This is a genomic window from Paenibacillus sp. N3/727 (assembly GCF_022637315.1).
Lineage (GTDB): Bacteria > Bacillota > Bacilli > Paenibacillales > Paenibacillaceae > Paenibacillus_AQ > Paenibacillus_AQ uliginis.
Genome location: NZ_CP093336.1, coordinates 257,351 through 315,021 on the forward strand (window position 1 = coordinate 257,351; position 57,671 = coordinate 315,021).

Here is a 57,671-nt window from a genome sequence, read left to right on the forward strand (position 1 = left end):
TGATCGAGAACGGATATACGGTAGAGGAAGTAGATGCAGCAACCGGTCCGGTGCTTGGACGTCCGAAGAGCGCAACCTTCCGTACACTGGATCTGGTCGGCATCGACACTTTCGTGCATGTAGCACGGAATGTGTATGACAGCGTGCCGGACGGGGCGGAGAAGAATGTATTCACGGTACCTGAGGTAATGAACGAGCTTGTAACCCGTGGCTGGACAGGTGAGAAGGGCGGCCAGGGCTTTTACAAAAAAATGAAGGGTGAGCAGGGCAGCAAGATCCTTTCACTAAACCTTTCCACGATGGAATACAACCCGGGCGCGAAGATTAGTTCCGCATCCCTAGAAGCAGCCAAGGCTGCCAAAGGTTCCAGAAAGAAAATCAAGGCATTTCTTGGTACGCCGGACCGCTATTCGGAGCTGGCCTGGAATGTAATGAAGCAAGTGCTTGTGTATTCAGCTGAGAAGCTTGGTGAGATCGCAGACTCTATCGAGGATATCGACAATGCGATGAAATGGGGCTTTAACTGGGAGCTTGGGCCGTTTGAGACTTGGGATTTGATTGGATTGTCTAAGTCGGTACAGCGCATGGAAGCGGAAGGGCTTACGGTGCCGACATGGGTGAAGGACTGGATTGCTGCTGGTAATGAATCGTTCTATCAACAAAAGGACGGAGGGCTCTTCCACTACTTCAAAGGGGAGTACAAGGGAACCTGGGAGAAGCCGGAGATGACCTCACTGCAGGCGCTGAAGTCTCAGAACCGGATTATCCGCTCCAATACCGGTGCGAATCTGATCGATATCGGTGACGGCGTAGCCTGCCTTGAGTTCACCTCGCCTAACAACGCCATCGGGGCTGATATTCTCGTCATGATCCAGCAGAGTGTGGATGAGGTTCGAGCCAATTACCGGGGACTGGTTGTTGCTAACGAAGGACGCAACTTCTGTGTCGGCGCGAATCTGATGCTCATGCTGATGGAAGCCCAGAGCGGTGATTGGGATGAGGTGGATGACATCATCCGTCTGTTCCAGGGCAGCATGATGAAGCTGAAAGGTCTGGAGAAGCCAGTAGTGGCTGCTCCGCACCGGATGACGCTGGGTGGAGGCGTGGAAGCGTGTCTGCCGGCTGACCGCGTCGTGTTCTCGTCGGAAACGTATTTTGGACTCGTTGAGACCGGCGTCGGATTGATCCCTGCCGGCGGCGGCTGTAAGGAGATGGCGCTTCGTATCAGTGACAGTCAGCCGGATCCTGAGTCTGACCTACAGCCCGCGATAAACAAAATTTTCGAGACGATTGCGATGGCGAAGACGTCTACGAGTGGACACGATGCTATCCGCATGGGTTATGGAAGGCCAACCGATACGGTGGTCATGAACCCAGATCACCGCATTTATGAAGCGAAGCAGGCTGTTCTCGCCATGGATCGGGCCGGTTATGTGCCGCCGCAGCCGGGTCGTGCCCGTGTCGTTGGCCGCGATGGCCGCGCTGTCTTGCAGATGGGTGCGCTTGGATTGAAGCAGAGCGGATATATTAGCGAGCATGATCATCTGATTGCGAAGAAGCTAGCGCATATTTTGAGCGGCGGCGATGTGCCAGCCGGAACGGTAGTGACGGAGCAGCATCTGCTCGATCTGGAGCGGGAAGCATTCCTGAGCTTGCTCGGAGAAGTGAAGACCCAGCAGCGCATGCAGCACATGCTTGCGAAAGGCAAGCCGCTTCGCAACTAATAAACCATTAAAGGTGAATGAGGTGAATGGCATGAGAGAAGCAGTCATAGTATCCCTTGCGCGAACGGCAGTCGGCAGGGCTAAGAAAGGAAGTCTTGCCCAGACTCGTGTTGAGGATTTAGGAAAGATAGTACTTGAAGCTGTTATTCAACGTGCACCGGGATTGAAAAAAGAGGATGTGGAGGATGTCATTCTCGGCTGTGCCATGCCGGAGGGAGAACAGGGGTTAAACGTCGCCCGGATTATTTCGCTATATGCGGGCTATCCGGTGAGCGTTCCGGCACTGACGGTCAACCGTTTCTGTTCCTCCGGACTTCAGGCAATTGCCTTTGCGGCTGAACGCATTATGCTCGGCCATGCTGAGGTGATCGTGGCGGGTGGCGTAGAAAGCATGAGCCATGTGCCGATGACCGGCTTTAAACCAGCTCCGCATCCGGTGCTCGTAGAAGATATGCCAGAGGTATATATGGGCATGGGCCACACCGCAGAAGCGGTAGCACTCCGGTTCGGCATCAACCGCGAGGATCAGGATGCTTTTGCCGTCAGCAGTCACCGTAAAGCGGAAGCGGCCATTCGGGAAGGCAAGTTCCGGGATGAGATCGTACCTGTGAGCGTGAAGCTGACGACGGCGGACGAAGAGGGCAAAATCCGGAGTAAAGAGTTTATGTTCGATACGGATGAGGGGGTTCGGCCTGACACTTCTCCGGATGGTCTTGCCCGTTTGAAACCGGCCTTTGCACTTGGCGGAACCGTTACAGCAGGCAACGCGTCACAGACGAGTGACGGGGCTGCAGCGGTAGCGGTGATGAGTCGCGAGAAAGCGGAGGAGCTTGGCTTAAAGCCGCTGGCAACGTTTCGTTCTTTCGCCCTGGCTGGAGTAGAACCCGAAATTATGGGTGTCGGCCCGGTTGAGGCCATTCCGAAGGCGCTCAAAATGGCAGGTATTACGCTCGATCAGGTGGACCTGTTCGAGATCAATGAAGCTTTCTCTTCCCAGTGCTTACACATTATTCGCACACTTGGAATTGATGAGAATAAGGTCAACGTCAATGGAGGGGCTATCGCTCTTGGCCATCCGCTCGGTTGCACCGGCGCCAAGCTGACGACAAGCCTTGTATCTGAGCTGACTCGCCGCGGCGGCGGCTACGGTATCGTGAGCATGTGCATTGGCGGAGGAATGGGAGCAGCTGGTGTGTTCGAAGTTCACAGTGCGTAAACAGTCTTAATCCAAAATGGTGAAAGGGGAAATAAAGCATGAGCGAGAACCAAACAAAACAACCGAAAATCGTAGGCGGCGGATTTGTCATTGATAACCCGAATCTGGACCGGATCCTTACACCGGAGGATTTTACTGATGAGCATCGTATGATTGGTGACACAGTTCGTGACTTCATCGAAGGTGAAGTGGTACCACAGGACGAACATATTGAGAAGTTGGATTACGAGCTGACGGTTGAACTGCTCCGCAAAGCCGGAGAGCTTGGACTGCTCGGAGCGGACATTCCTGAAGAGTTCGGCGGCGTCGGACTCGACAAGGTAAGCTCTACGATCATTAACGAGTCGCTAGCCAAAGGTTCCTCATTCGCCCTGTCCTTCGGTGCCCATGTCGGAATTGGCACGCTGCCGATCGTGCTCTTCGGCACGACAGAGCAGAAGCAGAAGTACCTGCCAGATCTTGCGACAGGAGCCAAAATCGCAGCCTACTGTCTGACAGAGCCGACCTCTGGTTCGGATGCTATGAGTGCGAAGACGACGGCGCGTCTGACTGACGACGGTGAGCATTATATTTTGAACGGATCGAAATTGTATATCACGAACGCCGGGTTTGCGGATATCTTTATTGTATATGCCAAAATCGACGGCGAGCATTTTACCGCGTTCATCGTTGAGAAGGAAATGGAAGGTTTCACGCTCGGACCGGAAGAGAAGAAGATGGGCATTAAGGGTTCCTCTACTCGTCCGCTCTTCTTCGAGGATGTGAAAGTGCCGAAGGAGAACTTGTTAGGTGAGATCGGCAAGGGGCACCGAATCGCGTTCAATATTTTGAATATTGGACGTTACAAGCTGGCGGCCGGAACGGTGGGCGCGGCGAAAGAGTCCATTGAATTGAGCGCGAAGTACGCGAATACGCGCAAGCAGTTCGAGACGCCGATTTCCAATTTCCCGCTCATGCGCAAAAAGCTCGCCGAAATGAACATTACCTCTTTTGTAATGGAAAGCATGGTGTACCGCACGGCAGGATTGCTGGATGAAGCGATGCAGGATATCGATTACAGCAGCAATGATGCAGGTGCCCAGGCGGCAGCGGCTGTATCCGAGTATGCGATTGAGTGCTCGATCAACAAGGTATATGCATCTGAAGGTCTTGATTTTATCGCTGACGAAGGGGTTCAAATCCATGGTGGTTATGGGTATATCCAAGAGTACAAGATTGAGCGGATTTACCGTGACTCCCGTATAAACCGTATTTTTGAAGGCACGAATGAAATCAACCGTCTGCTCATCCCGGGTACGCTTGTTAAGAAAGCAATGAAGGGTCAAATCGCTCTTCTGCAAAAAGCCCAAAGCCTCCAGGGAGAACTGCTGCAGCTTGTACCGGGACAGACGTTTGAAGGAACATTTGAGCAAGAAGCGCATTATCTTGATATGAGCAAAAAGATTTTCCTTCTCGCCGGCGGTCTTGCCGTCCAGAAGTTCGGAACGAAGCTGGAAAAAGAACAAGAGGCGCTTGCGAATCTGGCCGACATGATGATCGACATCTATGCCCTTGAAAGTGCATTACTGCGCACGCGTAAACAGATTGCCCGTACTTCGGAAGAGAAGGCAGTGAGTATGATCGAAATGACGCAGGTGTTCGCGTATGAAGCGTTCCAGCGCATAGAAGCACTGGCCAAGGAAACGCTCGCTTCGGTGGAGTCCGGTGATATGCTGCGTATGCAGATGTCGGTGTTGAAGAAGCTGACACGTACGAACCCAGTGGATACGGTGGCTCTCAAGCGGAGCATCGCGGCACGTGTGGTAAAAAACGAACGGTACACGGTGTAATTGGCCGAAAGAAGCCGGAGCCTTTTAGATTTTTTTGAAATTGGATAAGGACGACGGAGTCGTTTCTACTTGGAGTAGGAGTGAAGGAAGCTTTACAGCATTCCTCAGGAAAGGGATGGTTTTGTATGCATGCAAAGCCTTGGCTGCCGTTTTACCCGGCTGAAGTAGCCCCCACGTTTGATTATCCGAAACAGAATTTGGCGTTATTTCTCGTAACGTCTGCACAGAAATTTCCGCATCGGCCGGCGCTGTATTTTATGGGCAAAAGTATCAGTTATAAAACATTACTGGAGTCGTCGTATCGTATGGCACACGCACTTCGGAGCAAGGGAGTGGCAAAGGGGGACCGGGTGGCGATTATGCTGCCCAATTGTCCTCAGGTCGTTATCTCCTATTACGGGGCTCTGCTCGCCGGCGCGATTGTGGTGATGACGAACCCCCTCTATATGGAGCGGGAGATCGCGCATCAAATGAAGGATTCAGGCGCAAAAGTGATGATTACGATGGATATGTTTGTGTCCAGGGTGGAGAAGGTCATTGCAGAGACGGAATTGAAACACATGATTGTGACTTCTATACCGGACTATCTTCCTTTTCCGAAAAACATGCTGTACCCGATCAAGGCCAAAAAAGCCGGCCCTTTACCGGTTGTTACGTACGGTGAGACGGTGCATCCCTTTAAAAAACTTCTCGCGGAATCGTCGGACTTTCCGATATGCGAAAAGATTGACGCAGAGAAGGATCTGGCGCTGCTTCAGTATACGGGAGGTACGACGGGTGTACCCAAAGGAGTTATGCTCACGCATTACAACCTCATTGCCAATACGCTGCAAAGTGCGAATTGGTGCTACAGAGTGGAAGAGGGCAAAGAACGCTATCTGGCGGCACTGCCCTGCTTTCATGTGTTCGGTCTGACCGTTCTGCTGAACCAGGCGATCTACCGGGCAAGTGAGCTGCTGCTGGTGCCAAAATTCGAGGTGACGATGATTTTGGATTTGATCCGGAAAAGGAAACCGACGCTGTTCCCAGGTGCTCCAACCATGTACATTGCACTCATTAATCATCCACGCATTCTTGAGTACGACCTGTCTTCTCTAAATGCATGTATTAGCGGTTCTGCTGGGTTACCGGCAGAAGTGCAGGATAAATTTGAAGAAATGACGAAGGGCCGTTTGATCGAAGGTTACGGACTTACCGAGTCATCACCTGTTACGCATGTGAATCCGATCTGGGAAAGACGCAAGCTTGGTACCATCGGGCTGCCGATGCCGGATACAGAGGCCATGGTCGTAAACCCGGATACCGGCGAAGAGGTACCGCTGGGAGAGCCTGGCGAGTTAATCGTGAAAGGGCCACAGGTGATGAAGGGGTATTGGAACCGGCCGGAGGAAACGTTTGATACTCTTCGGAACGGCTGGTTGTTTACAGGCGATATGGCAACGATGGACGAGGAAGGGTATTTCAAGATTATTGACCGGAAGAAGGATATGATTATCGCGAGCGGTTACAATATATATCCGCGTGAAATTGAAGAAGTGCTGTATGAGCATCCGTCTGTCAAAGAGGCCGTCGTGGTTGGAACGCGGGACGACTACCGTGGTGAGACCGTTAAAGCTTACATTGTGCTGAAGGACGGAGCAAAGCCGGATCCGGCGGATCTGGAGAAATTTTGCCGCAGTCAGCTGGCCGCCTATAAGGTGCCGAGGCAGTACGTGTTCCGCGACTCGCTACCCAAGACAATGATTGGTAAAGTGCTGCGCCGGAAGCTGCTAGAAGAGGAAGACGAAGGTAGACCGACGGGCTAATCTTAGAGGAATAGGCGTGTTGCTGCTGCAACGTGCCAAGGGATGTGCCATTGTCGGCTTATCCTGTGGGGTGGCTTGTGCTGTGGGACCAACCGCTCACTTGGCAAAATGCTGTGTCTTGTGCTTGATAAGGGAAGTGGATGATCATTGATCCAGTGTCCCAGTGGACGCAAGAGCGCAGATGATGAAGAGAGGAGGTGCTTTCTTTTATGAAACATGCCAATACCGAACCGGACATGAAACCTCAACCGAGCGAAGAGGAACGTGAGGCATATATCCAGGCCATGACCAAGGCTGCCGAACCGACCTTTTGGGGATACCTCGGTTGTAAGATGGAGTCTGCTGGTAGGGAAGGGGTAGTCGTTACACTGGATGCACAGCCGCATCATATGAATATGATGGGGATCGTCCACGGTGGCGTTCTCTCTTCTCTAATGGATAATGCGATGGGGATTGCGGTTATGCTGGATCGCCCCGGTGAATCGACCGTGACCAGCAATTTGAACGTGCATTTTGTGAAACCCGCGAGGGAAGGGCGGCTGACGGTGAAGGCGAACATCGTTCACGGCACACGGCGGTCTGTTACGACGGAATCCCGGATCACAGACGGAAACGGTGAACTGGTGGCTATCAGCACCGGATCGTTTCGTGTGAAGTGATGCAGGGAATATCAGTGGTCTGCCATTCTTCATCTTGAAGATAGGCAGGCCTTTGATGCTTTGTTTGGAAGACTAAAAAGATATGCCGGTAACTTCCTTAGATCGCCACATCTGCCTTGTCAATCCTTTGTAGCTATGCTACAATAAGAATGCTGTTTTTCTATGTGAATCTTTGATTATATTAATTGTAATAAATTCGGATGTTTACACGTTTAGGAGGTGGAAGTATTGGTAATGTTTTTTGAGGTGCTGCTTGTTGTTTTCTCGATCGCGTTGATTGCAATTGTTCTTCTGCAGAAAGGGAAAAGTGCAGGTCTTTCCGGTGCCATCTCCGGCGGTGCGGAACATCTTTTCGGTAAGACTAAAGCCCGCGGTATGGAGCTCGTGCTGCAGCGCGTGACCGTTGGGGTAGCGGCGGGATTCTTTATTCTAGCAGTCGTTGTCGCTGTCTTGAAATAGTACACAAGCATAACCTTCGCTTTTTCAACTATGGAAGAGCGGAGGTTTTTTTATATTTGTCATACATACATATTATGGTTTTGATTTATTGCTGCCTCTGCGCTGAGACATGGTGATAAGGATACCCGGGATTAAATTCGTGTATACTAGGGTATGAGTATTATGAAGGTAAACAATAGATACATTTGCGGTATAAGACGAACAGGAGCGCACGTTCCCTCGAGGTGATAATGATGATAACAGAAGAAATAATATTGGAATTTATGCGGGAAACCGACTATAAACCGATGACGTATCAGGAATTGGAGAAGCATTTTGGAATAAGTGACGCACATGAATTCCGCGAATTTCTGAAGCTGTTGAATGAGCTGGAGCAGTCTGGAAAAATCCTTCTAACCAGTAACCAGCGCTACGGTGTGCCGGAGCGGTTGGATTTGCAGCGGGGACGCCTGCAGGTCCATTCCAAGGGCTTTGCATTTCTCATTCCGGATGATCGTGAGCATCCCGATGTGTACATTCATGCGAATGACCTGAAAAGCGCAATGAACGGCGATATTGTGCTTGTACGCGTCAGTTCGAAGAGCCCGGCTGGCGGTAAGCTGGAAGGGGAAGTGGTGCGCATTGTAACACGCGCAGTTACCCAGGTGGTAGGCGTGTTCCAGAATCATGAGGCATATGGATTTGTGTTGCCGGATGATAAGCGGATTAACCGGGATATATTCATACCGAAGCATGCTATTAACGGTGCTGTGGACGGTGTAAAGGTTGTTGTGAAGCTGGTAAGCTATCCGGAAGGACGGGCGGCTGCTGAGGGCGAGGTTGTGGAGATACTCGGCCATAAGGACGACCCGGGCATAGATATCCTGTCAATTATCCGGAAGCATCAGCTGCCGGAAGGATTTCCGGAGGAAGTGCTGGCGGAGGCGGATCATGCGCCTGACTCTATTACGGACGAAGAGATTGTGCAGCAGGGACGCCGGGATCTACGCGGGCTGAACATCGTAACGATTGACGGCGAGGATGCCAAGGATCTTGATGATGCAGTTAATGTGGAGCGGTTGTCTAACGGTAATTACAAGCTGGGCGTACATATCGCGGATGTAGGTTACTACGTACGCGAGGGTTCGCCTTTGGATATTGAAGCGTATAACCGGGGCTGCAGTGTGTATCTTGTAGACCGGGTAATTCCGATGCTTCCTCACCGTCTGTCCAACGGTATTTGCAGTTTGAATCCGCAGGTGGACCGTCTTACATTGTCTTGTGAGATGGAGTTCAACGAGCAGATGAAGGTTGTGAAGCATGACGTCTTCACAAGTGTGATCAAGACGAAAGAGCGGATGACGTACAACAATGTCCGTAAAATTTTGATCGACGAGGACCCGGAGCTGATCGAACGCTACAGCGATCTGGTGGACGACTTCAGGCTGATGCGCGAGCTTGCGTTAAAGCTGAGAAATCGCCGGATGCAGCGCGGCGCGGTAGACTTTGATTTTGTGGAATCCAAGGTCATCGTGGACGAGAACGGTAAAGCGATAGATATCGTCAAAAGAGAGCGCTCCATCGCCGAGCAGATTATCGAGGAATTCATGTTGGCGGCCAACGAAACAGTGGCAGAGCATTTCCACTGGTTGAAGGTTCCGTTCATTTACCGGATTCACGAGGATCCGGATCAGGAGAAGCTACAGAACTTTATGGCGTTTGCGGCGAATTTTGGGCATCACGTAAAGGGGCGGGGTAACTCGATTCATCCACGGGCGCTGCAAAATCTGCTGGAGGCGATCCAAGGCACGAAGGAGCAGACGGTGCTTAGCACGATGATGCTCCGTTCGATGAAGCAGGCGAAGTACGATGCCGAGAGCACTGGGCATTTTGGGCTTGCGGCCGAGTATTACTCCCACTTTACGTCGCCGATCCGCCGTTATCCGGACCTTGTCATTCACCGGGTTATCCGGGAAGTGGTTGAGAACGGCAACATGCTGTCCGAGAAGCGTCAGGAATATTTGGCGGAACGGATGCCGGACGTTGCTCAGCAATCGTCTGAACGAGAGCGTGTAGCAGTCGATGCAGAGCGGGATACGGAAGCACTCAAGAAAGCCGAGTACATGCTGGATAAGGTCGGCGAAGAATTCGAAGGGATTATCAGCAGTGTAACGAGCTTCGGTATGTTTATTGAGCTGGAGAATACAGTAGAAGGGTTGATCCGTCTCGGAGGATTGACAGACGACTATTACCACTTTGATGAGCAGCACATGGCGTTGATCGGCGAGCGGACTTCGAAGGTTTACCGGATCGGTGATGATGTGAAGGTCCGCGTGGCGAACGTGAACATGGACGAACACACCATCGATTTTGAGATGGTGGATATGAAGCCGCGTAGCCAAGGCGAACGCGGAGGCCGCGCTGGACAGGGCGGTCGCGGATTTGGCGGCCGTGATGGTGGCGCGCGTGGAGGTGCCAAACCAGGCCGCGGCGGTAAGCGTAGTGGTGAGGCGCCTGCTTCAGGCGGCGAGAATGGTGGCCTCGGCGGTAGACGCGGCAAGCGCGGCGGTGATGCACCTACTGCAGGCGGCGAGAATGGTGGCCTCGGCGGTAGACGCGGCAAGCGCGGCGGAGACGCGGCTGCTGCAGGCAGCGAAAGCAGCGGCAATGGCGGCAGAGGCGGCAAGCGTAGCGGAGATGCCGGGCAGGCTGGCGGCACTGGTATCCGCGTTGGCGAAGCAGGCGGGGCTGCTGGTGAGCAGCAGCAAAGCTTCGGCTTCGGCAGCGGCAAAGGTGGTTACAGCTCGCAGGGCGCAAGCTCCACTGGTTTTGACCGTAACGCTAGAAGTGGTTACAGCGGAAAAGGTGATAACGGCGGCAAGAGCCGGCGCAAAAAAACGTCCGGCAGTGGTGTTTTTATCGGGGAAGGACCAACGCCTGGACCAGGTGCCGGAGGCGGACGCAAGCGTAAAAGCAAAGGCAACGGTGGAAACGGCACAGCCGCTTTTGTGCGGAAGAAGAAAAAGTAGCTGGAACCTTGAGATGCCAAACCAAATGCAATAAAGCAAAGTACATCGGCTGGGAGAAGCAGTTTTATTTTGGTTAAGGCTCTTTTTCCAGCTGGACTTTCGTTATGGGAATAAAAGCTCCCAAACGCTTGTCCTGCCTTGCTTTTGACGGGTTCTGTTGATACAATGGACTTCTGGTAAGGTTGCTTTTGTTAAGGCATCTTCCAGGAGTTCTTTTGTTTCATTTGGTAGTTATTTTTAGGGGATAAGGAGTGATCCTATGGGTAAGAAAAGTGACGGGAAGGTTCTGGCCCAGAACAAGAAAGCTTCCCATGATTACTTCATCGAAGATACGTATGAAGCCGGTATGGTGCTGACCGGAACGGAGATTAAATCTATACGTAATGGCCGCGCGAACATCGGGGATGCTTTTGCTACGATCCGGAATGGTGAGATCCATATCCATAACATGCACATCAGCCCGTTTGAACAGGGCAACCGAAGCAATCCAACGGATCCAACCCGGACCCGGAAGCTTCTTATGCATAAGGAGCAGATCCGCAAGCTGCTGGGCCAGTCCAAGCAGGACGGCTACTCTATTGTGCCGTTGAAGGTTTACGTTCGTAACGGTTATGCAAAGCTGCTGCTCGGCTTGGGTAAAGGTAAGAAGCAATACGATAAGCGGGATACGGCTGCGAAACGTGATGCTCAGCGTGATATCCAGCGTGCTCTGCGTGAGAAGCAGAAGATCGCGAGATAAGCTGGCATGGTGTAGTCGTGAGAGAAATATTGCCTATTGGATGTATATCGAAGATGGCTCATCAAATTGTGCTTTTTTACAGTGATTTGTAAGAACAATACGAATGTGGCATCATGTCTAAGTCATGAGCATATCGTGTAATGATAAACACAGCGGATGGCAGCTTTTAGCTACTCTCCCTGTGAAATGTATATCACTTTGCAGCAAAATGTGATATACTAAGTGATGTAAGAGATCGTTAAGATCATTGAAAACAAGCGTAAAGCTTCGTCATTCTTTCTTGGAGGGAAAGGATGCGGAATAGATCGATCTGCTATGGCTGATCGTCTTTGATCTAATCCGGAAGCCCTTTTGAGTAGACAGTTCACTTCCATAAAGGAAGGTCGCTGTTTCTCACATTAAGGGGGCGTTTTTGGATTCGACGGGGATAGTTCGGGCATGAGTAGCGGGTAGTGGGGACGCGTCCACTTCATCAACGCTAAAGCCTATTAAACGGCAAACAACAAAACAACTACGCTTTCGCAGCTTAATAACCTGTGAGCGTGCTCTTACTCTGCATCGCCCATGTGCCGAGATAAGGGCCCAACTTTAGTGGGATACGCTGTCACATCTCCGCCTGGGGTGTGCTGAAGAAGATAATCAGGCTGACCTGAAGGGAATCCGGTGACAGGGAGTCTCTAGGGTGACATCAAATCTGTCACTACACCCGTAGAAGCTTGTGTTGTCGTTATCTTCGGACAGGGGTTCGACTCCCCTCGCCTCCATTGTTAAAACCCAGTCCTAATAAGGCTGGGTTTTTATTATGCCTGAAATTGTAGACGGATTGTAGACACGAGACTTTGGTGATCTCAATTCTTGTAGACGAGTTGAACAAAAGATTCCTGATTTATAGTATTAGAAAGTATATTACAACTCTTGTGAAAAAAATTTGAAAGGATAAAGTTATGAGCAATTTAATAATTAAACATTGGTCTGCTGAACAACGTGAGTTACCTGGAATTAATTGCATTGCTTTTCCAAATGGCAAAATAATCATTTTAAATGTCGCGACATATTACAATCCTAACAACAATGAGCGCAAAATTTACTGTTATCCCCAGTGTGATACAACTATTGAAAGTATTGAAAAATATGACGCCGAATGCTGGACAATGGTTGATGCATGGACGAATATTGACTATCAAGGCGGTAAAATTTATGGCGGGGATGGGCAAATGGGAAATGAAGGCTTCATTGCTTGCACAGATGCAAATGACAATTTGGTTTGGGGTATCTTTTTTGATGAAACAAATCCTATAAAAAAATTAAGTATCAAAGATAAAACATTAATTGCTATTAATGAACATGAGGATATGGGGATTGAAATCAATTTGGATACCCTTGTAGATATTAAGATGACATATCTTAGGTAACTCAACTTTCGCAGGTCAAAAATCAGCTTAAAAGCAGATGCAATAAGGGATTGAAAGCGATAGAATACGTAGCTTGACGAAAATAGAAAAACACCGCTTTGTTTGGTAAAGTGAGAGTGTCGAGCAATCACTGCCGCTGCCTAGTGCATCAATCCAATTGTTCAGCTTTGTGGATTTTGCTTTTCCAGTAACCTACAGTTTTAAAAAGATCAAAATACTCTTTAAACGTAGAAAGCAGTTGACGCAGAGTTTCTTCTGTGACAGCTGCTTTTTTTGTTGGAGCATGATGGCTTCGTCATAGAAATCGAACCAGTATACACACACGTATTTGCTACGAAAGTTGTAAACAGGATTAAAATACACATCTTTAGAAATAGATATAAAGGCCTATTTTTTGTCGAATAAAGTCGACCGATAAATTCTAATAAGGGCTTTTTCATAATAAAGGAGTGGGGCTTAAAATGAAGATTTCTACCTGGCTTAAAGCGATGAGTGGAGTGTTTATTTTTCTGACGGTCCTGAACGGAATTAGTGTGTATAGTCTTCAAAAGAGCGTAGGGCAGGAACGCACCACAGTAAAAAGGCAAGCAGAATTCAAGCAATTAGGAATCGATTTAGCCAACTCCTCGGACTATTTGACTAACGAAGCAAGGGCTTTCGTGCAGTTCGGAGATAAAGTCCACTATGACAACTACTGGAAGGAAGTAAATGAGACCAAAACCAGAGATCATGTAGTGGAGAGATTAACTGCATTGGGCGCGCCTAAAGAAGAGCTGGATCTTATTTCAAAGTCAAAAGAAATTTCGGATGTTCTTGTCAAGACAGAATATGATGCAATGAAAGCTGTAGAGGACAAAGATTTTACCAAAGCCAGGGAACTCATGTTTGACAGCAATTACGATACAACTAAAAAGACCATTATGAAGCCGCTCGAGCAGTTTCAGCAAAAGATGAATACTAGAGCGGAAAATGAAGCAAACGCTGCAAAGCAAAAAGCAAGCCAGATGCTTACGGTAACCGTTCTAGTGCTTATAATTACATTTGGAGCATTACTTGCAATATTTATTATTATTTTTGTTAAGTTGAAACCGCTTAAGTTAGTCAATAAAAAGATCACCGAAATTGCTCAGAGCGGGGGTGATCTTACTGGACGACTGGATTACTCCGGCAAGGATGAAATTGGAGAAATATCGAAATCCTTAAATGCTATGTTGGAAACCCTGCAATCCATTATTATAGATGTCCGTAATGCCTCTCGTAGTGTAATGAGTTCATCGAGTAAATTGGTCGAAAATACGAAAGAAACTGCAAGTGCGACAGAGGAAATTACGAGACAGGGAGCAGGTATTGAGCAAGGGGCGACAACATCGGTACAAAGCACACTGGATGCTTCACATGCAATCAATGAAATGTCTGTAGGTGTGCAGCGCATCGCCGGATCCGCAGAGGATCTTGCTAATGTCGCAACTGAGACGGAGAAAGAGGCGGCAAGCGGCGTGAACTTTATACAGGAAGTTAGCAGGCAGATGGCTCAAATTAGCGATTCTGTAAGTTCAACAGTAGACATCGTATCCAATTTGAAAGATCGCTCATCTCATATTGAGAAAATTGTTAGTGCCATCACGGAAATATCGAATCAGACGAATTTGCTTGCATTAAATGCCTCCATTGAAGCGGCAAGAGCAGGCGAACATGGTAGAGGCTTTTCTGTAGTGGCCAGCGAAATCAGGAAATTGGCGGAGCATTCCTCTGCTTCGGCAGGGCAAATATTCGGATTGCTGCAAGATATTATGAAAGACTCTCAAGAAACTGAACGAGCAATGCAGGAAGTGACGAATGAAGTATCGAATGGGCAAAAGAAGATGGAAGAAGCAATTGAATCATTTGAAAACATTTTGAAATCCACTCAGAAAGTGGCTTGGCAAGTTCAGGAGGTTTCCGCTATTAGCGAAGAAATGGCGGCAAGCTCAGAAGAAATTGCAGCATCTGTTACCGAAATGGCAACTATAGCTGAAGAATCGCTTACAGGAGTGAAAGCGGTGAATGATATGACTGCAAAGCAAAGCTCATTAGTTCAGGAGGTTGCTTCACTTACGGACTTGCTTAGCAAAGATTCTCGAAGCTTGGAAGCTCTCGTTATGAAATTTAAAGTGTAAAATGAATTGTGGGACAATACGGTACTGGTGATCTACGACAACCATGATAGCGGCTTGGTGAAGAACGATAGTGAGCTCCCGAAATTCGCGGTGGGCAATTATGATTCGCTTGAATTCGAGCAGTTGAAAAAAAGTGTGCCATTGATCAACCGTGACTACGCCCGTAGACACCTACGTGGTGTTGCCTTCGCACAAGAGTTCGACTCCCCTCTCCTCCACCATACAAATCCATAACCGCACAAGGTTGTGGATTTTTTATATATTTGGGGTATTACTGTAATGGGGCGTGATGTCAGGAGTATTCTATCGGGATTATGTGGTGTATACTCCTATGCTATAATTATATATAGCGTAGTTTCATTCGAAAAAACACAGTTCCTATATATAAATCTATTGGACAAGGGGTGCATTGACCAACCATGCACGATTATCAGACTTTCTTGCACCACAAGTTGATTATTATCGGTGCAGGCGCATCAGGACTCATGGCCGCCGTTACTGCGCGGGATTTGGGTATCGATACCGCCATTCTAGAGGGTAACGACCGGATTGGGAAAAAAATCGCAATGACAGGTGACGGTCGTTGCAATATTACGAACGATTCCACTACGACGGGTACGGACGACGAAGTGGTGGCCTTATCGCGTAAGTATCATAGCAGTCAGGCTGAATTTCCGTTGCCTGTGCTGCAGCAATTCGGCATCCGTCAAACCATTGATTTTTTCAATATGCTTGGATTGCCACTTACAAGATTGAAAGAGGGCTTAATGTATCCGATGTCGCTGCAGGCTGCATCCGTGTTGGATATTTTCGAGCTTGCTCTGGAGGAACGGAACGTTCCGGTATACCTTAACAACAAAGTGCTGGGTGTTACCGTATCGACGGATCATCCGCGATTCAAGATTACATGCCGAAACGAGACAGAGGAGCAAGTTGTCTATACCAGCGAATACCTGTTTATATGTACGGGCGGCCTCACTGGCCAGAATGCGGGGACGGATGGGTCTGGGTATGTGCTTGCCCAAAACATGGGGCACGCCATGGTCGAGCCCTTGCCGGCAATAGTGCAATTAAAGGTGCAATATCCATATATGAAGGCTCTATCCGGCATTAAACTCCAGGGACGAGCCCACATCCTCGTGAACGGCGAGGTCGTTCGCAGCGAAACCGGCGAAATTCACTGCGCCGATTACGGCTTTTCCGGCCCACCGATTCTTCAACTCAGCCGGATAGCCGCCGTTCATCTCTCGAGAGGGGATTCCGTGACTTTATCCATCGATTTGATGCCAAGCCGCACGAAGGAGGAGGTTATCGAATTCTTGGAGATGAACTGGGGAACATTCGCACACCGGCCGGTCGCGGAATCCTTCATCGGGTTTTTACACAAGAAGCTGATCCCTGTCCTGCTGAAGGAGGCGGGAATCGATCAAGAGCCAAACCTACTCTGCCAGGATCTCTCGTGGAAAACTAAAGGGATCTTTTATAAAATATTGAAGCGTTGGGACTTCAAAGTAACAGATACCCATAGCTTCGAGAAGGCACAAGCGACAGCCGGTGGCATAGTTACAAAAGAGCTCTTCGCCGACACGTTGGAATCCAAACTTGTGCCTGGGCTCTATTTTGCCGGCGAGGTGATGGATGTCGACGGCGAATTCGGCGGCTACAACCTGCAATGGGCCTGGAGTTCCGGCTATGCGGCCGCGATGGCGTTAAGGAAACACATTTTCAAATGAAGCCATTAGAAAAAGGAATGAATTCAACACATATGTATAAGTCGAAATCTACAATGCACCACGAGCTGTTCATTATCGGTGCAGGCGCTTCAGGTCTTATGGCCGCCGTTACCGCGCGAGACCGAGGGATCGATACCGCGATCATAGAAGGCAACGACCGGGTAGGAAAGAAGGTACTAACGACCGGCAATGGTCGCTGTAACATTACGAACCAATCCACGGCGAAGGGTACGGACGAAGCGGTCGCACTATCGCGTAAATATCACAGCAATCAAATGGAATTCCCGCTGCCTGTGCTTCAGCAATTCGGCGTCCGGCATACCATCGATTTCTTCAACACACTCGGCCTTCCGTTGATCGCCGTGGAGAATGGCCGGATGTATCCGATGTCGCTGCAGGCTGCATCTGTATTGGAAGTTTTCCGAATTGCGCTAGAGGATCGGTATGTTCCGATACACTTCAAAACCAAAGTATTGGATGTTACCGCATCGAAGGGACATCCGCGATTCACGATTTTGTGCCAAACGGAGACAGAGGGAGAGGTCGTGTATACCAGCGATTATCTCTTTCTCTGTACAGGCGGCCTTACCGCACCAAAGACAGGAACGGATGGATCTGGTTATACGCTTGCCCAGCGACTGGGACACACACTGATCGATCCTGTACCCGGGATCGTACAATTGAAGCTGCAATATCCGAATCTAAAGGAGTTGTCCGGCGTCAAATTCGAGGGATTGGGCCATATCATCGTCAACGGCGAAGTTATTCGCAGCGAATATGGGGAAATCCTGTTTACAGACTACGGCGTCTCCGGCCCGCCGATTCTCCAGCTAAGCCGGAAGGCTGCATATCAGCTCGCAAGAGGAGAAAAGGTAACCTTATCGCTTGATTTGATGCCGGATCGCACGGAGGAAGAAGTCGTCAATTTTCTAGATACGCACTGGGGAACGTTCGGATATCGGACTGTTGCGGCTTCCTTGATCGGCATCTTTAACAAGAAGCTGGTCCCTATTCTGTTGAAAGAGGCGGGGATCGATCAAGAGCCGAACCTCCTATGTCAGGATTTATCGTGGAAAACTAAGAAAATCTTGTGCCAACTCATAAAGCGTTGGGAATTTATCGTAACCGATACTAATGGCTTCACGAATGCACAAACGACGGCCGGCGGCATCGATACAACAGAGTTAAGAGAAGGAACGCTAGAATCGAAGCTAGTGCCTGGGCTCTATTTTGCCGGCGAAGTGATGGATGTGGATGGAGATTGCGGTGGCTATAACCTGCAATGGGCCTGGAGCTCCGGCTACTCCGCCGCGATGGCACTTGCTGATCAACTTACAGGCATCATGGAAAAAGATTGATAGTTGTTTGCTCCTCGCACGCAGGGAACACACGTCGTCGAATTGTGGATTTGCACAGCCACGGTTCGCCTCCATTATGTAAATCCACAACCGTATGGTGATGGATTTTTCTTTATTCCGGCATTTAGTTTTTGTATTGGCTTCACATGCTCTTATAGGCGATTCGTATACAATAGATAACGTATTAAAGATTGTGGGGGTACTGGATGAATACTAGATATCGAATTACGAGAAATGCGGACGGTAATCACCTTGATAAAGTCATGTCTCTTGATGAATGTAAAAGCTATTTTGAAACTCAAACGGATTTTGTATATGCAGAGGAGTATTCCTTTCGGTCAGCTGATACGACAATGACGATTCCGGGGGATTTTTTTCTTTGGCAGCTAGGAGAGGTGACAATTCCTTTCCGATATTATGAGGGAGACCTGTATGTAGCAGTATCGCATGAGATTATTTTTCGGAAAATGCTAGAAGTGGTTGAGCATTTAAATGCGCAATATATAGAAGGTTAAGGTAGAGAGCACCTAATATGGTGCTCTTTTTAATGCAGTATATCGTATCACTTTTTGGCTGACTATTTAACATTCAAACAAGCCTTTGATCATATAAATGGTGAATGTATAAATAATATGGTCGAAATGGCTGATCCAATATTGTGTATCGAGACTTTGGAAATGGGGTAACGAGATGACCGATTCCTCCGAATCGCTAGCCGTCCGCTTCGAGAACGTTTCATTTCGATATTCGGAGCAAAGTGAATGGATCATAAAGGATATTAATTTCAGCATTGCTTCGGGTGAATGGGTAACCATCGTGGGAGGAAACGGTTCGGGGAAATCGACTTTAATTAAATTAATGAACGGCCTGTTAAAACCAAGTTTGGGAAGAGTGCATGTCTTCGGTGAAAATATCGACATGGCGAATCTACTTAAGATTCGCAAGTGTGTTGGGGTTATTTTTCAAAACCCTGATGAACAGATTGTGGGAATAACCGTTGAAGAGGATATTGCATTCGGTTTGCAAAACCTGATGTTCCAGAGGAATGAGATCATTTCGAGAGTAGATCATGTTATGAGTTTACTGCAACTGGAGGAGTTTCGGAACCGTCCCGTTCGAACCTTATCCGGAGGACAGAAGCAGTTGGTTGCGATTGCGGGCATACTTGTCATGCATCCCCAAATTATCGTTTTCGATGAAGCTACATCCATGTTGGATCCACAAAATACCGCCATTTTGCACAGCCTAATGTCTGATCTTCATCGAAAGGGATTCACTGTCATCCAGGTGACTCATGATCCGGAGGACATATTAAGGGCAGATCGGATATTGGTATTGAATCAAGGCAGACTTGCTTTTGAGGGAGATGTCCCCACCTTAATGAAACAGTCCGAGATTCTCGAAGATGCTCATACACTACCGCCTTTTGTAGTACGCTTCAAAAAAGCGCTTTACATGAGAGGTATAGAGCTTTCAGGCGGTTGCAAAACGGAAAAGGAATTGGCTAAATCCATATGGGAATATATTTCTGCGATGTAAGCTATACGCATGCCAAAGGGACACCTATGGAGCATAGAGCGGTTAAGTGTATTAATTTGTCCATCCCTGATGGACAAATTGTTGCGATCATGGGTTCATCCGGATCTGGAAAATCCACGTTGGGACAGATCTGTGCGGGTTTGTTGAAACCGGATAAGGGTACAGTGCATGTGGATAATATCCCGATCAGCAACAGAAAGAGCCGTTCTCAATTAATGAACAAAATCGCTTATGTATCCCAATTCCCGGAGCACCAGTTGTTTGAAGAAACGGTATTGCTGGATATCGGCTTTGGCCTTCGCAGGATGAAGTATAGCGATCATGAAATAATGGTCAAAGTGAAAGAAGCGATGGAATTAATAGGGTTGGACTTTGAACGGTACAAGAATCGATCCCCTTTTCAGCTTAGCGGTGGAGAAAAAAGACTTGTTGCATTGGCAGGGGCACTGATCAAAGAGCCAAATATTCTTATATTGGATGAACCGACAGTTGGACTTGATCCATTAGCCCGTATGAAGTTTCATGCTTTGCTGACCTTTCTTAGACGAACACGCCGTATATCCATAGTCTACATTACTCATGATCTTCAGGATGCATTGGAGCATGCAGATCGTTTGGTCATTTTACATAACGGAGAATTAGTCTATGACTTGAAAGCAACCGCAATCCAAAGAGTACTTAATCATCCAGGCATTCCTTTATTTCGAACCCCACTACTGCGTCTATGTAAGGAACTTGAATTCATTTTCCCTGAAATCATCGATTCGGAGATTGTGCAGGAGAACAAGCTCCTCACCTACGTAACCGAACGACTCGTACGTAGCTAGGAGATGGACAATGAGTAACCTTGGCGCATTATCCTCCTTGCAGTATGCAGCAGGCGATTCCTTACTTCACCGGCTGGACCCCCGCTCAAAATATAGTTTTGCTTTCAGTTATTCGGTAACCCTTATCATATCTAATTCGTTAATAATGAGCCTGGTTTGTATGGTTATCGCCATATTCCTGTATCTGCTTTCTGGGGTTCGTCTTCTTATGTTATGGAAAAATAGTCTAGGTATTATTGTCTTCCTATTAATATTGGCTGGCTTTCAAGCCAGTTTAAATGGAATAGAAGCCGCAGCTCTAATGACGTTAAAAGTGCTTTCCTTTTTCCTGATGATCACGTTGATGTTATCCACAACGCCGCCTGAAAAACAAATGGAGGGGCTCCGTAAATTATTAACCCCTCTGCGTCGCTTAGGGATAAATACGGAAACGTTTGTGTTTATGTTCACTGTAGCTGTTATTTATATGCCTCTTCTTTTGGAGGACACAATGCGAATCTTGCAGGCACAGAGAGTTCGTGGATTGCATGACGGCAGATGGAATATAGCAGGGAGGGGGAAAGATGTTTTTTTACTTTTGACACCTTTACTCCTTGTGATTATCAGGCGAGCAGAACGATTGTCAGAGGCCATGGAATCCCGATGTTATCAACCCGGATGCGAGCGAACTGGTTATTATCAACTGAAGATAGCTAAACACGATATAATCGTTTTGGTCCTGGCGCTCCTGTTTCCATTAATCTTTCTTTACCTCAAATGACGGAAGAAGAGAGGCTTCAGAACAATGCGTAAACTTCTCCTAAATTATTGGACAAAACCGTTACCGCAAATGGAGTCCGAAAAAATATTCCCCCAGGTTGGTGCAAACCAAACCAAAATACTGATCACCATTGCGTTTTTTAGCACCATTACCGCATTATTCCAATCTGCGGGAGGCTTTTTACCAGGACCGGGATTCTTGATCAGCCCGTTTTCAACTGCCCCAATTGTATTATCGACGCTCATTTCGTTACGCTCGGGCCTTACTGCCTATGCACTTAGCATCTTGTTATTGCTTCTCATTCAACCAAGCGAATTAATCGTCTTTCCATTCACTACAGGATTACTAGGATTAGCATTGGGCTTTAGTATTACGCGTTTCAAAAATCGGATTCAGGTTGTATTATTTTCCTCAGTCGCGTTATGGGTTGGTATTGCGCTTGTCGTATATGCCTTTCGCTTCCCATTACTCGGACCGTCAGTCCCGATAAATTTTCAGATTGACATCAGCGTGTATATATTTCTTTTTAGCTTGATTTATAGCGGGATATGGACGGAAATTAGCCTCCGGCTATTAGCGAGATTAAATAAAGCTAAAGAAGGAGTGTGATGCTAGTTGATAAAAGTTAAGGTTGGTTTACGGCCCATTGTAAGTAAGTTAAATATGCCCACTGTTTTGAAAACAGCTATACTTTCGGGTGATTCAATTGAACGATTATTTATTGCAACCCAGGTAGGAGAGATCTTTTGCATAGGAAACGGAGTTATACGGACTTTTTTGGATATTCGCCCGAGAATCATAAAACTAGGTGTTTCTGAACCAGGTGTCTCTGGTGGTGGATATGATGAACGGGGATTGCTAGGGCTGGCGTTTCATCCACAATTTTATTATAACGGTCTGTTTTATCTTCATTATTCAGTAGCTGGAACCCAAGGTCCAGGTGCTCTTCCTGAACCTTTTAAGCCTAATCCGTGTGATCCCAGAACTTTAAACTTAAGGTGGATAAATAGAGAAACTCAATATGATCATATTGATACAGTTGAAGAATGGGTTTTACAATCGAATGGTCAACCTCAAAAACGACGGACATTACTTAATTTAAGAAGACCATTTTTTAATCATAATGGTGTCAATAGCTTAAACTTTTCACCTGAAACGGGAAAGCTTGTTTTAACAACCGGAGATGGGGGATCAGGCTATGATCCATTTAATTTAAGCCAAGACGACATGGAGATAGCTGGTAAAATCATTGAAATTGATGTAGTTAAGCATACATTTATCGATAATCCACCTGTAGTCACACGTTTTAATGAACTTCCCGTACCTATTCAGGAAACGCTTACGGTAATTGCAAAAGGGGTTCGCAATATACCAGGCATTTCATTTCAAAGGTATTATAATCAGTATCTCAAATATACGGGAAATGTTGGACAGGATTTGGTAGAGTCGATTTTTTCATTCGTTCATTATAAACCAATACCGGTTACTGAGCTTATTCAAGCTTCTTTAATGAATTCTGAACTTGACCAAGAAGGATTTATTAACTTTGGCTGGCGAGGGTGGGAAGGTGCTTTTCCTACTTCGTTTATAAGGGGCTGCTCTGCAAATCCGACTTTGGATGAGAAAACAATTGCTTATTACAATGAAGCAATAAAAACTTCTGTGAGGCGTATCCAGCCTTTAACAAGTTATTTTCATCAAGATCCCAGACCCGATAAGTTTGGAGGAACTGCACTTACAGGCGTCCAGTCATATATGGGGAATCAAATCCCCGATCTAACGGGAAGCGTTGTGTTTACCGATCTTGCCCGGGATGAAGGAGCTGGGCCTCCAGTTAGAGGGGTTTTAGCTTATACTAGAGTAAGGACGGATTGTAAACTAAGTGATTTTAGTGTTATTGAAACCGATTATAATTTTGGATCTCAATCAGCTTATTATGTTAGTTTGGGAACGAATTTAGATCATACCAGACTATATTTTGGTGTTTATGGTTCTATGAAAGTAACTGATTTTAACCAAGGTACTGTTTATGAAATTGTTCCATAATTACACTTGTCAACTCCCCTTGCTGATGGACCTGCTTAGAATGACATTTCAGGTTAGAAGTTCGTGACATATTTCGGCGAATTGTGGATTTGCACAGTCATGGTTCGCCTCCACCATCATGAACACCATCCGTATGAGGATGGTGTTTTTGCCTTTACGTCTGGAACAAAGGTATGAGTATGGTGTTTATGTGATGATTTCTACGAATTTGATTTATGTAGCAGTTCTTTTATTTCTTGAAGTTGTTTTTCAGTCATTTGTTGAGATTGATGAATCGCATTTAGCTTATCCTCTACTTTTTCTAATCGAAGCTGAGTTTCTTTTTGAATTTTCTCGGTATCCTTTTGCGTTTTGGAGTTATCCATTACGACTAAAATGGTAAGGCCTGCACTAAAGATCGTTAACCCTCTAGCTATTTGATTTAAATCTAGTTGATTAATGGCGAATAGGCAATCAGCAAGTCCTGCCCCTATTAATATGCCACCGATAGTTACAATTCCATTCCATTTCCATTTATCTGGGATAATATTTAATGTGTGTTTCATCAAGAGATCTCCTTCAGCTAGGTAATATAGTAGTAGTGAATAAAACATAAATTTTAAAATAACAAAAGAAGATACATCGAAAATAGAGGGATATAGTATTCAGCGGCAACACGTAAAAACTCAGACCCGCACCTGTCAAGGTTTATACTATCTACTAGTATTCTACTATATAACTTACTTATGATGAGTCAATGATTGCTACGTAAGTGGAACAGACCATATTTCAAACTGAAATGATAAGAGAGTTAACTACTGATGATGAACCAGACTTCATACAAAAAAGAATTGTTGATTATATAAAGAACAATAAACGAGTCCGTGAGGATGCAGAAGGTAATAAATTTGAGATTATTTATGACATAACCGGAAAACAGCAGGAGTTTGAGTATCATGAGTGATACCATACCTGTGATGACTGTATTTGCGATCAGTCTTTACAAAATCTAAAGCCAGCGCTCTAGCTATTGCGGATCAAGTTGTCATCATAGATAATACATATGAACCAATTATTATTGCAGAAATTAAGCATAATAAGATGATATATTGTGTAGATCATATACCCGATTGGTCTACAAATGTCATTTTAGAGCATAAATGATGTGCATACTCCGAGAGATTTTGCATTATTATTTTAACCGAAATGTATCTCACGTCCTGTAATAACCTGTTAGCGTGCTCATACTCTGCATTGCCCATGTGCCGGGATGGGGCTCAATTTAAAGTGGGATATGCTTTCACAACAATTGTTGTTGTAGTTAAATTCCTTCATCGTCCTCGTCGGTACTGTTTTCGAGTGGATGACGCTGATGCAATCAACGGATATCCCAGAAAAATATTACGAAGGACTATGGATTTATCCTATTCCAAAACCTTGAAAGGATTGTTGGGAGTGTCGCTTGAACTTGAGGAGTTCTCTATCAAACAAGTATTTATAGATAGCTTAATGAATGAATCTCTTATGGGATTGCAAGCCATACCAAAAAGCGATTTGCATAACCACGCTGGACGCGGAGGGACGATTGAATATATTGGTGAATGGGCTAATGTTAGTATTCAACCGCCGACAGAGCCGTTTCAATCGTTGCATGGAATGCAGAGCTGGTTTGATGAAAATGTGAAACGACATTGCCCCGGTATTGAAGGCTATTTAAAACGTATCGAAGCTTCCTTTGTACAGGCGGCCGAGGATCACATTGAAAGATTGGCGTTAAGCTTTGGGTTAGATGAGATTGATGCTTTGGGGGGAATGGAGCCATTTTTGCGGATAATGAATGACTTTCATCGTTGTTATGCTCCCCGAACGAAGTTTTTGCCGGAACTGGCCTTAGATCGAGCCTGTAATGTAGATGAAGTATACGCACGTCTGGATGCTATATTGGCTTGCCAATGGTTCCGGTCGATCGATATCTGCAGTGATGAATTTGCTCAGCCTATTGCATGCTTCAAATCTATCTACAGAGCCGCAAAAGCTGCGGGACTGACTCTAAAAGCTCATGTGGGGGAGTTTGGTACCGCTGATGATGTCATGGAGGCCGTCGAGGAGTTGGAGCTTCAGGAGGTCCATCATGGGATTACGGCAGCCAGCTCACCTCAGATCATGAGATGGTTATCCGAGAATCATATCCAATTGAATGTTTGTCCGACTAGCAATATTATGCTTGGTGTGGCTGAGAGCTATGGTACCCATCCCATTCGCAATCTATATGAATATGGAGTCCCAGTGACCATAAATACCGATGATTTGTTGATCTTTAACCAAAGTGTTTCTCAGGAATATATGAATCTTTACAAATCCGGTTTGATGACACCTGAAGAGCTTAACGAAATTCGTCTGACAGGTTTAAAAGAGTAAGAGTCGGTTCAGAGAGTTTGACTACACTCGTAGACACCTATGTGGCGTTGCCTTCGGACAGGGGTTCGACTCCCCTCGCCTCCACCAACATGAAAAAGGACACCTCAGAGGTGTCCTTTTTGCATTGGTGGAGTCTCGAGGGGTCGAACCCAGGGTTCAGTCCGCGCGCAGGAAGCAAAGCGAACGAGCACGGCGTTTATATCCACCCTCTAATATCGTCGGCGGAGGATAGCTTCGTGAGCAAGTAAGATGGAGATATGAACATTCCCCTCGCCTCCACCATGTAAATCCACAACCGCAATGAGGTTGTGGATTTTTGCTTTTCTTCCGTCTTAATCTTTAGTATTACATCTACATGATCCTTACCCTTCTACATATCGCTGACCTTCTCACCTCTCGGCGTATACGCTCAAAAAGGAAAGGGGAGTCAAAAAGAAACGACCTCACCGTCTTCAGGAACCCAAACGGAACCCTCCAGATGTTGTTCCTTCAGAAACTTGGTAAGCTGATTTCGGCTCAATTTACAGTGGTTGATGGTATTCAGATGTAGGGCAAGGAGCTTGGTCCTCGGTGACAATCGGGCTATGCGAGCGATATCTTCACGTGCCATGGTGATAACGGTTCCCCATATCATCTCTGCCTCCCCTGTATTCAAAATAGCAATATCCGGAATGTACTTACGAAAAGCCGCTTCAATAGCAGGCGTATAAATACAGTCACCAACGATATAAATAGAACCTTCTTTCATTGTATTCAAGATAAAACCGGAAACCGGCCCGAGTAACTTGCCAGAAAGCCCCGGAGCATGTTGCCCCGTAATGAGCATACTAGACAACTCCTCTAATTTTAATACCGACCGGTTTAATTTCATAGTATATAGGAACTAGGTGTTAAAAGCCCTACTTTTTATAACCAAATCAGCCGTTTCCCTCGGATGGCTAAGAGGAAAATGATGACCATATGGAACAACATCAACCTTACCAAGATGTAATGGAGCAGAATAGTTTCTATCATGATTTCCCCAAATAATATGAAGATTATACCTTGGTACTTTGGTGAAATCACCCTGATAGTCTTTCGATAGAAAACGGTTAAGCTGAAGAGTGGTATTTAAAATTCTAGGCGAAGTAAAGCTGCTGCTTACTTTTGCAATATAATGTTTCGGAATGCTCTCCGTATTTTCAAACAGACCATTACCAATTAAATAACGTCCTATTGAATTAGCAGTTGCTAACTTCAATGCCCATTTGTTCATAAATTGAGGAGCATTAAACGATTTAGAAATTCTTTTCGCAACAGGTGGCTGAAGTAAAGTAATAGTATTCTTCGTATCTATGTACTCTCGCACTAATGATTCCAGCAGAATAACCGATCCGAAGGAATGGCCAATCCAGTGTGCACCATTAGTAGATTTTCCTAATAACTCTTTCACTAAATTCAAATAGAGATTCAGAAGATTTTTTTCTCGTTTAAAAGGGGAACGTCCTAAACCTGGAAGATCTACAATCCATATAGGTTGACCAGTTTTTTCATGAAGCTCTATTCCTAATGGAAATAAATCCTCTCCATCACTCAATAAACCGTGCAATAAAATAAACGGTTTACCCTCTCCTTGTATTTGATAAATCACAGTGTTTCCGATTAATGCTCGTTCAAATGCATGATTATGCTGGTCATTCTGATACGTCAAGCGATAATCCAAATCCGCTACTACGACTGGGAAAAATTTCATTACACTCGTCTTATTAAACCAATCACCTCCCATGATTTTTTTCGATAAATCATTTGAAAACTTTCTATTTGTAATAAAGTTCAGTCCATCAGATGGGATTTTTGTTATTTTACTTATCCCACTTTTCATAAGTGCCTTCATGAAACGAATGGGCACAGAGATTTTAGGTGCTGTCATATTCATGCTTTCTGACATAACGTCTAATAATTGGGATATATCCGGATCAAGCTGTTTGTCTTGAACAAGTGTATATGTTTGAATAGACGAATGCTCCAGCTTAAAAACCTGAACAATAAACTTCGCTAGCTCATCGTTTGAAATAAGTGGTAATTTATACCCCTTGCCTCCAGGAATAACTGGCATTAGCCCTCTTCGCATACTCGTCACAAGCAAGCCTAAGCCTGCTACTTGCTCCGTACTCCCCGTTTTACTACTGCCGACTACAGTTGGTGGATTAATCACAGAAAGCGGATAGCCTATTGCAGATGCCTGCTGGCGAATATAAAGATCTGCTAAAAATTTTGTTCTTTCATAAGGGTTTTTTATTTTTAAATAGTCGTGACCTTCTTTAAACACATCAATCGCAACCTTATTATTTTTATCATCAAAGGGGGTCATATATCCTACTACATGAATAAATTGCTGCAAGCCCTTCAATTGATGGATACTTTTAGCGAATTCACTGATATGCTTGGCACCGTTTAAAAATACAGATGTTGCCTCTTGCTTTGTCGCTTGAATATCCATTTGTCCACCTGCGTGAATAATAACATCCGTGTTCAATACCCTATCCTTATCTTCATCACTTAAACCTAAATCTGTTTTCGTCAAATCACCTTCAATAAAGTGCATGGCTGCCTCGTTTAAAATACCTTTTTCTTGAAAAGTACGTGTTGCTTTACTTTTCGACCTCACTAAAAGAAAAATCATAACATCTTCTTTAAGAAGTTCCTCCACTAATTGCCTCCCAATAAAGCCTGTTCCACCTGTTAAAAATATTGTCCTCACATCATCCGCTCTCCCTTTTAGTACTATTTAGTACTAATTTAGTGTAAAAAAAATGCTTCTCTTATCGAAGCAAGTTAATAAATTGGCTGGCTGTTTTCGTGATAACAGTTGCATCCTTCAATGTTTCTGAAATAAACAGCGCTCCTTCAAGATTCGTTATAAAAAGTGCCGCTACCTCGTCAATATGAATCGTATTTCTAAACTCTCCTTTTTCTACTCCTTGTTTTAATAATAGAGAGACTTTCATTTGTAATCCTGTAAAAAAGAGACCTATTTTTTCTTTTATGTGCGTAGCATATGTAGGACTTTGAATATAAAGAGTAATAAATGGACAGCCACCCTTATACTCTCTTGACTGAACTCCCTGCGATAGATGCTTTAAAAACATCTGGACACGATCTTCAACTGATAATTGGTTCTGAGAAAGTATTTGATCAATTGCACGCTGATACGTTTCAATCCAATAATCAACGACCCCTTCTAACAATTCTTCCTTATCAGAAAAGTGATAATACACATTAGATTTTGATACTTTGCTTACACGCACTAATTCATCCATACTTGTATAAGCAAATCCTTTTTCTAAAAATAATGTTGCCGCTACTTCAATCACACGTTTTTGATTCATTAATTTTACCTTTGTCATAACTAGAACTATACAGTACTAATTTGTATGTTGCAAGTGAGAAGATAGGACAGTTGAAATTATTGTTAAATTAGTAAGTTAATGCCGTTATACGTGATAGTAGAGAGGATTTAGAAGCTGTTTTTGACTCATTCCAACCGTTTTACTCTACTTAAAATGTTTGGTTATCGGATGCGACGCTTTGCAATGAGAATAAGCATGAGCAGCTTAGCGTAAGTCAATAATTGAAATTTCACGTTTCTTGGACATGTCAACAATGGCATAAAAGGGCTAGGGATCAGGGCTAGAGATGATAAGTAAGCAAGCTTAGGCCACCTCCCCAAACAATCGAATCATCACGCGGCGGCGAATTGTGGTTTTGCATAACCACGGTTCGCCTCCATATGGATTATTAGAAAAGCGACCGCGTGAGGTCGCTTTTTAGCTCGTTCGGACTCGAAAGGAGCAATTATGCATGGATTATTATTGGGGATTTTCTTGGAAAGGTTTTTTGGTTGTCTTATTACCAATGATTCCTAACATACTTTATTTTGCTATTCCAAATTCAATACCAACAGGAGGGTCTGAAGAAAGTCATAAAGTGTTAGATTTAATTGAGCATGGAAGCCAATTTGTCTATATGGCTCTTCTTGTGATTGTTATATCAAAACAAATGATACCTTTCAAGAGCAATTACATAATTGGTATGGCTATATTTTTGATTGCTTATTATGTGTTATGGATTCTATTATTTACTGGACATAAAAATATACTTGTACTTTTATGTATGGCGATTTTTCCAGTTATTTATTTCATATTAGCGGAAATGTGGCTCTGCAATTATTTTGCCATAGTACCAACTGTTATTTTTGGTATAGTTCATACTATAATTACATATAAAGATTTTATATCTACAAGATAAGTTTATGAGTGTAACCTATATAAAAAATGAACATAGCATTTAAGCTATGACCGATCTATAGATATTTTTTTGAAAGCTAAGCCCGACCGTGTGAGGTCGGGCTTTTGTCTATGCGAGTGTATAGCTCTATTTTGCATGCTCGTCTGGCTGATGAATACCAAAAATATTCCCTTCGGTGTCAATGTAATATCCTTGCCACGCCATTCCAGGCAGTGCATACTTTGGCAATGCGAGCTTGCCTCCAAGATTAAGAATTTTTGTTTCAGTAGAATCGTAGTCTTCTACTCCCATAGTACATGCATAACCATTCATAGCCTGACCGGGTTGGGGGGAAGCGCCTTGACGTTGCATCAAAGCCCCGTTAATTCCGGGTTCATTTGCATCGCCTGTCACAGCTCCCAAATAAGGCATTCCAGCATAATCACTCCAATCCTCAAACGTCCATCCAAATACCTCGCCATAAAACTTCTTAGCACGTTCCATGTCATCTACATGAATTTCGAAATGAACTAGTCGGCCCATGATTTCCTCCTATGGTTTGACTTCCTACATTTTTTATTATTATACTATCCTTTTTCACTAAAAATATAAAATTTAATTGAAAATCCGGATGTGGATTTTGCGTTTCAGGGATATGAAGTTTTAAGATAAGGCCAACATGCCATTTATATACGATCTGAAATTTAAAGCAAATGCTTTAATTTTAGACTAGTGGGAACACTTCGGTTTTATCAATGACGTAGTCAAGTCTTGGTCTGTTGCAGTTGATGAACAAGATCATAAGTAACGGTATGACTCAACGCGGGAATATTAGGAAAAAGATTGGTTTCATCTCTTGAATTCTTATTCATACACGAATAGTTAAAAAACCTCATTCTCTTTATCTTCTACTAATAAAAAATCAAGAGAATGTGTAGTTATGCTTGAGCGTGGTGATTGGTTTATTGAAGGATGAAATCATCTAAATTACTCGAGAATAAAGAACCGGCCATGATGGCCGGTTCTTTTGATTGGATGTGTCTTGAATATAAAGTTATGAACTGGCAGCGACGTTAAGCTAACGGGCAGGATAGTGCGATTTTTTGCTAAATTGATCCACATACGGTTGACGCTCATTCATTAATTCCTATTTTTTCGATCATGAAAGGCAGTAGTTGTAACATAATCATCCATCCGTTTTATTTTATTCTTAACAATCAATTTGTATCTTATAACAAAAAATAAAGATTTGTCGAATGTTGTCTTTTTATATTCGAGCATATTTCGCGTCAGGTGTGTATGTACTACATAGTGTACATTCCGTACATAATGATTCACATGGAGGTGAGGAGGGGGGCATATTGATGAGTACATTCATTTCTACCACGATTAGCGGTTGCAGAAAAAACTAAACAGCCTTAGCCCGATGGAAGTACGAGCTAAGGCAGCTTAATCATTTTAATCTAATGTCTACTGACGGGGGTCAGCTCAGATCAGGTGGCTCTTTTGCCATTTCATTATTTAGCAGTTTTAAATGAACTACGTATTTCTTGGTACGAATCCTGAGACGTGTTCTCTAGAGAAAAACTCATGTAAACTTTATTTTCGGTAATCAGCGCAATCATTTCTTTATCGTCTGCCGATTGAATGAGTACTAATGATCCTTTTGTGTCTCCGTCATCATATGCCACAGATTCTGCAACCTTCGGATCCTTCAGCTGCTGGTCCTCCGGAATCGCTCTTTTAGCACCAACACGGAATTTACCTTGCACATCAGGGTGTATACTCTCATCAACAAACTTATTTCTGTCCTCTTTCGTTCCATTGTGGTAGTCCGTGACATAGGATAATGCCAGCTTCTCATTCGCAGATCGATCCTGCGAATCCGCAGCATTATTACTTGAGCATCCAGATAATATAATCACTGCGGCGAATAAAATAGATAGAAATTTTGTGAAGTTCTTCATGTTTTCCCCCTTGGAATAATATAAAAGTACATTCGTTAGTCTATCAGGCATAGTAAGGATTTGGTAGTGAAATTCAGGATGTTTTAATTCATTAAGTATTATTTTGAAAAAAATGATAGATATGAAAGATTTGTGTATAAGTTAAGTTTAAGGCCTAAAGCCTATATTTAAAAAGGAGTTCCTTGCCATTGAGTTATCTGTATGAATTTATCGACTATCAAGAGCATCTGCCGATTATTTATAGATGATAAGAACGCCAAAATGAACGGTAAAACATTCAATATGGATGTCGCGCCCAAAATCATTCAACATTACACCTATGTGCCTCTGAGATTTGTTGCGGAAGCTCCAAATGCGAAAGTGGATTATTTTAATGGCAAAGACCTAACGCAGCTGCATATTCTCCCAAGACTGCCTCATGTGCTGATCAGTAGATATCCAAGCGATGCCAAGATACTTTCCGAAGAAGCGGCAATCGCAAAGTTAAAACAGGAATTAGTCATCGCTTATGAAAAGAAATTTGGGGAGTTTATTCCTCTTGGCGCGAGCGAAAAGCCTGGTCAGGATGATGACAAGGCCATTCTTCGGAATGTGATTTCTCATTTGAAAGTGGCATCGGAAAATGATTGTTATTATGTCGTTCCCGTCATGTATGATTTTTGGATCGATAAGTATACGGGAGATATTTATACTTTTTATAATGGGCTTGCCATGTCCATAAATAAATTCGATCCTTATGCTGAGAATGCATTGTCTTTTCCAGGTTAATATCGGCGAATTGTGGATTTGCTTTATTCCGGCATTTAGCTTTTGTATTGGCTTCATATGACAACCACTTATTTTCGTTGACAGAAATTCAACTTCTATCTATCGTATTTAATAATGACAATATTTGAGATGGTGATATTTATAATGATGATAAGCATTAAGTTAGGAAAGTGCAGAAGGACAGGTATAGAACCATGCTAAGGAGGGGGTTAAGAATACTTCAATTTGTAATTTTGACGATATTGCTCATAATAGGTATTGCTTTGGGTTATAGAGAGTATGCCAAACATGAAATCATGAAGAAGAGTAAGCTTCTCGTCCAAAATGGTGGAATTAATGAGTTAGCGGAAATTGAGGTGAACGGCGAGAAACAATACATCCTCATCGAAGGAGCCGATAGAACGAAACCGTTCTGCATGTTTATGCATGGAGGGCCGGGCTCTCCTTTTCCTTACGGTGTAAGCGCCCGTACCTTGTATCCAGAAATTACAGAAAACTGTGTAGCGGTATATTACGATCAACGAGGAGCAGGGAAGAGCTATCATCGTTCATCTGATATCGGTAAGATGAGTCTGGAACAATTTGTGGCGGATGCTAATGTGGTTGTCGATTACGTTAGAAAACAATATAACCAGGAAAAAGTCTACATCGTGGGCCAATCCTTCGGTACGATTATTGCCACTCAAATTGTTGCCGAACATCCGGAGAAATTCCATGCTTATATCGGATTTGCTCAGATAACAAGTATTATTGAAGGGCAAAGTCTCGCATACGAATGGTTAATAAAAGAAGCTCGCAGTCAAAACAATACGAAAACATTACAAAAGCTGGACAAGATCGGGGAAGCCCCCTACTTCGGAGAACGAGAGGATCAATTCAGCACCCTCATTAATGAGTATAAAGGATTCAATTATTCGGACGAAGTCGTTTCCAAGGCTAATCTATTCAGTCTAGTAAAGGGAGCTTTGACGTCCCCGGACTACTCCTTGGCAGATATTTATAAAACGTTTATATCTGGAGCTGACTTCAGCATAAATCAAGCACAGTCTCTGAAAGAAGAAATTATTAGAACAAATTTCTTTGAAACTGTCCCGACAATTCAAGTGCCTGTATATATCATACAGGGCAGACATGACAAACAGGCGAGCTATGATTTAGCAAGAGATTACTACGAAGCGCTGGATGCGCCTCAAGGAAAATCTTTCTTCACACTTGAAAATTCAGCGCACATCCCTAACAAAACAGATGAGAAGATATTTGTTGAACACTTACAGAAAATCATCGGAAATAAGGAAATTCAACTTGAATAGAAAGGGCTACGGAATTGATTCGTTTTTTGCTGGAAATCAATCTTGGCGGTGATGACCGGTAGGATATCGAACATCATTTCGATTAGACTTTCTGGAAGTGATCCTCAAGTCACCTGCCAAACAATCTAACCACCACACATCGGCGGATTGTGGATTTGCATAGCCACGGTTCGCCTCCGCCTCCATATCGAGCACATACAAAAAGACACTCGAGAGAGTGTTTTTTTGTGTTAGAAAAGGAACTCTATTCTTTGTGGTAATAAAGATATTGGAATTATGGAATGGACGACATACTTTGGATATTTTCTAGTTTATATAGTATTATATTACCATTTTGAAAAAAGCTGCCCCAAGTCGTACTTGAGTACTTGAATTCCGCTCTTTGAATCGTATACATTCGTCGTAACGGTAACATTATAAGGAGTAGGAATTATAGGATCCGTGCTTAATTCGATAGTCGGAGGTGTTCCATATAGTAGTTATACTATACTCTTGACCTGCTTCTACAATCACACTAGGAATTTCTTCATCTGTATTATTGCCTTTATAATCTGTAATGGTAGCTTTCTTCGTAAGTGGGTCTAGGCTGTACTAACAAAATCATCAGGACCAGACCTAGCCTAAAGTCTAGCTTCAGATACCCCCTAAGACGGTTATGTCATGCGAATAAGGCGGATATAATGGATTTATAACTCAGAGCGTGACTTATGAAGCCAAAGGAGTGTTTGAATATGAAGGCAATAGAAGCGACTGCAAAGGAGCCAACAGGTAAGGTGAATTGGGTGCTTTTTAATCCAAAAACCTATGCAACGATCCTCTATTTATTGCTATCTCTCCCGTTAGGGATTATTTATTTTACAGTAGCGATAACGGGACTTGCACTATCAGTCGGTTTAACTCCAATATTTATCGGAATACCGCTGTTTTTTGGAGTAGCTAAGCTGTTGAATGGGATTGTGAATTTTGAACAAAGCATGATTAGACAAATTTTAGGTTTACCTACTCCTCCTGTTTCGTATACCTACAATCGACAGTCTGAAGCTGGGCAGAACTGGTTGATGCGAATGATGAGAGGTTTTGACGGGGGGCTATTCATTCGAAACCTGTTGCTCGTATTACTAAGATTTGTAACAGGCATTGTATTCTTTGTTATTATGGTAACGGTGATTTCACTAGGACTAGGATTTATTGCTCTTCCAGTCGTGCATATCATTTTGATGAATGAAATGCAGCTTGATATTTTAGAGAATAGCTTGTTTAGTTATTTTCATATAGATTGGACCTATAATCAGCAATATCTGCTGTACGTAGGAGTTGGCCTTGTACTTTTTTGGGTCGCGCTTCGCGTCGTGAATGGACTCATGCAAATTCAGCGCAGAATCATGTATGTGGATGAGCCATATCAGCAGCCGTCAGTGCCAATGGAAACACAAATACATGCGACGGTTCAGCCGCAATATTATGAGTACCAAGAGGATCAGCCTACTCAAGGGATGATGCAGCCAGCCTATAGAGAGCTTTAGAAGCTCTCTTTTTTTAAATCCACTACTTGATGCGTGATTTATTTGGACAACTGAAGAGCTTAACGAAATTCGTCTGACAGGTTTAAAAGGTACCATGAAAAGCCCGACCGTGTGAGGCCGGGCTTTTGTCTATGCGATTGTATAACTCTATTTTGCATACTCGTCCGGCTGATGAATACCAAAAATATTCCCATCAGTATTGCTCGTGTCTTGCAGTTCTGAACCCAATAATAAACTGATTGATTCGTTACACTCCAAATTGTCTTACCAACAAGCAAATAATCCCCCCAAATGAGATTTCCAAATTCTCTGGGAATTCTAATAACCATCTTTAATTAATTCAACAGCTCTCTCAACATACTCGTCTCTGCCTTCCATAATTCCTTCAATGGTTGGATCAAGACGAATATCAGGCTGCACTCCTATTCTTTGCGTTGGTTTTTTCTCTGGATAAAATATACCGATTCCACTTATTGTAGTTTTTATATTTCCTGGAAGAGTAATGCTAAATATATTGCCATCCGCTCCAGCAGTTGGCCTCCCAAGAACTATTGAATTTTCTGTTTTTCTCAGCAACATCGTTGTAAACTCACCGTTACTAATAGTTTGTTCATTGATTAAAATCACGACTTTCCCTTTATAAACCTCGTCATCTGTCCGTTGAGGCTTCCCTGAGACAAGAGGTTCAAAATAATATTCACCGGGCACTGCACGATTAGGAAGTGACGCTTTGGCAAACTCTTTTTCAGAAGGGATCAGATATTGGGCCAATTTATAGTCAAGTGGGCTAGAAGGATAGTTTCTAAGATCAACAATCAGACCTTTAGTGTCCCACCATTTTTTCATGATGTTATCAATCTCGCCATCTACCAACAGACCGGCATTGATATAGTAGATCTCTCCGTTCTCCATTGCTTGCGATTTCGTATTAACAAAGTAATTAATCTCTTGTAGGCTGCTCGTCGCACTTATATTCATCGTTTTTCCCTGTCGAATTACGGTAACGTCCATATTCTTTTGATGAGTTCGGAATAATGCATTAAAGAATTGTCTTGACGTGTCTTCTCGTGATTGTGAGATGTATTTTCTTCTATCTTCTAATAATTCATCAATACTATTGTCACCTACTTTTAATACAATGTCTCCGACCTCAAGTCCACATTTGTTATAGACTGTACTTATAACAATCTGATTGTTAATTTCGACAAAGTTTACGGGAAGCCGATACGTTCCAAAGTACTCAGTAATGGACTCTCTATTTTTGCCCGTCAAATAAACATGAGAATCGTGTACTCTAGTTGTTAGTTCTGCTAAGGTCATGAAATAGGAATCATAATCAGACCCATCTATCATTTTAGGAATAAACTCTAGAAGCACTTGATCCCAATCCTCTCCTATGACATCTTTATAAGGAAAATAGTATTCGATAATATTCCAATAGCGGAATAAGCCAAGCAACCTGTAGCCGGTGTCATCAAATTTCATACTAGTATAAGAGTTTTCATTATGCATAATCGCTAAGGGTGAATCATCATTAAAGCTAACGTATGCATTTTTTCGTTCTGAAATGTTAGAATCTAAAATCTTTGATAATTTAAGACTCAGATCTGTTCCCAGATATTCCTCGTCCTTGGACCAATCTGTAGTTGGACTGAGTTGTATGGAATCTTCGGAAAACTGGTATTGCTGTTCAAGATCCCCGGGAACGGTCTCATTACCTAGCGTATGAACCCACTCATAGAGAATTGAGTTCACATCCGAATTTTCTTCTAAAATAGAAGGCATCACCCGAAATAGCTCATAATCCCAATTTATATCCCCAGATACAACCTTAGGATGGTAGTATTTCACCAGTCCCCATACCTTACTGAGCTTAGCAAAATCCTCGATCTTTTGTTCGGAAATATCAGAAAATTCCAGTATACTTCCTTGGTCAAATTCTTGGTCCTTCTTTATCTCAGTCTGATGAACCTCTTGTGACGCAGAACATCCTGTGATGATAATGAAAATAAACAATAAACTAAGAAAAATTATCAAAATCCTGCACTTTTTCTTATTATCTTCTTTCATCTACTCACCCGCCTTTATCATCAAATCTAATTGGATCTTTCAACCTATTTAATTGCAGCAAATGGAATTTTTCCAAATTGTCCGCGTTATTACTTAGTTTACCATAAAATTCACTTTCATTGGAATTCATTCATCGTGATATGAAAAAAGGAGCACTGATGCGCCTCTAAAATATTCTTACATTTCTATAATGAAGTATTACTTTTTATCCTGAAGCATATCAATCCTGCCCTTTCCAACAGTGCTGCCTATGGGCGAAAGAAACTGGTTGGGAATTAAGAAAACTTACGAAGCTGATATCTAATCGTATTAGGCGCCAAAGTCTGGGAAGTTAAAACATAAATGGTAAGGACCCTAAAGATCAATTGAGAAATAGGTGGTCTCACATTAGGTGAGAAACTAAATACAATATCCGATATAACTGTTTTTGGTTTGGTAATATAAAAATGAGAGTGGAATTCCTAAATGCTGGTGATGCAATATATTCTATGTATGAAGTTCGAGGTAACGGAACATAAAAGAACTGAGCACAGTTGGGGCCGCTATAGCTGTCAGCAGGTTGTTGTTAAAAATTTTTCCTGCGGGTAGGGGATTTGCACCTTCATTACCATTGTCTGCACTTTTAACGGGAGACTCTGAAATATGCATATAAGAAGGGCGTTACCGATTTCTCACTATAGTATAGCATTGTGTCTGTGAGCTTGAGAATCATATGTTCCATAAATAAAAGATAAGAAAAATGACTACAGAAAAATTCTGTAGTCATGAAAATCTGAATACTAAGGAATGACTTTCCATACGTCGGCTCCACCCGGAGTTTCACCTAGAGTCCACCATTTAGCTTCATAGTTTACACCGTTATAGGTTACTTTGCTGCCACCAACATAAACAGTGGATGCATCCCAGGCTGGGTAGGTGACAGGTGCGCTAGGTGTAGTTACATTGACAATATTGCTAGCAGCGGATACATTACCAGCAGCATCAACAGCCTTTACAGTAAAGGAGTAAGGCGTATTTGGTGACAGACCAATAACAGTGTATTCAAGCGTTGAACCAGAAACCGTAGCGACTAATGTCGAGCCTTGGAACACTTGATAGCCTGTTACACCCACATTGTCCGTTGAAGCATTCCACATTAAAGGAACTGTAGTAGATGTAATTGTACCCATCACATGTAAGCTTGTAGGAGCTGAAGGAGCCTGAGTATCAGGACCTTCTACGGCTTGTGTGGTGAAGGATACAGAATTGCTAGCCGGTGATACGTTCCCGGCAGCATCTACTGCTTTAACGGTAATGTTATAGGTTGTATTAGGTGTTAAGCCTGTTAGATTGTAATTCAGTGCACTTGTGGAAGCGATTTGGGTTGAACCGTTAAAAATACGATAATTCGTAACGCCTACATTATCTGTGGCAGCATTCCAAGAAATTGTTGCACTAGTGGTTGCAACATTGGAAGCTGTTACTCCTGTAGGAGCAGTTGGCGCTGTGGTATCTGGATTTCCATCACCGGAGAAGTTAACATCGATAACGTTATAGAATGCATTTCCTGTGTCCGCAATTTCCCAAACAGCGAGAATGACTTGATATCCCGTTCTGTTCGGTACGTTACAAGTGTCGGAATAGGTATTTGACGGCGTACCTTTATACGGTACATTACAGAAAGGAGTTAAGTCGAAGGATGCACGAGTTAATGGTGCATTCGGGTCCCAATCCTGCTTGGTAATGTAGTATTTCCAGCTAGCTGTTGCATGAGGTACTTTTAACTTCCAGTCAAAAGTCGTTTGTCCAGGTGAAATGTTTACTTTTGTCCAACGAGTTTCGGATTGCTGATCAAGTGGAGCGAACAAGCCGTTAGCACTTGCAATTTTACCATCGGCTGGACCTGCTGCCGGGAATCCTTTGGCTGCTTCTAAGCTATACGGTTCATAAATAATAAGTCCACAATTCGTATTGATTCCTCTTGCACATAAATCCGCACGGCTGGAAGGATTACTTACATATCCGTGAGCGGATGCTTTGGACTCGAATAAGAATAGAGCCATAAAAGCGAGCGTCATCAATAGACCGCCGGCAAAAACCTTCTTAATTAGCCCAGAATTAGGAAAACTTAGGATTGACATCAAAAAACTCCTCCTCTTTTCGATAAACTATGCACGAAGAACCAAACGATCATTCGTACCTTGATTGCATAACGACGTGCTTCCTTACCTCCTTCCAGGTCAATATGTATGCTCAATAAGTGAACATAAATAACTAATTTTTTGGGTAATAAATGATTGTGTTGGTGAATAAGAGGTTATTGCTGACGTGGGTAGTAAAATAAACGTTGATGTTGGATAATGTGTTTTTTTGAATTGATCTACACTAAGATGCGAAGTGGAATGAGAATATACTCGATTTAAATAAAAAAACGCTCATCTATTCGCTTAAAATTTTATTTGAGGTGTTTGATGAGAATCCTAACGGAGTTTTCGCAGATTCAATTGATGAGTTTTTAAAAATGTTCAGTTAAAAATCGTGAACATCTAGACCTGAAAGAGGTTTTACATTTGTGACATATGTCATCGAAAACATAAATTTAAATTTTGAATAATATGGATAGGAACGATTATAGAGGGAATCATTTACAAAGGGGGCATGAGAACGTTGGCAGTTAGCCGTGAGGTCGTGGAGCAAGATTATGTTATTGAGCAAGTGAGACAGTTATTTCAATGCACGGTGTTATGGTGTGAAGGGCGTGCATGCTTAGAGTATGAAAGTAAGGAAGAATTAGACAAAATATCCGACTACGTAAGAGCCAATTTTGATAAAGACCTGCTTGATGTATTTTTTACGGCAGTTGAAAGCCTTTCGCAGGATGCCTAGAAGTTAATACCATTAACGCCCATATGAGAGATTGAAAAATCCAAATGGAGTAGAGAAGTAACGGACTGTAGGTTATCTATCATCGCGTCTGAAATGTCGTTAGCTTTTATATTTGCTCTGAAAAACACCCCGGAGCTACACGGGCTCCGGAGTGTTTTTTTCGATGAATAGCTAAGGGCAGCAGATTGTGAATGACGTGGACTTTTAATGATAGTTGTCAGATTCATTTTCCGTGTATTTGCCATTGCTGTCATGCAGCGCTTGTTTCCGGCGATCATTGCGGGCCTGTTGCTGCTGTTGGGCCTCCTGGCTGTTCACGGGTACCGCATCCAGATCTTTCACCGTGTTGATTAGGTTCTTGTCCGGTTGGTTCGTGCTCAATTGAAAGGTCCTCCTTGTTTACTGGAATAGGTTATGAAGTCTATTATGTGCTGGCTGCTGTGTGGCTATTCATACATATTTCTACAGAAAACCTAAGGATACATCACAGATAGAATTTGAGCAGAAAATACGACGTGAAAGTACGGATGTTACATTACTAAACAATCGTAGCATCACACTCCGACGGATTGTGGATTTGCATAGTCACGGTTCGCCTCCATACATATTAAAATAAACCCACTCAGTGAGCGGGTTTTTGTCGTTTAGGGGACGGCTTTGCTATCTTGTAGAATTACTACTCCTAAAGGATAAAATAATATATTGAAGTAATAGGAAGGATCTTCCTGTAATTTGTCGAATTATGTAATTACAAGTTAATTGGACCTATAGTGCTGTGAGTAGTCCTATTAATAATATTAGATGAATTTCATATTGGAGTAGTCAATTAATCTTAAAACTAATAAAAAAATAGGAGGCGAAAAGCTATGTCAGTAATAATTACAACAGGTGATTTGAAAAGGAATTATGAAGTTATTGATACGATATTTGCGATGGATTCGAACAAAGAAGGTTTTTTAAAGTCTGCAGATCCTAATTTAGCCTTTGAGGGGGTCAAAAATCAGTTAAAGAAAAAGTGTGAACAACTTCGTGGTGATGCGATAGTAAATTGTCAGTTTGAATATCGTGTTGCTGTTTCAGATGGTATGATGAGTAAGAAGCAGGTTATGGAGATTTTTTCTTATGGAACAGTAATACGATTTTTGGATTAATGGAGCCCAAGGGGACACCAAATGTGGTGTCCCTTTTTCTTTTTGGGTTTTCTCACACAAGGTGTTTAAATAAACGTTTGAGTGAAAAAAGCATTAAGGTTCGGATAGGGGTTCGACTCCCCTCGCCTCCACCATGTAAATATACAACCTCATGAGGTTGTGGATTTTTGCTGTATGTCTATAGAAAGATTTGTTAGAATGTACGTATGCTATAGAGAATCTCCGTCCGGAAGTTTTAGATGCTTTCTTTGCGGTGTATAAGCCCGCGGCAAAAATCATATACGACGATGCGAGCGAGTGAGTGAGTTTATGAAAGTTTCAATAGAAGAGATCGGAAAAGAGCAGGAAGAGGAAATTCTTATCAGGTGCTATGAGGTAAATAACAAAATATACGAAATCGTAAACAAGCTAAAGTTGGAAGACCTCATTTTTCTAGGATATCACAATGATAGGATTCACCGTCTAAAAATTAGCGATATTTATTATTTCGAGGCCGTTGACGGGAAAGTTTTTATTTATTGCAAGGATGAGATTTATGAGGTGAAGCACAAGCTCTATGAGTTGGAGGAGTTATGCAAAGGAAGGAAATGTTTTCGCACATCCAAATCAACGATTTTGAACATAGCCAAAATTTCATTCGTTCGTCCATCGTTAAGCGGCAGATTTGAAGCAGTACTTGATAATGGGGAACGTGTTGTCATATCGAGGCAGTATGTGCCGGTACTTAAAAATATGCTTGGATTGTGAGAGGAGGGGCGACAATGAGGCTGAATGAACCGGTTAAAAAGGTGATTCAAAATTTCTTAGTCATCTTCGCATCCATCATCATTGTTATAACGATATTGCGACAATTTTTATATCCCGATATGGCTTTCGATTTGAAGTCGATATATATACTCATGGCCTTTTCATTTATAGGTGCACTGGCGGGATTTATTTTGAATTCTTCTATCAACATAAGCGAGAAAAATATGCGTATCAGAATGGCAATTCACTTTATTGCTTTAGAAACGATATTGATCTCCCTTGGAGCTATTCTTGGTATTGCCAATAGCACATCAAGCATACTCATTTTAGCATTGCAAATAGCGGTGATCTATGCTGTCGTTCGTCTGCTCTCATGGAACAACGATAAAAAAGTGGCTGAACAAATTAACGAGGGACTAAAATCATTGAAAGAAAAGGGTGGTGAGCTTTAGAGCTTACCGCCCTTTTTTGTGCAACTTAACGGGCTGTAGATACAGCTTATTGATTTTCTATATACATCATTTCCGCGGTTTTGTATGCTGAATTCACAAAATAACTAGTAAGAAACAAAAAGGAGAAACTGCCGTGGGAACCATATTATTTTTTATCGCATTGATTTTCGAAATTGCTTTCACCGTGTACTGTATTGTAACGAAGCAGAACCATCTAAAGTTTAGGAATTGGTTGAGAATTGTTGCTTTCGCAGCATTTGTAATTCTCGTATTTTCATCGGTAATCGTCTGGAGTTTCCGCTGGGTATTGCTTGCAGCACTGCTTGTCATACTAGCGGTAATCGGAATGGCTTCCCTTATTCGCAATAAAACGAGTAACCGTGATTACAAAACCTCCCGTATTGTCGTAAAAGCAGTCATGATGACATTATTGTTGATACTTGTATTTGTACCTGCACTTGTTTTTCCGCAGCATAAACTGCCAAAAGTTACGGGCCAATATGAAGTCGCAACTGCAACATACACTTACATAGACAAAAACCGCATCGAGGAATTTGCCGATACCGGTAAGAATAGGTTTGTTAATGTACAATATTGGTATCCCGAAAATGCCGATGGAACACATCCGCTCTTGGTATTCTCACATGGAGCTTCTGGTATTAAGACAAGCAATGACTCTACTTTTAGGGAGCTTGCAAGCCACGGGTATGTCGTATGTTCCATTGATCATCCTTATCATTCTTTTTATACAGTTTCAGACGATGGGTCGTTTACCTTAATCAATTCGGATTATAAGATGGAAGTCGATAATGCCAACAAAGAGGGCATTTACACAAGGGAGCAGTTTTATGGGCTCATTCAAAAATGGATGAAACTGCGAACGGACGACATGAATTTTGTCATTGATACAATCATTGAAAAATCCCGAAACGATACGGCCCCTGTTTATCAACATATCAGTAAAGATAAAATAGGTGTTTTCGGGCACTCCATGGGCGGCGCGGCAAGCGTTTGGATCGGCCGAGATCGTAAAGATGTAAGTGCGGTTGTCAATATTGATGCCCCGTTTTTTAGCGAGCTTGCTTATAACAATGAGACTGGTGATTTAGCGGCAAGTGGCAAAGCTTACATTACCCCAATCCTTAACATTTATTCTGACGATGTTTGGAAACAGCTTGGAAGTAACTCTACTTATGCGGCAAACTACACCGCAGACAAAAACTTCATGGAAGCATATACCGTTCATTTTCAAGGTGCAAAACATTTAAGCCTCACCGATTTACCGCTTTTCTCTCCTCTGCTCGCAAATATGCTGCAGGGTGGAAAAGCAGCTATTGACCCATATTACTGTATAGAAACGGAGAATGAACTTATTCTTAAATTCTTTGATTATACATTAAAAGGCACTGGGCGCTTCACAGCCGAAGGAACCTACGGATCAAGGTAAACAACTTACTTTGCTGCGGCGAATTGTGGATTTGTTGATCCACGGTTCGCCTCCATTCTATAAATCCACAACAACGAAAAAGGAGCTTTGTCACTGTAATGGTGGCAGGCTCCTTTTTGTATTTCCCCGCATGACTCTGTTCAGCCGGAAAAGCTCTTTTTTATATTGCTATCTCAGCTGACACGGAGAAGCAATTTCCAACTTGAATTTACGAAGAAAAATCAAATATAGGCATTTAGATCAGTAACAAGAGCGGAACTCGATTCATATGTTGTCATGAGTATTAAATTGGCGTTTATGCTGCCAGTAAAACGGTTCTTTAAAAAATGGAGGTAAGAATATGAATGATTTCCAAAATGATTTAGCGAAATTGAATGTTTCCAAATTTAAGGCGAGTGAGATGACTCCTTGGAACGCTCAAAGTGATCAGTCAGCTCGACTGTGCTTCTTCTTCAATTGTTTCAATTGCTTCAGATGCTCTAATTGCTTCAACTGTCACAACTGCTTCAACTGTCATAACTGTCATAATTGCCACAATTGTCATAACTGTCACCACTGTCATAACTGTCACCGTGGGGGACGGTGAGATCATTTTTGCTGATAAGGCAATGTTTGTGCCCATTATTGCTAGTTGCTCAACGGAAACACTGGCTGCCTAATGAGAAGAGAAAGGCCTCTATATCAATTTGATATGCACCCCTAAAATAGATGTTAGAAAAACCCCTGGGTTAATCTAAACTAATTTAGGGGTGTTTTTCGTTGGCAACGAAAGGACAGAAGCTCAAACGTTACAGTCATGAGGGACAAATAGCTGTACATAAGATTACTTGTGAAGTGTTGGGGCAGATTGAGAACAGCCTACAGAGGAGGAATAGAATGACAAATTTGAACCCTTCGATGCGTCTAAAGGTTAAAAGGGATACATTTTTTCTCCCTGATTTGAGCGGTGTGTATTTTCGAAACAATGTAAGCTCGTTCCGCATGGAAGGTGAGGCGATCGATCAGTGGATTGAAACACTGATACCGATATTCAATGGGGAGCATAGATTGGGGGATTTGACAGACGGATTGCCGGACCAACACCGGAACCAGGTATATGAAATTGCAGAAGTTTTGTATCGTAACGGCTTTGCTCGTGATGTGAGCCAAGATACTCCACATCAATTGCCGGAAGAGGTTCTCACAAAGTATGCTTCTCAAATTGAATTTTTGGATCATTTCGGTGATTCGGGTGCGTATCGTTTTCAGTCATATCGTCAGGCAAAAGTATTGGTAGTTGGTTCTGGTCCATTTCTGATCTCGGCGATTTCAGCGCTCCTTGAATCCGGATTGCCCAAGTTTCATGTACTGGTCTCGGGTTCAGATTCGACGGATCGGCAACGGATGTCAGAACTGGCGGCACATGCCCGTAAAACCGACTCCGAGGTGGCAATAGAGGAGGTTACTTTACAGAAGGATGGGGGGAGTTGTTGGCAGGAGGCTGTGAGGCCATTTGATTCGATTTTGTTCGTGTCACAGGAGGACGATACCCGGGAACTTCGAGTTCTTCATGCGGCTTGTAAGGAAGAGAAGAAGATGTTTCTTTCTGCTGTTTGCTTGCAACAGGTGGGTCTGGCGGGACCGTTAGTACATCCGGATCTTGAGGGATGTTGGGAGTCAGCTTGGCGTCGCCTACACCAATCCGCAATTTCTAAAGACCCACAGCTGCACACCTTTTCTTCCACAGCGGGAGCGATGTTGGCCAATGTGAGCGTGTTTGAACTATTTAAAAAGATTACGGGAGCGAATGATTCGGAACAGAATAATCGATTTTTTCTGCTTAATCTAGAGACTTTAGAAGGAACATGGCATTCGTTCCTGCCCCATCCGCTTGTGACCGGACTTAGCGCACCTGAATGGATTCATGATTTCGATCTTCGGCTTGAACGGGGAACTAACAAAAGTGAGAACGGATTGATTCCTTATTTCAGCCGGCTGACATCGGTGGAATCAGGGATTTTTCAGGTTTGGGAAGAGGGGGATTTAACGCAGCTACCGCTCTCTCAGTGCCGCGTTCAGGCTATCGATCCGCTATCGGAAGGACCGGCTGGGCTGCTGCCGGATATGATCTGTACCGCTCTGACGCATGAGGAGGCGAGGCGGGAAGCGGGGATGGTCGGGCTTGAAACATATGTTTCGCGAATGGCAGATCGGATCGTTTCGACGATGCCCTCCCATCAGGGAGTAGAGGACAGCTGGATTGAAACGCAGGAGTTTATTGGCATCGGAGCAGGAGAAACGGTCGCGGAAGGCATTTGCCGAGGGTTGCAAAGGTGTTTAGACGAAGTACTCGGCAAGCAGCAGGCGTGTCAGTTGCCTTGGGTCTCTCCGGTACAGTTAGGTGCGGTAGAAGATAAACACTGCCTTTTTTATATGGAGGCATTGACGACGATGAAGGGAGCGCCGGTGATCGCCTTGGGAGAGGAAGTGTCCGGATTTCCTGTGGTATGGGTCGGTACGAGTGATTGCTGGTATGGCAGTGTAGACTTAAATGTGACATTGGCTTTGCGGAAGGCATTACAACAGGCTCTGCTGGGGGCACAAAACCAACCGGATGGCATCAAATCGCAATCATTGGAGTTTTCGTCCGTACATCTGGAAGAACAGGCCCCACTAAGCCTCGAGATCCCTGCATGTGAAGCAACGTCACAACCGGAGGTTTTGCAGTCCGCCTTACAGGTTTTGAATCGGAACCGTAAGAGGCTGTTGGTCTTCGATCTGGCGGTAGAACCGTTTTTGAAGGAGGAAGTGGCAGGGGTGTTTGGCGTGGTGCTGCGAGAGGAGGGATCCCGGTGAGCGCTATGATTGTGATTGTTGGCGAAGGGGTGCTGGCGGACTGCGTGTACGGAGAACTGTCAACCCAATTTGAGGTCGTTCGTCAGATCGATTTAGAGGCAGGAGTACCGGAAGCGGTAGATCTGGCTCTAGTGTTGCACGATGCTTGGCATCCTTACGTTCATCAAAAGGCAGAAGAGGTGCTGCAGTCTGCTGGCATTCCTTGGCTTCGCGGCTTTATTTCATTTGGTGAGGGCGTGATCGGACCGCTGGTTCGCCCGGGTACACAAGGGTGCTCCCAGTGTGCAGACACGCGGCGCCTCATGGCAGGACGCGAACGCAAGGAAATGCGGGAGCTGCAGCAGAGGCTGGTGACACATGGGGGAATGCAGCGTGATGCATGGGCGTCACGTACAGGGCTTTTGCAGGTAGCTCATTTGCTGGTTGTGGAGGCACAAAGGGTGTTACAAGGCCAAACGGTTCAATCGGCAGGGAAGGTGTTTTTGATCAACCTGAAAACGCTGGAGAGCACACTTCACCTCATACTCCCTGACCCGCTATGTCCGGTTTGTAGTCAGTTGTCTGACGATTCATCAACAGCAGCCCATATTTCGCTGCAGCCAAGTCCGAAAATCAGCGCAGACAGTTACCGCTGCCGCCGGGTGGATGAGCTGAGTAAAGTTTTGGCCAAAGACTACTTGGATTACCAGACCGGCTTTTTGAATGGGAAAATGGTTGATCTCAAGTCGCTATTTGGCGATGTGAGTGTGAATCTGCCGTTGTTCGCAGAGGACGTGGGAACAGCAGGCCGGACTCATTCCTATGCGGTGAGCGAGTTGACCGCCATATTGGAGGGGTTGGAGCGGTACTGCGGTCTGGCACCTCGAAGCAAACGGACGGTAGTCCGTGACAGCTTCAACAATTTGAAAGATCAAGCACTTGATCCCGTCAAAGTAGGGGTGCATACGGAGGAACAATATGCCCAGCCGGGGGCTCCGTTCACAACGTTTAATCCTGACCACCCGATGAATTGGGTATGGGGCTATTCGTTTTTGCAAGAGCGTCCGATTCTAGTTCCGGAACAGCTCGCCTATTACAGCATGGGTTGCGGGCACAGCTTTGTGTTTGAAACTTCCAACGGATGTGCGTTAGGTGGAAGTTTGGAGGAGGCTATTTTTTACGGCATATTGGAAGTGGTGGAGCGGGATTCGTTTCTGATGACATGGTATGCGCAGCTGCCTCTCCCGCGCCTTGACCTAAATTCCGCTAACGATCAAGAATTGCGATTGATGATCGATCGTTTGCAGGCAGTGGCAGGGTTTGATGTGTATTTCTTCAATTCGACGATGGAGAATGGGATTCCAAGCGTGTGGGGAGTGGCGAAAAACAGGAAACAAACAGGAGTGAATCTCATCTGTGCAGCCGGAGCTCATCCAGATCCGATACGGGCTGTGAAAAGTGCGGTTCACGAGTTGGCCGGTATGGTGCTGACGCTTGACGAGAAATTGGATGCGAACCGGGAGGCGTATGTTCGAATGTTCCATGATTCATCCCTTGTACAGGAGATGGAGGATCATTCACTACTTTACGGATTGCCGCAAGCGGAGGAGCGCCTGCAATTTTTGCTGGATGACAATCGCCCGTTGCGAACGTTTGAAGAGGAATTCAAGCGGGGGGCGAGGCATACCGATTTAACGGATGATCTGAAGGACATTCTTAATGCATTCCACCGATTGAATCTCGATGTGATCGTGGTGGATGTAACAGCGCCAGAAATTAATCGAAATGGACTGCATTGCGTGAAAGTGCTGATCCCGGGGATGCTGCCGATGACATTCGGTCATCACTTTACCCGCTTGGCAGGGTTGGAGCGGGTGCTCCAGGTACCTGTGGAACTCGGGTACGCGAAGGAGCCGCTTAAGCTAGAAGATCTCAATCCATATCCGCATCCATTTCCATAGTATCAAAAATAGAAACGTGGCGTGGTTGACCACCCTCGTTCATATAAGGAGGGACAAGGATGAGTCTGGAGGCATTTCTGCACAATCTGCATTATGACATTGACAAGACCAAACCGCCGGACTTGGTGGTGGATTGGGAAGACGGACCGCTTGCATATAAGCTCTATCGCGGTTTACCTGTGGTTCCATTATCTCCGGAAGTACCGCTGACGCTCGAAGGTGGTGAAACGCTGGTAAAGCCCGACCTTCGTCGAATGGGGCATTTTCTTTGGTACGTATTCGGGCTCACTCAATTGTCCCAGTCAGTCCTTGCCTCGAATTCCATGGTGCAAACCATGGGCCTGCTGCAGCTATACCGGCGGTTTGCTCCCTCCGGGGGCGCGTTATATCCGAATGAATTATACGTGTATCTGAAAATAGAGGATTTGCCTGCGGGGGTATATCATTATGATGTGACTCATCACCGTTTGGTGTTGCTACGCGAAGGTGACTTCGATTCCTATTTAGCCAGGGCTCTTGGTAATCGCTATGACGCTTCGGCTTGCTTTGGTGCGGTTTTTGTATCGACTATGTTTTGGAAAAACTTTTTTAAATACAACAACTTTTCCTACCGCCTGCAAGGACTTGATGCGGGTGCGCTGATCGGGCAGCTCTTGGAAGTAGCCAAACGGTTTGGCTTTGCATCGGGGGTTAATTTTCAGTTTCTTGATCGAGCCGTGAATGATCTTCTCGGGGTATCCGAACAAGAGGAAAGCGTGTATGCGGTGATTCCGCTGTCGGTGGAGCCTTCGATCCCCGGGTTTGCCAATAGGAATGAGGGAGAGGGGATTGTCTCCGCCACCGAATTATGCCGGGAGTTGCCAATGGTTCAGCATAATCATTACGTCCGGTCCCGGAGGGTTAAGGGATTTCCGATGCTAATCAAAATGAACGAAGCATCCCTATTGGAATCGCTTCGATCGATACCGCGAATCGGGGAGGAGAAGATCGTTCACTGCGAGGATCAAGCGGTGGCTCTGCCTCGCGTGAAGCGGTTGCTGTATGATCTGGCGTCAGTAAGCCGAAAGCGGTATTCGCCGGACAGTGACTTTATGATGAGCAAGGTAAGCCAAGAGCAGCTGGCCTTACTGCTGCGGGAGGCAACGGCTTCCTTCAAGTATTGGAATGATTTGGATGGAGAACGTGAGAACTCTGTTTCCCGCGTCTCATTGTACGTCTGTCTGTACAACGTTGATGGTATTCCGGAAGGTGCTTACTATTATGACAGTGCTGCTCATGCATTACGATTGCTACGTCATGGGGATCATCGGCTCCAGCTGCAGCAAGGAATGCCTTCTGATAATGTGAACCTGTTTCAAGTACCGCTATGCTTTCATATAGCAGGGGACAAGGATCATCTCGTAACAGCGATGGGGTATAGGGGATATCGCATCCAACAGATGGAAGCGGGGATGCTCGTACAGCGTTTGTTGTTAGCAGCATCGGCTATCGGGTTAGGGGGACATCCGCTTCTCGGATTTGATGCCCGATTATGTGATGAGATCTACAAGATGACTTCGCAAGGATTAACCAGCCTAATCCAAATCCCGGTAGGGCCCTATCGTCATAGCCCCCGCTTAACGGGAGGGTTGCATGGCTAGAAGAGCATGGGTAAAGCTTCTCTGAGTATTATAGTCGTTTAGAGACAACCAATGAGATGCTGTTAGAAAAACAGCCGAAGCATATTGCAGCGAATTGTGAATTTGCAAAGCCACGGTTCGCCTCCATAAGTAGTATTAGAAAAGCGACCTCATGAGGTCGCTTTTTTACTTATTCAGTCTCGAAGGGGTTGAGGTAAACCGCTTCAGCTCTAGGTTTCCCAGCTTTTATTAATTCGTGAGTGGACACTAACATCCGGAGAATATAACATGAAGATAAGCGATAAGGCGTAAGCGAGAGGACGTTATTTCGTAATTTCGGAAGTAAACTTAATTTGCTTGGTTCTGTCGTTGACCGTTTTTACCATGCAATTAGAGATATCGAAAGTCTCAGGCAAAATGATTATTATTCTATCATTAAATGGAGAACACTTATGAACTATGATTGTTTAATTGTGGATGACGAAACTGTCCTTGCGGAAACAACAAGTGAGTACTTTAATATGTTCGAGGTCAAATCCGCTTGTGTAACTAGCGCAGAAGCGTGCGAACAGTTTTTACGAGAAAATGAAACATCGCTCATCCTTCTGGACATCAATCTCGGTGATTCATCCGGCTTTGATCTATGCAAGAGGCTACGGCAAACAACGCAGATTCCAATTCTGTTTATTAGCGCCCGTTCTAGTGATGACGATGTACTCATTGCTCTCAACATAGGTGGAGATGATTACATACAGAAGCCCTATACACTCAGCATATTGCTTGCCAAAGTGAAGGCTGTGCTCAAAAGATACGGCGGGAATAGCAGTCCTACTGAAATCCTGGAATTCGGTCAGATCAAGATCGACTGTATGCTTTGCCGTGTCCGTGTGAACGGTGTAGATATAAGACTCAAGACGTTGGAATATAAATTGCTCTGCTATTTAGCGAAAAATAAAAACAAGGTAGTCACCAAAGAGGAGTTGTTCCACAATGTGTGGGGGGATTCCTTTACCGGGGATGGAACGCTCAATGTACATATCCGTCATTTACGTGAAAAAATTGAAGTCAATCCCAACGAACCGCAATATATCAAAACCGTATGGGGAACGGGATACGTCTTAGAGGATAGCAAGTCATGAGAGTGAAATGGATCTTCTTATTAATCCTTATTGTTTTTATTGCAGGTGTTTCTTTTTCTGTACTAGTACTTGTGACGAAGGAAAATACCGATGTGAATATTGTCGCTGTGAATGAGGTATTAAAGACGGTTGAAAGCCATTGGGGACATGTCGGACAAGGAGATTACAGCGAATTAGAGGAGCAATTTGCCGTTCTTGATAACAGTGGCAACGTGCTCTACCACACGGCAGGCGGACTTTCCACTACGATAAATGATGCCATCAAAAACAGAGATACGGTCACAGACGTAGTGGTAAATGGTACCCCAGAAGGTAAGCTTATTATTTACAATGATTATAAAGAAACGATTCAACAGATCAAGAAACAACTTGTAATTGTGATTTTTATGACATTTACCACGTTAGCAGTGCTGTTTACACTATATATATTATTTATAAATCGTACCGTATTTAAACCATTTCAAAAGTTGCAGAGCTTTGCTCTAAATGTGGCGAGAGGAAATCTAGACATTCCTTTGGAAATGGACAAAAATAATCCGTTCGGCGCTTTTACCGAAAGCTTTGATATCATGCGCGAGGAATTGGCAGCAGCGCGTAATAGTGAATATGCTGCAAACCGCAGCAAGAAGGAACTCGTTGCCAGCTTAAGCCATGACATTAAAACACCTGTTGCCTCCATTAAAGCGGTGACCGAACTCATGCTGCTGCGCGCTGCCGATGAAAAAGTGATCAAGCAGTTAAACATGGTCTATTCAAAAGCAGAGCAGATCAATCTACTTGTGACCGATATGTTCCATGCGACTTTGGAAGAATTGAAAGAGTTAAAGGTTACGGTAAGAGAGGAATACAGCAATGTCCTTAACGGTATGATTGCGAATGTAAATTACGATGATCAAATCAGCTGTGAGCCAATACCGGATTGTATCCTCTTAACGGATGTCATGCGTCTGCAGCAAGTAATTGATAATATTTTGAGTAATTCATATAAATATGCGGGCACCAATGTTACGATTACTTCTCGTATAAACAGCACTTATTTAGAGATGGACATCAATGATTATGGGAATGGCATCTCGGGGGATGAATTACCACTCTTGTTCAACAAATTTTATAGAGGAAATAATGTAGGGGGACAAAGCGGGTCAGGGCTTGGCTTGTACATTTCCAAGTATTTTATGCAAAATATGCAGGGTGATATTGCATGCTATAATCGTGTGGATGGATTTACCGTTACACTAAAAATTAAGCTCGCCTAAGCGAATTAAGAAACGGTTAAGGATTGGACAAAGATTAAATAAGAATTGCTCTTGTATGATAAGACTGTAATCTACTTTACAGTCTTATTTGTATGTGGATTGAATAGATGACACTTTAAATATGTCAATAAAGGATGGTTATCCATGCAAAACGTGATATTAAGAACAGAAAAATTATGCAAAACCTTTTCTAGTGGTGGTATTCAGCAGCATGTGTTGAAAAATCTAGATATCAGTCTTATGGAGAGGGATTTTACGGTAATTATGGGCAGCTCGGGTTCGGGGAAATCCACCCTGCTCTATGCGCTATCGGGTATGGATAAACCCACATTGGGTGAAATCGATTTTGAGGAGCAGAACATCTCCAAGTTGAATAATGATCAGCTTGCCGTTTTTAGAAGAAATAATTGCGGTTTTGTGTTCCAACAGATCTATTTACTGGACAACATGAGTGTATTAGATAATGTGCTGGCAAGTGGCTTGTTGGTGAGTAAAAACAAGCGTGAAATTGTGTCCAAAGCAAAACAGTTGCTTGCACAAGTGGGATTAGATGAAGCTTCATGGGGGAAATTCCCTTCCCAGCTTTCCGGCGGTGAAGCACAGCGGGCAGGCATCGTGCGCGCATTGATCAACTCTCCGAAAATCGTTTTCGCAGACGAGCCAACCGGTGCGCTCAACTCCGCTGCAAGTGATAGTGTGCTAGATGTGATGACCGAAGTCAACCACAATGGACAGAGTATTGTGATGGTCACACATGACATCAAGACGGCTTTGCGGGGAAACAGAGTGCTCTATCTGCGTGATGGCGTTATTTACGGAGACCTAAAGTTAGGTGCCTACCATGTGGATCACAACCGTGAACGGCATGAAAAGTTAAACGCATTTCTTGCTGAAATGGGGTGGTAAGATGAAAATCGTTAATCTTGCCTTGGCCAACATCAAAAAAGGCAAAGGTGCGGCAATCTCTCTGTTTATTTTAATATTTATTGCCGCGCTGCTGCTCAACGTGGGAATGACGGTTATTTCTAAAATGAATACCTTCTATGATGATAAGGTCGAAGAACTGCATGATGCGCATGTGAACATTATTATGAACAGTTCTGAATATAAACCATCCTATGAAGATTTCCTCAAGAACTATTCTGGCGTGAGTGAAACAGAAACGGAACAAATCATTCTAATGAACACGGCCAAGTTCCGATATGGTGATAGCGATTTGTCTCTTGGTGCTGCGATACTCAATGCGGATACAAGCCGAAGGTTTTCACCACTGAAGCTAATTGAAAAGCTGGATTCGATCAATAGCCAAGATATGTATGTTCCCTACAGCTTTAAAACAAGCGGTGGCTACAAGCTGGGTGACAACTTCACAATCAACTACCAGGATAAGGACTACAGTTATCGAATTGCTGGATTTTTTGAGGTAACCATGATGGGTACGAACAATAATGGCATGATGAAATTCATTTTACCAGATTCTGACTATCATCAGTTGTCCGACAAGCTGGGTAAGACTGCGGATGGCATCCTTATGTCCGCGAGCCTTACGGACAGTACACAATCGGCTGAGCTGCTTAACGACTACAACAAACAATTTTCGCATCCGCATTGGGGGGCTGACATCGCGATGATGAAAAGTGTCAACACGATGACGGTCAATATTGTCGCGATGATTCTGGTTGCGTTTGCGGCGGTGATTGTGCTTGTGTCTTTGATCGTCATCAAGTTCCGTGTGACCAACAGTATCGACGATGGCATGGTGAATATCGGCGTCCTTAAAGCGGTTGGTTATACCAGCTGGCAGATCATCGCATCCATGGCATTACAGTTTATGCTAATCGCGCTTTCTGCTGGTGTCATAGGAGTCTTAATCTCTTATACCGTAATGCCCGTTTTCGGTGGAATTATTTCCTCTTTAGCCGGATTGCAATGGTCCCAGAGCTTCGACATAGCGATTAATCTTGTTAGTATCCTGGTTGTTGTTGTATTGGTGCTGACGGTGGCATTGCTCTCCTCCTCACGTATCAGAAAACTTCATCCCGTTGCAGCGCTGAGGGGAGGCATCATGACTCACAGTTTTAAAAAGAATCTTTTCCCGTTAGAGAAAGGCAAGGGTGGACTCCATTTCGTGCTCGCTTGCAAAACAATGATCACGAATAGTAGGCAGAACATCATGATTGCCATTATCATTGCAGCAATCACCTTTGCATCCATCTTCTCCATCGTTTTATATTACAACGTTGCGGTAGATAAAACTGCGTTTATTCATTTAGTGGGTTCGGAGACGTCTAATGTAGTTGTTCAGTCTAATCACGACGTCGATAGCGACAAATTGCTCGCAGATATTGAACAAATGGATGGTGTGACAAAGACCGCATTACTGGAATATATTACAGCGACAATTGATGGACAAAGCGTTTATATGAGTATATCGGATGATTACAGTAAGCTAAATAACAATGTGGTCTATAAAGGTCGAAATCCGCAATACGACAACGAAATCGCGGTTTCTGGGGCGATGGCAAAGCTGCTTCATAAAAGTATCGGCGATACAGTTAAGGTGGAAATGAACGATGTATCCCGTCAGTTCTTGATTACCGGGCTGAGCCAGTCTTTAAACTATATGGGGAAGATTACATCTGTAACTTTACCTGGGGTACAGCATCTAATCCCTGACTATACAGGCACGATAATAAATGTCTATCTAAAAGATGTAGGTAATGCCGACTTTATCCGAGACTTCAAAGCAAAGTACGGAACTTTGATAAAGGATATAACGGATGTAGATGAGATGTTGGCTAGCCAAAGCAGTGTTTATATCTCAGCAGTGTTATCCGTCATGGTCACCATTCTTGCGATAACCGTGCTGGTCGTCGCTCTGATCCTATATCTCGTCATCAAAACGATGATTCTCAAGCGCAAGAGGGATTTTGGGATATTAAAAGCTACAGGGTACACCACTCTTCAACTTATGACCCAAATCGTACTGAGCTTTGTTCCCGTTGTGATCGTGGGTGCAATTATCGGGGGGGTGCTAGGAAGCCTGTGTACCAACTCTGTACTTACACTGCTGCTATCGGGCGCTGGGGTATACAACGTGCAATTTATTGTGAATATTCCCCTTATCGTTGTGCTTTGCGTCGGTCTTATCGTATTGGCCTATCTCATATCGATGCTAGTAGCGCGCAGGATTAAGCGGATAACAGCTTATGGGTTGATTACGGAGTAGATGATTTGTTGGCTTAACCATCGAAAACCAGTTGTCGCAGATGCTCTCTGTGACGACTGATTTTTGTGTTCAGAGGTACGATAGGGATCAATGATTTCGACGCGTGTACTTGCAGCAGGCAAACAAAGAAGCTTCCAAAACCACGGACCACGTGAGATGGAAGCTTCATTTTCTGTGATTGCAGCCCAAAATGGATCAGCGGGATCCGATGGATTGGGAATTTTTTGGTAATGGTTATGATGCGTAACGTTTGGCTTGCGTATGGAACATTTCGGCATACGCGCCTTGCACAGCGAGCAGTGTCTCATGATTCCCTTCTTCAATAATCTCCCCGTTATGCAGCACGATGATTTTGTCTGCGTGTCTGCAACTACTCAAACGATGAGAGATCATGATCGTCGTTTTTCCTTCATACAAAGTAGCGAAGTTATCATAGATTTCTGCTTCCGCTCGCGGATCAAGCGCTGCTGTCGGCTCATCAAGAATAACGATTTGCGCATCTCGCATGAAAGCGCGGCTTAACGCTATTTTCTGCCATTGTCCACCGGACAGCTCGTGTCCATTATGAAACATCGCGCCGAGTTCCGTGTCCAAGCCGTTAGGCAGTTTTTCGATTAATTCTCCCACGCCGGCTTTAGCGGCTGCGGCTTCGATATAAGCATCATCATCGATTTTGGGGTGTCCCATGGCGATGTTCTCGCGAGCGGTCAATTGATAACTCTCAAAATCCTGAAACACCGCAGAAACATTCTGACGCATGCCTTTGGGATCGATTGTACGGATGTCCACCCCGTCGAAAAGAATCGTTCCTTCGTTGGGCAAATACAGCCCCAGCAAGCATTTCACAAGCGTACTTTTGCCTGCGCCATTTTCACCCACAATCGCGATCTTTTCTCCCGGCGAGATGGTGAAACTGATCCCTTTTAGCTGAGGAGAGGTGTGCGTCGCATAAGTGAAAGACAGATTTCTGACCTCAATTTGCGACGTTAATTTTTCAGGGAATTTGCGGTTTCGATCTTTGGAGTTCTCCTCTTCCAAATCGAGAAAGTGCAAGACTTCATTAATAAACAGGCTTTCTTCGTAGACGGCGGCGATTGAGTAGCCCAATCCAGAAATGATCGACTGAATTTGCTGGAGCGCTTGCGTTAACGAGACATAATGACCAATCGTTAATGCGCCACTGGAGCCAAACATAATTAGCACGATAATAACGCCGATATCCAGTGCGATTTGGGAAACATACACAAGCAGCATCTTGCTATCGGTACGCTTACGTAGATCATATTGTTCGTCCCCGGTCTTCCAGAACAGACTTTTCCATTTATAGGTTAAATAAGGCACGTAATCATAGATTCGTGCTTCTTTGGCTGAACTTCGGCTATGTAAGATGCGAAGCAAATAATGAACTTTTCGTTGTTCC

46 protein-coding genes and 1 other RNA gene (2 of these 47 running past the window's edge) are annotated in these 57,671 nt (G+C 44.1%); 36 read left to right on the forward strand and 11 right to left on the reverse strand.

Annotated features, from left to right (window positions below):
- From MNQ98_RS01285 to MNQ98_RS01375, 19 genes are all read left to right on the forward strand, one after another.
- Positions 1–1,724: the 3' portion of a 3-hydroxyacyl-CoA dehydrogenase/enoyl-CoA hydratase family protein gene (locus tag MNQ98_RS01285; protein WP_241931547.1), read on the forward strand. 718 nt of this gene lie to the left of the window's left edge; the window shows 1,724 of its 2,442 coding nt (coding positions 719–2,442); its start codon lies beyond the left edge, outside the window; it ends in the stop codon at positions 1,722–1,724.
- 31 nt (positions 1,725–1,755) lie between these two features.
- Positions 1,756–2,940, forward strand: coding sequence for an acetyl-CoA C-acyltransferase (locus MNQ98_RS01290; protein WP_241931548.1), 1,185 nt, complete (start codon positions 1,756–1,758; stop codon positions 2,938–2,940).
- Positions 2,941–2,978: 38 nt separating this feature from the next.
- Entirely contained in the window at positions 2,979–4,769 is a 1,791-nt protein-coding gene (locus MNQ98_RS01295; protein WP_241931549.1) for an acyl-CoA dehydrogenase family protein, read from the forward strand.
- Positions 4,770–4,894: 125 nt separating this feature from the next.
- A complete protein-coding gene (locus MNQ98_RS01300; RefSeq protein ID WP_241931550.1) occupies positions 4,895–6,574 on the forward strand; it encodes a long-chain-fatty-acid--CoA ligase in 1,680 nt (559 codons plus the stop codon).
- A 209-nt stretch (positions 6,575–6,783) separates the two neighbouring features.
- Positions 6,784–7,233 (forward strand): PaaI family thioesterase, encoded by a 450-nt coding sequence (locus MNQ98_RS01305; RefSeq protein WP_241931551.1) that lies wholly within the window; start codon positions 6,784–6,786, stop codon positions 7,231–7,233.
- Between the two features lie 228 nt (positions 7,234–7,461).
- On the forward strand, positions 7,462–7,692 hold the full coding sequence (gene secG, locus MNQ98_RS01310; protein WP_208916405.1) for a preprotein translocase subunit SecG: 231 nt from the start codon (positions 7,462–7,464) through the stop codon (positions 7,690–7,692).
- Positions 7,693–7,925: 233 nt separating this feature from the next.
- Entirely contained in the window at positions 7,926–10,700 is a 2,775-nt protein-coding gene (gene rnr / locus MNQ98_RS01315) for a ribonuclease R (RefSeq protein ID WP_241933814.1), read from the forward strand.
- Between the two features lie 259 nt (positions 10,701–10,959).
- Positions 10,960–11,439, forward strand: a complete 480-nt coding sequence (gene smpB / locus MNQ98_RS01320; RefSeq protein WP_208916403.1) for an SsrA-binding protein SmpB — start codon at positions 10,960–10,962, stop codon at positions 11,437–11,439.
- A 402-nt stretch (positions 11,440–11,841) separates the two neighbouring features.
- Positions 11,842–12,206: a transfer-messenger RNA gene (ssrA, locus tag MNQ98_RS01325) on the forward strand.
- 177 nt (positions 12,207–12,383) lie between these two features.
- Positions 12,384–12,851 carry a hypothetical protein gene (locus MNQ98_RS01330; protein ID WP_241931552.1) on the forward strand — a complete coding sequence of 156 codons (468 nt, stop codon included), beginning with the start codon at positions 12,384–12,386 and terminating at the stop codon, positions 12,849–12,851.
- Between the two features lie 461 nt (positions 12,852–13,312).
- Positions 13,313–15,007, forward strand: a complete 1,695-nt coding sequence (locus tag MNQ98_RS01335; protein ID WP_241931553.1) for a methyl-accepting chemotaxis protein — start codon at positions 13,313–13,315, stop codon at positions 15,005–15,007.
- A gap of 419 nt (positions 15,008–15,426) precedes the next feature.
- Positions 15,427–16,740: a BaiN/RdsA family NAD(P)/FAD-dependent oxidoreductase gene (locus tag MNQ98_RS01340; RefSeq protein ID WP_241931554.1), complete on the forward strand. Its 1,314-nt coding sequence runs from the start codon at positions 15,427–15,429 to the stop codon at positions 16,738–16,740.
- Positions 16,737–18,098, forward strand: coding sequence for a BaiN/RdsA family NAD(P)/FAD-dependent oxidoreductase (locus tag MNQ98_RS01345; RefSeq protein ID WP_241931555.1), 1,362 nt, complete (start codon positions 16,737–16,739; stop codon positions 18,096–18,098). Before MNQ98_RS01340 ends, MNQ98_RS01345 begins: the two co-directional genes overlap by 4 nt.
- 206 nt (positions 18,099–18,304) lie before the next feature.
- A complete protein-coding gene (locus MNQ98_RS01350; protein WP_241931556.1) occupies positions 18,305–18,613 on the forward strand; it encodes a hypothetical protein in 309 nt (102 codons plus the stop codon).
- 175 nt (positions 18,614–18,788) lie between these two features.
- Complete coding sequence (locus MNQ98_RS01355; protein ID WP_241931557.1) at positions 18,789–19,637, forward strand: ATP-binding cassette domain-containing protein; 849 nt, start codon at positions 18,789–18,791, stop codon at positions 19,635–19,637.
- A 26-nt stretch (positions 19,638–19,663) separates the two neighbouring features.
- Positions 19,664–20,464 carry an ATP-binding cassette domain-containing protein gene (locus MNQ98_RS01360; RefSeq protein WP_241931558.1) on the forward strand — a complete coding sequence of 267 codons (801 nt, stop codon included), beginning with the start codon at positions 19,664–19,666 and terminating at the stop codon, positions 20,462–20,464.
- 10 nt (positions 20,465–20,474) lie between these two features.
- Positions 20,475–21,224, forward strand: coding sequence for an energy-coupling factor transporter transmembrane component T family protein (locus tag MNQ98_RS01365; RefSeq protein ID WP_241931559.1), 750 nt, complete (start codon positions 20,475–20,477; stop codon positions 21,222–21,224).
- Positions 21,225–21,248: 24 nt separating this feature from the next.
- Complete coding sequence (locus MNQ98_RS01370) at positions 21,249–21,833, forward strand: hypothetical protein (RefSeq protein WP_241931560.1); 585 nt, start codon at positions 21,249–21,251, stop codon at positions 21,831–21,833.
- Positions 21,834–21,839: 6 nt separating this feature from the next.
- Positions 21,840–23,270 (forward strand): PQQ-dependent sugar dehydrogenase, encoded by a 1,431-nt coding sequence (locus MNQ98_RS01375; protein WP_241931561.1) that lies wholly within the window; start codon positions 21,840–21,842, stop codon positions 23,268–23,270.
- Positions 23,271–23,470: 200 nt separating this feature from the next.
- On the opposite strand, the gene MNQ98_RS01380 is transcribed toward MNQ98_RS01375, so the two are convergent.
- Complete coding sequence (locus MNQ98_RS01380) at positions 23,471–23,815, reverse strand: hypothetical protein (protein WP_241931562.1); 345 nt, start codon at positions 23,813–23,815, stop codon at positions 23,471–23,473.
- 889 nt (positions 23,816–24,704) lie between these two features.
- On the opposite strand from MNQ98_RS01380, the gene MNQ98_RS01385 reads away from it, so the two are divergent.
- A complete protein-coding gene (locus tag MNQ98_RS01385) occupies positions 24,705–25,667 on the forward strand; it encodes an amidohydrolase family protein (RefSeq protein WP_241931563.1) in 963 nt (320 codons plus the stop codon).
- Between the two features lie 427 nt (positions 25,668–26,094).
- Here MNQ98_RS01385 and MNQ98_RS01390 read toward each other — a convergent pair whose 3' ends face one another.
- The 3 genes from MNQ98_RS01390 to MNQ98_RS01400 form a co-directional block, all read right to left on the reverse strand.
- Positions 26,095–26,493, reverse strand: coding sequence for an MBL fold metallo-hydrolase (locus MNQ98_RS01390; RefSeq protein WP_241931564.1), 399 nt, complete (start codon positions 26,491–26,493; stop codon positions 26,095–26,097).
- Positions 26,494–26,550: 57 nt separating this feature from the next.
- The gene (locus MNQ98_RS01395) at positions 26,551–28,407 is read right to left on the reverse strand and encodes an alpha/beta fold hydrolase (RefSeq protein WP_241931565.1); all 1,857 of its coding nucleotides are present in this window, start codon (positions 28,405–28,407) and stop codon (positions 26,551–26,553) included.
- A 61-nt stretch (positions 28,408–28,468) separates the two neighbouring features.
- Complete coding sequence (locus MNQ98_RS01400; protein WP_241931566.1) at positions 28,469–29,035, reverse strand: TetR/AcrR family transcriptional regulator; 567 nt, start codon at positions 29,033–29,035, stop codon at positions 28,469–28,471.
- Between the two features lie 472 nt (positions 29,036–29,507).
- Here MNQ98_RS01400 and MNQ98_RS01405 point away from each other — a divergent pair, with 472 nt between their 5' ends.
- A complete protein-coding gene (locus MNQ98_RS01405) occupies positions 29,508–29,954 on the forward strand; it encodes a hypothetical protein (protein ID WP_241931567.1) in 447 nt (148 codons plus the stop codon).
- Between the two features lie 126 nt (positions 29,955–30,080).
- Here MNQ98_RS01405 and MNQ98_RS01410 read toward each other — a convergent pair whose 3' ends face one another.
- Positions 30,081–30,476 (reverse strand): VOC family protein, encoded by a 396-nt coding sequence (locus MNQ98_RS01410; RefSeq protein WP_208916372.1) that lies wholly within the window; start codon positions 30,474–30,476, stop codon positions 30,081–30,083.
- 974 nt (positions 30,477–31,450) lie between these two features.
- Positions 31,451–31,900, reverse strand: coding sequence for a hypothetical protein (locus MNQ98_RS01415; RefSeq protein WP_241931568.1), 450 nt, complete (start codon positions 31,898–31,900; stop codon positions 31,451–31,453).
- A gap of 201 nt (positions 31,901–32,101) precedes the next feature.
- On the opposite strand from MNQ98_RS01415, the gene MNQ98_RS01420 reads away from it, so the two are divergent.
- From MNQ98_RS01420 to MNQ98_RS01430, 3 genes are all read left to right on the forward strand, one after another.
- The gene (locus tag MNQ98_RS01420) at positions 32,102–32,668 is read left to right on the forward strand and encodes a copper amine oxidase N-terminal domain-containing protein (protein ID WP_241931569.1); all 567 of its coding nucleotides are present in this window, start codon (positions 32,102–32,104) and stop codon (positions 32,666–32,668) included.
- Between the two features lie 263 nt (positions 32,669–32,931).
- Positions 32,932–33,978, forward strand: coding sequence for an alpha/beta fold hydrolase (locus tag MNQ98_RS01425; protein ID WP_241931570.1), 1,047 nt, complete (start codon positions 32,932–32,934; stop codon positions 33,976–33,978).
- A gap of 731 nt (positions 33,979–34,709) precedes the next feature.
- Complete coding sequence (locus tag MNQ98_RS01430; protein ID WP_241931571.1) at positions 34,710–35,501, forward strand: sensor domain-containing protein; 792 nt, start codon at positions 34,710–34,712, stop codon at positions 35,499–35,501.
- A 318-nt stretch (positions 35,502–35,819) separates the two neighbouring features.
- Here MNQ98_RS01430 and MNQ98_RS01435 read toward each other — a convergent pair whose 3' ends face one another.
- Both MNQ98_RS01435 and MNQ98_RS01440 read right to left on the reverse strand, forming a co-directional pair.
- Complete coding sequence (locus tag MNQ98_RS01435; RefSeq protein WP_241931572.1) at positions 35,820–37,571, reverse strand: S41 family peptidase; 1,752 nt, start codon at positions 37,569–37,571, stop codon at positions 35,820–35,822.
- 779 nt (positions 37,572–38,350) lie between these two features.
- Positions 38,351–39,691, reverse strand: coding sequence for a lytic polysaccharide monooxygenase (locus tag MNQ98_RS01440; RefSeq protein ID WP_241931573.1), 1,341 nt, complete (start codon positions 39,689–39,691; stop codon positions 38,351–38,353).
- 517 nt (positions 39,692–40,208) lie between these two features.
- Between MNQ98_RS01440 and MNQ98_RS01445 the strand changes: the two genes are divergently transcribed.
- Complete coding sequence (locus MNQ98_RS01445; RefSeq protein ID WP_241931574.1) at positions 40,209–40,436, forward strand: hypothetical protein; 228 nt, start codon at positions 40,209–40,211, stop codon at positions 40,434–40,436.
- Positions 40,437–40,640: 204 nt separating this feature from the next.
- On the opposite strand, the gene MNQ98_RS01450 is transcribed toward MNQ98_RS01445, so the two are convergent.
- A complete protein-coding gene (locus MNQ98_RS01450) occupies positions 40,641–40,817 on the reverse strand; it encodes a hypothetical protein (RefSeq protein ID WP_241931575.1) in 177 nt (58 codons plus the stop codon).
- Positions 40,818–41,302: 485 nt separating this feature from the next.
- Between MNQ98_RS01450 and MNQ98_RS01455 the strand changes: the two genes are divergently transcribed.
- The 4 genes from MNQ98_RS01455 (at position 41,303) to MNQ98_RS01470 (ending at position 44,233) form a co-directional block, all read left to right on the forward strand.
- Positions 41,303–41,587, forward strand: coding sequence for a hypothetical protein (locus tag MNQ98_RS01455; RefSeq protein ID WP_241931576.1), 285 nt, complete (start codon positions 41,303–41,305; stop codon positions 41,585–41,587).
- A 309-nt stretch (positions 41,588–41,896) separates the two neighbouring features.
- Positions 41,897–42,334, forward strand: a complete 438-nt coding sequence (locus MNQ98_RS01460) for a LytTR family DNA-binding domain-containing protein (protein ID WP_241931577.1) — start codon at positions 41,897–41,899, stop codon at positions 42,332–42,334.
- 14 nt (positions 42,335–42,348) lie between these two features.
- Positions 42,349–42,786 carry a DUF3021 family protein gene (locus MNQ98_RS01465; protein ID WP_241931578.1) on the forward strand — a complete coding sequence of 146 codons (438 nt, stop codon included), beginning with the start codon at positions 42,349–42,351 and terminating at the stop codon, positions 42,784–42,786.
- Between the two features lie 133 nt (positions 42,787–42,919).
- Complete coding sequence (locus MNQ98_RS01470; RefSeq protein WP_241931579.1) at positions 42,920–44,233, forward strand: alpha/beta hydrolase family protein; 1,314 nt, start codon at positions 42,920–42,922, stop codon at positions 44,231–44,233.
- Between the two features lie 430 nt (positions 44,234–44,663).
- Here MNQ98_RS01470 and MNQ98_RS29575 read toward each other — a convergent pair whose 3' ends face one another.
- Complete coding sequence (locus MNQ98_RS29575) at positions 44,664–44,795, reverse strand: hypothetical protein (protein WP_277883718.1); 132 nt, start codon at positions 44,793–44,795, stop codon at positions 44,664–44,666.
- A gap of 314 nt (positions 44,796–45,109) precedes the next feature.
- Between MNQ98_RS29575 and MNQ98_RS01475 the strand changes: the two genes are divergently transcribed.
- The 7 genes from MNQ98_RS01475 to MNQ98_RS01505 all read left to right on the forward strand — a co-directional run bounded on the left by MNQ98_RS01475 (position 45,110) and on the right by MNQ98_RS01505 (position 56,251).
- A complete protein-coding gene (locus MNQ98_RS01475) occupies positions 45,110–47,068 on the forward strand; it encodes a putative thiazole-containing bacteriocin maturation protein (protein WP_241931580.1) in 1,959 nt (652 codons plus the stop codon).
- Positions 47,069–47,073: 5 nt separating this feature from the next.
- Complete coding sequence (locus MNQ98_RS01480) at positions 47,074–49,008, forward strand: TOMM precursor leader peptide-binding protein (RefSeq protein WP_481856752.1); 1,935 nt, start codon at positions 47,074–47,076, stop codon at positions 49,006–49,008.
- Positions 49,009–49,067: 59 nt separating this feature from the next.
- The gene (locus MNQ98_RS01485) at positions 49,068–50,648 is read left to right on the forward strand and encodes a SagB family peptide dehydrogenase (RefSeq protein ID WP_241931582.1); all 1,581 of its coding nucleotides are present in this window, start codon (positions 49,068–49,070) and stop codon (positions 50,646–50,648) included.
- A gap of 431 nt (positions 50,649–51,079) precedes the next feature.
- Positions 51,080–51,766 (forward strand): response regulator transcription factor, encoded by a 687-nt coding sequence (locus MNQ98_RS01490; RefSeq protein ID WP_241931583.1) that lies wholly within the window; start codon positions 51,080–51,082, stop codon positions 51,764–51,766.
- A complete protein-coding gene (locus tag MNQ98_RS01495; RefSeq protein ID WP_241931584.1) occupies positions 51,763–53,022 on the forward strand; it encodes a sensor histidine kinase in 1,260 nt (419 codons plus the stop codon). The genes MNQ98_RS01490 and MNQ98_RS01495 overlap by 4 nt, the downstream gene beginning before the upstream one ends.
- Positions 53,023–53,166: 144 nt before the next feature.
- Positions 53,167–53,928: an ABC transporter ATP-binding protein gene (locus MNQ98_RS01500; protein ID WP_241931585.1), complete on the forward strand. Its 762-nt coding sequence runs from the start codon at positions 53,167–53,169 to the stop codon at positions 53,926–53,928.
- A gap of 1 nt (position 53,929) precedes the next feature.
- Complete coding sequence (locus tag MNQ98_RS01505; RefSeq protein WP_241931586.1) at positions 53,930–56,251, forward strand: ABC transporter permease; 2,322 nt, start codon at positions 53,930–53,932, stop codon at positions 56,249–56,251.
- A gap of 234 nt (positions 56,252–56,485) precedes the next feature.
- On the opposite strand, the gene MNQ98_RS01510 is transcribed toward MNQ98_RS01505, so the two are convergent.
- Positions 56,486–57,671, reverse strand: partial view of an ABC transporter ATP-binding protein gene (locus tag MNQ98_RS01510; protein WP_241931587.1) — the 3' portion only. 620 nt of this gene lie beyond the right edge of the window; only the last 1,186 of its 1,806 coding nucleotides appear in the window; the start codon falls outside the window, past its right edge; the stop codon is at positions 56,486–56,488.

Bases quoted from the DNA above. Each gene is read 5' to 3' on its own strand.
- MNQ98_RS01290 (WP_241931548.1), top strand. From the start codon at position 1,756: ATGAGAGAAGCAGTCATAGTATCCCTTGCGCGAACGGCAGTCGGCAGG.
- MNQ98_RS01295 (WP_241931549.1), top strand. From the start codon at position 2,979: ATGAGCGAGAACCAAACAAAACAACCGAAAATCGTAGGCGGCGGATTT.
- MNQ98_RS01300 (WP_241931550.1), top strand. From the start codon at position 4,895: ATGCATGCAAAGCCTTGGCTGCCGTTTTACCCGGCTGAAGTAGCCCCC.
- MNQ98_RS01305 (WP_241931551.1), top strand. From the start codon at position 6,784: ATGAAACATGCCAATACCGAACCGGACATGAAACCTCAACCGAGCGAA.
- rnr (WP_241933814.1), top strand. From the start codon at position 7,926: ATGATAACAGAAGAAATAATATTGGAATTTATGCGGGAAACCGACTAT.
- smpB (WP_208916403.1), top strand. From the start codon at position 10,960: ATGGGTAAGAAAAGTGACGGGAAGGTTCTGGCCCAGAACAAGAAAGCT.
- MNQ98_RS01330 (WP_241931552.1), top strand. From the start codon at position 12,384: ATGAGCAATTTAATAATTAAACATTGGTCTGCTGAACAACGTGAGTTA.
- MNQ98_RS01335 (WP_241931553.1), top strand. From the start codon at position 13,313: ATGAAGATTTCTACCTGGCTTAAAGCGATGAGTGGAGTGTTTATTTTT.
- MNQ98_RS01340 (WP_241931554.1), top strand. From the start codon at position 15,427: ATGCACGATTATCAGACTTTCTTGCACCACAAGTTGATTATTATCGGT.
- MNQ98_RS01345 (WP_241931555.1), top strand. From the start codon at position 16,737: ATGAAGCCATTAGAAAAAGGAATGAATTCAACACATATGTATAAGTCG.
- MNQ98_RS01350 (WP_241931556.1), top strand. From the start codon at position 18,305: ATGAATACTAGATATCGAATTACGAGAAATGCGGACGGTAATCACCTT.
- MNQ98_RS01355 (WP_241931557.1), top strand. From the start codon at position 18,789: ATGACCGATTCCTCCGAATCGCTAGCCGTCCGCTTCGAGAACGTTTCA.
- MNQ98_RS01360 (WP_241931558.1), top strand. From the start codon at position 19,664: ATGGAGCATAGAGCGGTTAAGTGTATTAATTTGTCCATCCCTGATGGA.
- MNQ98_RS01365 (WP_241931559.1), top strand. From the start codon at position 20,475: ATGAGTAACCTTGGCGCATTATCCTCCTTGCAGTATGCAGCAGGCGAT.
- MNQ98_RS01370 (WP_241931560.1), top strand. From the start codon at position 21,249: ATGCGTAAACTTCTCCTAAATTATTGGACAAAACCGTTACCGCAAATG.
- MNQ98_RS01380 (WP_241931562.1), bottom strand. From the start codon at position 23,815: ATGAAACACACATTAAATATTATCCCAGATAAATGGAAATGGAATGGA.
- MNQ98_RS01390 (WP_241931564.1), bottom strand. From the start codon at position 26,493: ATGCTCATTACGGGGCAACATGCTCCGGGGCTTTCTGGCAAGTTACTC.
- MNQ98_RS01400 (WP_241931566.1), bottom strand. From the start codon at position 29,035: ATGAATCAAAAACGTGTGATTGAAGTAGCGGCAACATTATTTTTAGAA.
- MNQ98_RS01405 (WP_241931567.1), top strand. From the start codon at position 29,508: ATGGATTATTATTGGGGATTTTCTTGGAAAGGTTTTTTGGTTGTCTTA.
- MNQ98_RS01410 (WP_208916372.1), bottom strand. From the start codon at position 30,476: ATGGGCCGACTAGTTCATTTCGAAATTCATGTAGATGACATGGAACGT.
- MNQ98_RS01415 (WP_241931568.1), bottom strand. From the start codon at position 31,900: ATGAAGAACTTCACAAAATTTCTATCTATTTTATTCGCCGCAGTGATT.
- MNQ98_RS01420 (WP_241931569.1), top strand. From the start codon at position 32,102: ATGAATTTATCGACTATCAAGAGCATCTGCCGATTATTTATAGATGAT.
- MNQ98_RS01430 (WP_241931571.1), top strand. From the start codon at position 34,710: ATGAAGGCAATAGAAGCGACTGCAAAGGAGCCAACAGGTAAGGTGAAT.
- MNQ98_RS01435 (WP_241931572.1), bottom strand. From the start codon at position 37,571: ATGAAAGAAGATAATAAGAAAAAGTGCAGGATTTTGATAATTTTTCTT.
- MNQ98_RS01440 (WP_241931573.1), bottom strand. From the start codon at position 39,691: ATGTCAATCCTAAGTTTTCCTAATTCTGGGCTAATTAAGAAGGTTTTT.
- MNQ98_RS01445 (WP_241931574.1), top strand. From the start codon at position 40,209: ATGAGAACGTTGGCAGTTAGCCGTGAGGTCGTGGAGCAAGATTATGTT.
- MNQ98_RS01455 (WP_241931576.1), top strand. From the start codon at position 41,303: ATGTCAGTAATAATTACAACAGGTGATTTGAAAAGGAATTATGAAGTT.
- MNQ98_RS01460 (WP_241931577.1), top strand. From the start codon at position 41,897: ATGAAAGTTTCAATAGAAGAGATCGGAAAAGAGCAGGAAGAGGAAATT.
- MNQ98_RS01465 (WP_241931578.1), top strand. From the start codon at position 42,349: ATGAGGCTGAATGAACCGGTTAAAAAGGTGATTCAAAATTTCTTAGTC.
- MNQ98_RS29575 (WP_277883718.1), bottom strand. From the start codon at position 44,795: ATGACAGTGGTGACAGTTATGACAATTGTGGCAATTATGACAGTTATG.
- MNQ98_RS01475 (WP_241931580.1), top strand. From the start codon at position 45,110: ATGACAAATTTGAACCCTTCGATGCGTCTAAAGGTTAAAAGGGATACA.
- MNQ98_RS01480 (WP_481856752.1), top strand. From the start codon at position 47,074: ATGATTGTGATTGTTGGCGAAGGGGTGCTGGCGGACTGCGTGTACGGA.
- MNQ98_RS01485 (WP_241931582.1), top strand. From the start codon at position 49,068: ATGAGTCTGGAGGCATTTCTGCACAATCTGCATTATGACATTGACAAG.
- MNQ98_RS01490 (WP_241931583.1), top strand. From the start codon at position 51,080: ATGAACTATGATTGTTTAATTGTGGATGACGAAACTGTCCTTGCGGAA.
- MNQ98_RS01495 (WP_241931584.1), top strand. From the start codon at position 51,763: ATGAGAGTGAAATGGATCTTCTTATTAATCCTTATTGTTTTTATTGCA.
- MNQ98_RS01500 (WP_241931585.1), top strand. From the start codon at position 53,167: ATGCAAAACGTGATATTAAGAACAGAAAAATTATGCAAAACCTTTTCT.
- MNQ98_RS01505 (WP_241931586.1), top strand. From the start codon at position 53,930: ATGAAAATCGTTAATCTTGCCTTGGCCAACATCAAAAAAGGCAAAGGT.